This is a genomic window from Chryseobacterium kimseyorum (genome assembly GCF_025971945.1).
Classification (GTDB): Bacteria; Bacteroidota; Bacteroidia; order Flavobacteriales; family Weeksellaceae; genus Chryseobacterium; species Chryseobacterium kimseyorum.
The window spans coordinates 1-55,785 of record NZ_JAPDHW010000002.1 but is presented as its reverse complement, the minus strand read 5'-3'; the positions used below and the strand labels follow the sequence as shown (position 1 = coordinate 55,785).

The window sequence follows — 55,785 nt, the reverse complement described above, 5'->3', positions numbered from 1 at the left end:
TTAAATGATTTTCCAGTGATAAGTTTTCCGCAGATATTCTTGAAAACTCAGTTCTTAAATCATTGAGTAAGTCAGACTGGTTTAGAGAGATTTCTTTTTCTTTTAATGAATTTAAATTTAATTCATTGATTTTCAGATTTGCATTTTCAAGGTCTGAATTATTTTTAATAAACAAATGATTCAGTTCATCATAAGAATTTCTAGAAACCGTTGAAGATTTTAAGATAAAATATAAAATTACAGCGCCAAGAATTCCACCGGAAATAAATCCGATGATTAAGTAAGTCGTCTCCATTTTTCAAAATTACAAAAAGAAATGCGTGATTGGTGGATGGTCTGCCTTTGACATTTTCAGTTAATAAAAAGTCAGATAATAAGAATTTAAATATTTTAAAATCTGAGCCGTAGTATTTCTATTTGAAAAAGCGAAACATCCTTACGGACTTTGATTTTCTAAACTTCAGATAATGATTTCACATATTCGGAGAAGGTTTTCACACCCGTTTTTGTTTTAGTTAAAAATGAAAAAACCCCGCAATCTGCGAGGCTAATCAGTTTATTTTAATTTCTCAAAGCTGAAAGAAAATTTACAATTCATACCGAGGTATCCGAACATTCCCCATTTTGCATCATTGAAATAGGTCATATCCTGGATAGAGTATTGATTCTTCTCTGTCTGTATAACGATGCTGTCAGAGAGTTTAACTTTTTTAAATGGAAGACTCATGACAAGCGCATCAGTGGATTTATTTACTACAAGGGCAGAATCAACAGTTTTTGAATCGCGAATTACAAAAAGTTTTACACGATCAATATTTTTGGTAGCGATGCTGTCTGATATTTCGAAGACCTGATCTTCGTTTATGTATTGAGTATTGGCGCATTCGATATCATCGGATGCGTTTCTCTGTCTGCTTGTAGAAACCTGGTAATATATAATTCCAAAAAAAGTAAGTATCAGCAAAATCAACACTCCTAAAATAATCAGACAGCCTTTCAGATATTTATTCATCAGCACAATTTATTTTAAGGGTTTTCTTTTGCGATTTCATTATGATGCTTGAGATACATTGGCAACGCAGCAGATCCGTACCATGGAAAAATTTCGTAACTGAAAACTCCTGCTGCCACTGCAGGATCTGTTTTTACCCAAGACTCGGCTTCTTCTTTAGATTTTGTATTAAAAATAAACATTCCACGGTAGTCACGTTGGTTTTTTCCTGAGAACGGTCCGGCAACAACTATTTTTCCTTCTGTAGAAAGCTTGCCGATATTATTCATATGGCCTTTCATCAGGTCGGCCATCTTTGTTTTGTCAACAGTTTTCACAGATCCGGTGGTTAACATGACGATCATATAAGGTTTCATACCGAATTGATCAGCGCCGAGAGAGTCGGCTAACTTCTGGTTGAATCCGGAAACCTGTTCTTTTTCGTTTGCGTTAGTTCCACGTTTTCCTGGTTTGCCCGGTTTTCCGTCTTCACCTTTTGTGTAAATAAAACATGAGCTCAGACTCATTGTCATTCCAAAAAGCAGTAGTAAATTTTTCATCATTATGTGTTTTGAGTTAATCTTTAATTCTTAAAAACTCTTTAGCGAGTTCGATCATTTTCGGATCTCCGGTATATTTTCCGTGCTCATCTGAAAGTTTTACTGTAGGAATCCATTCTTTGTTTAAAGCCTGTACACCGATTAATTTCATAACGATATTCATTGGTTTTAAACCGACATCATTGGTAAGATTGGTTCCTATCCCAAAAGAAACTCCAATTTTTCCTTCGCAGTAATTGGTGATTTCTTCTACTTTTTCAAGATTTAAATTATCAGAAAAAATGATGTATTTGAATAATGGATTGATTCCGTTGCTTTGATAGTGTGCGATTGTTTTATCAGCAAATTCGAACGGATCTCCGCTGTCATGACGGACTCCGTCAAAAAGTTTAGCAAATTTCTTATCAAACTGCTGAAAGAAAACATCAGTAGTGTAAGTATCTGAAAGTGCAACTCCGAGGTCACCGCGGTAGACATCAACCCAGTGCTCAAGTGCTAATTCGTTAGCCATTTTAAAACCAAATTCTGCTCCATGAAACATAAACCATTCATGAGCATGTGTTCCGATTGGTTTTACATTGTATTTCATGGCAAAATGTACATTTGAACTTCCGATGAAAGTTGAATCTTTTTTCTGGTTTAAAGCTTCCATTACTAAGTTCTGAACTTTATAAGAATGTCTTCTTCTGGTTCCGAATTCTGCGAAATTAACCCCCAGTTCATTCAATGATTCTGCCTTTTCCAGAGTTTTGTTCATAACGACCTCATTAGAATCTCTTTCCATGTGATTCATTTCGTAATGAAGTTCACTGATTAAAGCCAGTAGGGGAACTTCCCAAAGAATTGTTCTGTACCAAAGTCCTTCTACGGTAACCGAAAGGTCATTTCCAGTCTGAATGATTTTCACTTCTGATGGGTCGTAATGATAACCTTCTAAAAAATCAAGATAAGGTAAATTTAAATATGGACATGTTCGTGCTAAGAATTTTTTCTCTTCTTTGGTAAGTTTCAGTTCTGCCATTTTGTTGACAATAGATTTCAGGGCAACATCAAAGCCCTCCGGGAAGTGATGTTTTCCTCTATTGATAAATTCATATTTTACAATCTGACTTGGGAAAAGTTTGACCACCGCATTCTGCATGGTAATCTTGTAAAAATCGTTGTCGAGTATGGAGTTGAGTCGTATTTCGGACATATTTTAATTTTAAATAAATGTAATAAAATAAATAAAAAAATCGCCACTTTGAATGGCGATTTTTATCATCAGTGAATGATTTTATTTTTTATTTTCCTAAATAAGAATTGTACATCCACACTTCTTTTTCCTGTTCTGTAATGTAGTCGCTCATTTGTGAGTTGGTGCCTTCGTCACCGGCTGCATCGGTAATTTCTAAAAGTTCTCTCTGAAGATCGATTACAACCTTAAATGAATTGAGAATAATTTCAACACTTTTATTTCCATCGCTTACTTCTTTGCTTTCTTGAATGGTAGAAACCTGAAGGTAATCTGAGTAGTTGTGTGCCGGAGTAGCTCCTAAAGTTAGAATTCGTTCTGCAATCTCGTCAATTTTCAAAACTAAGCTGTTGTATAATTCTTCAAATTTTGGGTGAAGGGTGAAAAACTGTTCCCCTTTGATATTCCAGTGTGACCCTCTTGTATTCTGATAAAAAACCGAGTAATTGGCCAGAAGTATATTGAGTTTTTCTGAGATGTTCTGACAGTCGGTTTCCTGTAAGCCGATGATATTGGCGTTTTTCATAATGTTTAATTTTTAATATGTGTAGCAGGCAGGAAAAAGTGTGCCGAAATTATCATATGATGATTGATGATACTTATCTTTGGAATTTTTAAAATATATTGAAATTTCAATTTATTGGTTACTAAATATTTTCGTTATGAAGAAGTACAAGATAGCAGCAATGATAATTGTTTTGATTTATTTTTTTCAGACTTTTTTTACTTCTTTGGGAGGTATTGGTGCAGACAGTTTATCGTACTTCGGAATTGCGGCAGACCTACCCAAGCCAGAGACAAATCTTTTCCCGATGGGTTATCCTATACTAGTAAGGTTGGTTTATAATGTTCTTCACGATTATTTCTGGGCTTCAAAGATTTTGAATTTATTATTTACCGTAATCATTCTCTTATTTTCTTATTATAAAAAGTTTTACTTCAGAGAAACTGTACTGCTTTTTATGGGGAAAACATTTTTCACGGTCTTTATCGGGGCAGCGTCAGAGACATTGTTTCTCTTTCTTATGTATTTTCTTTTCTTTTTCTTCCATCAGTTGCTATCGAAGAAGGATAATCTGTATTCGTATGCAGTTGCGATTTCACTTTGTCTGATTGGTTTTTTTATCACCAGATATTCGGGGATTTATATCTATGTTTCCGTCGCAGTGTTTTGCGGAGTGATGTTCTTTAAAATACGTGATAAGATTTATTTTAAACCACTTATTCTTATGTTGTTTCTTTCGGGAATAGGTATTGGAAGTTATCTACTTTTTAATGTCATGCATTTCGGAGATTATACCGGTGAACACATGAGAGGAAAGCCTTCATCAAAGGATGTGGTCTATATTGTAAGAGATGTCTTTGGGGTGATGAATTCGATTGATCCTTATATTGGTATAAAGCCTGCTTCCAACAGTTTGGCAAGTCTGTTATTCCAGTTCTTGGTATTCGTAATTGATGTTTTTATATTTTTCTTCTTTCTGAAATACTTTAAAAAAGCAAAAGAGTCTTCTCTCTATTATTTTCATATTCTGTTGTGGGTGATGGCTGGGGTCAGCGGTATTTCTGTTTTGGTTTCAGGGTGGTTTCAGCAGATTGAAGAGATGGGCGTGAGATTAATGGCTGCATCAAATTTTTGTCTGTTCTTTTCCTTCCTTATTTTATATTTCCAAAACCAGTTATCCGATAAATGGATTTGGAGGGTGAGCTGTTTCTTTTTAGTTTTTCTTACCTGTTACAGTTTAAAAGATCCCGGAAATTATTTGGAGAATAAAAAGCAAATTGAACCTCAGATGGCGAAGTTTAAGAATAAAAAATATCTTTATAATGATGAGAAAAATAAGATAACGGTAACTACTTATTATTTTCCGGTCATTGATAAAAAGTTTGATTATAAACATACAAACAGCCAGAAAGGAAGTTTGAAGGAAGGTATTGCAGGAACTGTAAATCCTAAAATAAAATGGTTGATGAACGATACGGTTCGTGATAAAACAAAGGTTTTGTACACATCGCAATTAAGATTTAAATAAATAAAAACTTTTTTAAAAGGAAGATAATTTCACATAACTACTTGTAGATTAAAAAATTATTACTATTTTTGCACCCTAAAATAAAAAGCAATTAAATGCCTACTATTCAACAATTAGTAAGAAAAGGAAGAGTCGCACTCACCAAGAAGAGTAAATCGGCTGCCCTTGATTCTTGTCCACAAAGACGAGGTGTATGTACGAGAGTATATACTACCACTCCTAAGAAACCTAACTCTGCACTTAGAAAAGTTGCAAGGGTAAGACTTTCAAACGGTAAAGAAGTCAACGCCTACATCCCGGGCGAAGGACATAATCTTCAAGAGCACTCGATAGTATTGGTACGCGGCGGAAGGGTGAAAGACCTACCGGGAGTACGTTATCATATCGTAAGAGGAGCATTAGACACTGCAGGTGTTAGCGGAAGAACTCAGAGAAGATCTAAGTATGGAGCTAAGAGACCAAAACCAGGTCAGGCAGCAGCTGCGCCAGCTAAAGGAAAGAAAAAATAATCATTAAATAAGGTACAGAAACAATGAGAAAGACAAAAGCGAAAAAAAGACCGTTGTTACCAGATCCGAAATTTAATGATCAATTGGTAACTAGATTTGTAAACAATTTGATGCTAGACGGTAAGAAGTCTATCGCATTCAAAATATTCTATGATGCTTTAGACATCGTAGAAACTAAAAAAGGAGAAACTGAAAAGACTGCCCTTGAAATCTGGAAAGATGCATTAACTAACGTTATGCCTCACGTAGAAGTACGTTCTAGAAGAGTAGGTGGAGCTAACTTCCAGATTCCTATGCCGATCAGAGCTGACAGAAAAATTTCTATGGCAATGAAATGGTTAATCCTTTACTCTAAAAAGAGAAACGATAAGTCAATGGCTTTGAAATTGGCTAACGAAGTGGTAGCTGCTTCAAGAGAAGAAGGTGCTGCTTACAAGAAAAAATCTGATACTCACAAAATGGCGGAAGCTAACAAAGCTTTCTCACACTTTAAATTCTAATTAGAAATGAGTAGAGATCTTAAATTTACAAGAAATATTGGTATTGCTGCCCACATTGATGCGGGAAAAACTACCACTACAGAAAGAATTTTATTCTATACAGGTGTAAACCACAAAATTGGTGAGGTTCACGATGGTGCTTCTACAATGGACTGGATGGAGCAGGAAGCAGAAAGAGGTATTACAATTACTTCTGCTGCAACTACTTGTTCTTGGAACTTTCCAACAGACCAAGGTAAACCATTAGCTGATACAAAACCTTACCACTTCAACATCATCGATACACCGGGACACGTTGACTTCACAGTAGAAGTAAACAGATCTTTGAGAGTATTGGATGGATTGGTATTCTTATTCTCTGCAGTAGATGGAGTAGAGCCTCAGTCTGAAACAAACTGGAGACTTGCTGACAACTATAAAGTTGCGAGAATGGGATTCGTAAACAAAATGGACCGTCAAGGTGCTGACTTCCTTAACGTGGTAAACCAGGTTAAGACGATGTTAGGATCAAACGCAGTTCCAATCGTTTTACCAATCGGTGCTGAAGAAGATTTCAAAGGTGTAGTTGACTTAATTAAAAACAGAGCGATCATCTGGGATGAAGCTGGACAAGGTGCTACTTTCGAGGTAGTTCCAATTCCTGACGACATGAAAGATGAAGTTCTTGAATACAGAGAGAAATTAGTAGAAGCTGTTGCTGACTACGATGAGACTTTGATGGAGAAATTCTTCGAAGATCCAGATTCAATCTCTGAAGACGAAATCAACGAAGCGCTTAGAAAAGCTACTATCGATTTATCTATTATCCCAATGACTTGTGGTTCTTCATTTAAGAACAAAGGAGTACAGTTTATGTTGGATGCAGTATGTAAATACTTGCCTTCTCCATTGGATAAAGATGATATCAAAGGTACTGACCCAAGAACTGACGCTGAAATTTTCAGAAAACCAGACGTAAAAGAGCCTTTCTCGGCTTTAGCATTTAAGATTGCTACCGATCCTTTCGTAGGAAGATTGGCATTCTTCAGAGCATACTCTGGAAGACTAGATGCAGGTTCTTATATCTTGAACACTCGTTCAGGAGATAAAGAAAGAATCTCAAGAATCTATCAGATGCACGCTAACAAGCAAAATCCTGTAGAATATATTGAAGCAGGAGATATTGGTGCAGCGGTAGGTTTCAAATCTATCAAAACTGGTGATACAATGTGTGACGAGAAAAACCCAATCGTTCTAGAATCGATGGTTTTCCCTGATCCGGTAATTGGTATCGCTGTAGAACCTAAAACTAAAGCTGACCAGGATAAAATGGGTAATGCTTTAGCTAAATTGGCAGAAGAAGATCCTACGTTTACGGTAAGAACTGACGAAGCATCTGGACAAACGATTATCTCTGGTATGGGTGAGCTTCACTTAGATATCATTGTTGACCGTATGAGAAGAGAATTCAAAGTTGAAGTTAACCAAGGTCAGCCTCAGGTAGAGTACAAAGAAAATCTTACAAGAGTTGCTCCACACAGAGAAGTTTACAAAAAGCAATCTGGTGGTAAAGGTAAATTTGCTGATATCGTATTTGAACTAGGACCTGCAGACGAAGGTAAAGTTGGTTTAGAATTCATCAATGAGATCAAAGGTGGTAACGTTCCTAGAGAATTTGTTCCTGCAATTGAAAAAGGCTTTAAAGCTGCAATGAAGAACGGTCCTTTGGCTGGTTTCGAAGTTGAAGGTATTAAAGTTACTCTTAAAGACGGATCTTTCCACGCGGTGGATTCTGATGCACTTTCTTTTGAAATGGCAGCTAAATTAGGATTTAAAGAAGCGGGACGTGCTGCTAAGCCAGTAATTATGGAGCCTATTATGAAGTTGGAGGTTGTAACTCCGGAAGAATATATGGGTAACATCATTGGTGACCTTAACAAGAGAAGAGGTACTATCAGTGGACAAGAAGAAAAGAACGGTGCCGTTGTGATCAAAGGTTCAGTTCCACTTTCTGAAATGTTTGGTTATGTTACTACTCTAAGAACACTTTCATCAGGAAGAGCTACTTCTTCTATGGAATTAGAGAAGTACCAGGCTACTCCTCAAAACGTTGCTGAAGATATCATTGCTAAAGCAAAAGGTTAATTTTTTAAATCAAAGAAATGTCACAAAGAATCAGAATAAAACTAAAATCTTACGATTACAACTTGGTAGACAAGTCTGCTGAGAAAATCGTAAAAACGGTAAAGGCTACTGGTGCTGTTGTAAACGGACCTATTCCATTACCTACAAATAAGAGAATCTTCACTGTGTTGAGATCTCCGCACGTAAACAAGAAGGCTAGAGAGCAGTTCCAGTTATCAGCTCACAAGAGATTGATGGATATCTACTCTTCTTCTTCTAAAACTGTTGATGCTCTAATGAAATTAGAACTTCCTTCAGGAGTTGACGTTGAAATTAAAGTGTGATAAATTTGCTGATCGATGGAAGTCTGATGACCGAAGTTTTAAAGCAACACCTTAAATATGAATCCCTTTTCGAAAGAAGAGGGATTTTTTTTGTAAGGTTTTTTCAAAGTTAACCATAGTGTTCAGAAAGGTGCTGAAAATTTTTAATTTTGCTTAAAAGTTATGATCATGAAAGCAATATTAATATTTTTGATAACATTCAGTGTATCACTTACCGCTCAGACACACCGTTTTATTTACGAATATCAGTTTAAAATGGATTCCACATCCGCGGAATACAGAAAGGCAAACATGGTTTTGGATGTAAATACTGAAGATGTTAAATTTTACAATTATGATTTTGTCGTTACCGATTCTACGAATAAAACCAAAGGTCAAAACAGCATTATTTGGGATGATACTCCGGCCTTAATCAGAAAGAAAAATTCGAATATCAATTCAAATTATATCCATGTTCAGAATATGTTCATCGTAGATACAGAAGATCAAATAAACTGGAAATTATCTGATGAAACTAAAAATTTGGGTGGATACAAACTGCAGAAGGCTACTGCCAGATTTGGAGGAAGAAATTGGACGGCATGGTTTACAAAAGATATTGCGCTTAGCGAAGGTCCATATAAACTCAGGGGTCTGCCGGGAATGATTTTTGAAATTGGTGATGACAAAAACAATTTTAAATTTTCTCTAGTCAAAAGTTATAAACTATCTAAAACTTACGATACGTCAGCAATTATTGAAAACTTTGGAGGGCAGAAGCCGGTAAAAATTACGGAGGCAAAACTTAAAAAACTAATGCTTGATAATTATAATGATCCACTTCATGAATTTAAAGAACATTATAAAAACAACACTGATCCCGGAGCAAGATTTATGGTAATGGGAATTGAAGTTAAAAGTAGTGAACAGTTAAAAGAACTGTCAGACCTGATGCAAAAGAACATAAGGAAAAACAACAATCCTCTCGAATTTAGTAAAGCGATTCACTACCCCGGAAAATAAAGTAAAATATATTTTTTCACAAGCAAAGGATTTTTTATATTTAATTTTTGAAGATTATGAAAATAGTAATGCTTATTTTTTTGAGTTTTGGGAATCTTGTTTTATCACAGAACCATCGTTTTATTTATGAAGTGGAATCTAAAAAAGACTCTACAGAAAATACTGTAACCAAAGAATTTTATCATCTTGATATTTTTTCTGATGATATTAAATATTACGGAAGAGCTTATTATGAAGCAGATTCTCTTATTAAAAACAATATTGGTTTTTCCGCAAACAGCAGTCCGACACTTACAGATATCATCGTACGAAAGGCCGATAATGAGTATGATCAATATGAATGGCTACAGTATGATGTTCTGAAAACGTCTCAAAAAGTCAGTCAAAAGTGGATTTTGACTGATGAGAAAAAAACTTTTCAGGATCATCTGGTTCAGAAAGCAGAAACGAATTGGGGCGGTAGAAAATGGACGGCATGGTTCAGTCCGGAGATTCCTTTCCAGTATGGACCGTACAAATTTCATGGTCTGCCGGGATTGATAATGGAGATTTCAGATTCTCAGAATAATTATGTATTTAAGCTGGTCAAGTCAGGAAAGCTTAGCGAAACGCAAAAAAAAATATCCTTTGATCACATTTTTAAAATTGGTGTTCCTGTCAACCGTGAAAAATACATTAAAGCAAAGCTTACCTACTTTAATGATCCATTAAGTTTTGTTAAAAACGGTGATATTGAATTGATGGATGGTAACTGGGCACTTTTACAGGATGGAACAAAATTAACGAAAGATAATTTTCGTGAGGTAAGACAAAGGCAGCAAAAGAATATTAGAAAATATAATAATCCTCTGGAACTTGATAAAATTGTAAATTATCCTAAATAAAGATCTGAAGTACACCGTGAGACCTGCGGAGTTTTTGTTTATATTTAAACATAAAATTGAAGAACAATGTCAAACTCCGATAAAAGTATTTTTGAAAAATTTTCTCTTTGGGCAACAAAATTTACAGGCAGTTCTTATGCATTTCTCGGCGCTGTAGCTATTGTGGTAATATGGGCAGTTTCGGGACCGATTTTTAAGTATTCGGAAACGTGGCAACTCGTGATCAACACCGGAACAACCATCATTACTTTCCTGATGGTTTTTTTAATTCAGAAATCTCAGAACAAAGATTCTAAAGCTATTCAGATTAAATTAAATGAACTGATTGCGGCCAACGAAAAGGCCAGCAACCGAATGGTAGATATCGAAGATCTTACTGAAAAAGAATTAGGTCAAATTCACTGCTACTACGAAAAACTCGCAGATTTTGCGGAAGAAGATACCGATATCCATACTTCGCATTCCATTGATGCTGCCAAAAGAAATCAGGATAAAAAACATGAAACTTTTAAAAAGAAGCATGAAATCTGGCTGCAGGAGCAGAAACAAAAAAAGGAATCGATTTGATTCCTTTTTTATTTTTTATTTAAACTATCTCTTCATAAAGTAATCAAAATAACTGCAGCTTCCCATAAGAGTTCTTGCTGCTTCCGTATCTGAGTACTGAGATTTCAGCTGAGCAAAATAGGTTCTGTATTTTTGATTTTTAAGATCGCTCATCTGCTTTTGGCAAGCATCATTTTTCTCAGACCATTTCGGGTCAGCATAATCGATGTTTGCCTGATTTTTAGCTTCGTACTGATAATATTTTCCCTGCTCTGCACTTGCCATCTGGAACAGCAGTCTTGCTTTCTGTTCTTTGTTGGTTGACAGATTTAAAGCTTTTTTATAGTAATTTAAAGCTAAATCAAAGTTATCAGGTTCTATATAGGTAGTTGATGTGAAATTCTTGTAGTAATATTGGTAAGGTGTTTTCTTATCGGTGCTCCAAAAATCATATTTTCCGCCGTTGCTGTTATCGACATCCATAACAAACAGTTCTCTGTAGTATCCGAGTATTGAAGTATTGTACAGCATATTCCCGATGAGCTGATTGGCATGTGCTGAATTTTCATCTTTACCGTCTCCTAGCTTTTTAAGCTGAACCAAAGCGTCTGCCAGTTCAAGTTTATTCATTTTTGGTTTGATGAAAGGAAATGCAGTATAATCTTCTGCCTGCATACTTTCCGCATCAGCACTCTGGAAACTTTCCCAGATATTATGTCCAAAAACCAGATTCGGAATATTGCTGAAGCCATCATAGTTTTGTCCATCGTAAACCAGTTTTTCATAGTTTCCGGTTTCCGGATTATATCTTTCATAATTCTCCCGCGGAATTCCCGAGAATGATTGTGCTTTCTGATAATGTAATTTTGCCTTATCAAAATCAGCTAATCTCATGGCACGGTCGCCGTAAATCACATTAAAAAATGCGTCAATGTTTCCTACATTGTCCATGTTTTTTGCGATGATCTGCTGTTCAAATTGAGTCTTATTCGGTTTTCTGTAAAAATCTTCAACGCTTTTCACCAAAGTAGAATTGGGGTTGTACTGCAGGTCAGACAGTTTATTATTCATAAGGAAAGATTTGCCGTCTTCGCCCTGAAGAAAATAACGGTTCGCCAAAACATCTTTTAAAAACGAAGCGGTAGAAGGCGGTGCACCGTAGTTGTATCCGCCATCCTGAAGGGTGTCTTTTTCAACTTTCTTTTCAACAAAATAATCGACATAGACTTTCATTAAATGATCTTCGTATTCTGCATCAATCTTTGGGTGCGAAACGATATCATTCAGAACTTTCATCCGTTTGATTTCTTCAAGATATTCCGGGTTGCTGGTCTTAATCTCTTCCAAAATTTCTGTGCTCGCCTTGTAATCTTTCTTTAAAAATTTAAGATAGGCATCTGCAATCTGCCAATATTCATCATTAGCTTTTTCTTTTGTTTTGGAAGTGAATTTTTCCAGATCTTCAAGGAAATCGGTTTGCTTCTCATCGTAATAATAACTTTGATTTTTCGTGTAAACCGGAATTCTGTCCGGATTCTCCAGCAGCTCATCATCACTTTGACTATTTTTATTTCCGTCCTGATCTTTGTCTGACTTCGAACTGAAAAGATTCTTAAAAAATCTCACAATTTTCTGCCAGAAAGAAAGCTCTTTGGGTTTTGCTTCTTGTTCCGCAGTCTTATTATTTGTGTCGTTCTTATTTGTGGCAGATTTAGTCTGCGAGGTATTATCAGAATCTTGAGCATTATAATAGTAGGTCGGAAGATAACTTCTTTCCAGCTCATTGATGCTTCTTGCCGCCATAACTTTAAGAATCTCTGAGTTAGGATCAATGTCATACATCTTTTCCATCATCGGAATCGGGTTGGTGAAATCTTCGTAACCCAATAGAAAATAGGCCATATTTTTCTCCTCATTAGTTCCGGCTCTTTTCAGAATATTATTAAAAGATGCCGTATCAGAAAGTTTCATCGAAATAAATGCAGATTCTTTTCGGCTTTTGCTGTTTTTGAAAACCTGAAAGAAATTCCAGTTCGCCTCGCTTCCCATTTGCAATCCGCGCTGTGCGCCTGCCAATTGATCTAATGCCATATAATAGGCAGCACCTTTTAACGAAATGGGCTGAACGTAAGATTTAAAAGCCTGCAATGCCACATCAAAATTTCTGGTATAATGATTAAATCTTACGAGCTGATATCCGTATCGCTGTTTGATCTCCGGATTTTTGGCTGCGTTGTATAATGATGTTAATGCCGACACTGTTTTAGAGTAATCTAACTGAGTCGCGTTTTTATCACTTTCATTTTCTCTGTAGTAGAAAGAATCCGGCGTTTCTACATAATTGATTTTCATATAAGGCTCGAGATATTTAGCCTCAATAAGATAGTCTATTCCTTCTCTGTATTTTTGATATGATCCTGAACCCAGTTTTTTAAGTAAAGAATTGTTGGTGCTTCCTTTTTTCAAATCGTTCAGATCATTCATAGAAAGTTTATTCACCAAAAAATCTGTCTCAGAATAAGTAATTTGATTATTAAAGAATTTTCTCCATGCCTCAATATTCTCATTCGGAATTTGAGAAGTTTTAAAGTCGGTGTAAAACCGTGACGAATAGTTGTGAAGAAAGGGAAGGTAAGCTTTGTCTTTAATGATGCTTTGGGTAAACAGATTAAAGTAGTCATAATCCGGATCTGCCCAGGCGCACGCTTCAAATTTGGTATAGAAAAGCGATACGACCGCCAGTGATAGAATGTACTTTTTCATATTTATTTTGGTGTTTGTTTTTTACTTCCCGCTAATGATACAGATCAGCGCTGATTTTTTTATGAACTGAAAATTTTACTGCTGAAGATCTGTGAAATCCGTGGTAGAAAATTTTCTTTGACTTAATGGCAGAATAATTTTCCCGCTTTCAATATCATTCATCCAGCTATCAAAAGTTTCTGCCTTCTACAAATTTACTATCTAATTGGTAATATATAATGTTGTAGCTGCTTAATTTTTTATCTAAAAACCGGGTGACTTCATTGAGTTGATCATCAGAAATCTCTTCTGCTTTTATTTTGAATCCTCTGCTCATAAAGCTCCCAAAATAGAAGCCGTTTTTCAGAATTTCAATTTCACTGTCTGATATTTTTTTAAAATTTGGATTTTCCAGATCTTTTTTAGACAAAGCATTAATGAGTTTATGTTTTCCCAAGTGATTGGTAACAATTCCCCAAGAATAAATAGGTAAGGCAACTTCTATATTTTTTAGAGGATAGTCTTCAAGTTTCGATAAATAGCTTTTCAGAATATTAATATCTAAAATTGAATTTTGATCTGAATTTTCCAGCGGTGAAGAAGTAGAGTAGCACATGAGATAGGTTTTTTCCACAGGTGGAATTCCCATCAGGTTTTTATCTTTCACCTGATGAAGTCGGAGTGTACAGGTAATTTCTTTTCCGGAGATTTTTTTTAGTTCATTTAAAAATTTAAAATAATCATCTTTTGTTCCGGCAGTCCAGTCGCAGTCAATCTGGATTTCGGTACTTGGAGCGAGATCATAATCTTTAACTTTTTTCTGAATTAAATCATTAATGCTTTTTGCCAGAAACTGTATTTCGTCAGTTTTAATATGATAAAAAGTTCGGTTGGTGATAAAAACAGTTGGGATGATTTCTTTTTCGGTGCTGAAACTTTGATCTTTGGTAATGACCGCTATAGGTTCAAATTTCCCATTTACTTTATCAACATCAAAAAATCGGGTGCATAAAAAATGAGTGGTAGATTCTGCGAGTGCTTTTTTTTCTGTTTTATCTAAAGCGAGATTTGTTTTCCAGTAATAGTAAGTATAGGGATGGCTTTGTCTTTCACTGCATGAAGTAAACAAAATGATCGCAAGAAGGAGCTGAATGATTCTCATTATTTGTAAAGAATACTTTCGCAGTTACAGTTTAGCTCTGCCATTTCCGAAACCGGACAGCAGTCATCAGATCTCTTGATACTTCCGTTTTCGTCGGTGAGATAGATTTTTTCTTTGTCAAATTTTACATAAAATGTTTCGTTGTATGTCTTGAAATGAACTTTCATCACTTTAGGATTATATTTTCCTGCATTGATCTCTTCTCTGATTTCTTTACGGTCTGCCTGATTGATTTGTAAAAAACCAAAATGTACGTTTCCGTTTTTCTTTACATCCAGATAATAAGCCGGTGTTCCTGATCCGCTTGCGCCGTGTTCGATGTTAAAATCTCTTTTCCCGGTAAACGGTGCTTGCTGTGCAAAAGAAATTATTCCGAAGAGGAACATCAATGTGCTGAAAATATTTTTCATATTACTTTTTTCTCAAAATTAAAGAATTAATCAAAAGAATTTCGTTTCAAAATTCATGCAAATCTCTAAATCATTAAAAATCAAAATATTTTGCAATATATATTTGTCAAATTAAATTTTATTCATACATTTGCACACTCATTTTAGGGGAGGAATATGCCCAATTCAAACTTGGTAATTATTTGAGAACTCGAAAAATGAACGTGAATCCAAGGAAATTTTATAACATATTATATAAATAATGTCAGGTATTATTGGAAAAAAAATCGGGATGACTTCTCTGTTTGACGAAAACGGCAAAAATATGCCGTGTACCGTTATTCAGGCTGGTCCTTGCTCGGTTTTACAGGTCAGAACCATTGAAAAGGACGGATACAAATCTGTTCAGTTAGGTTTCGATGACAAGAGTGAAAAGAACGTTGGTAAAGCGTTAGCTGGCCATTTTAAAAAGGCTGGTTCTGCTCCAAAAGCTAAGTTGGTAGAATTCTACAGAGAATTCGTTGATACTGTAAGCGTAGGAGATGAAGTAAAAGTAGACTTATTCGCTGAAGGTGAATTTGTAGACGTAACAGGAACTTCAAAAGGTAAAGGTTTCCAAGGTGTTGTTAAAAGACACGGTTTTGGAGGTGTAATGCAAGCTACTCACGGTCAGCACAACAGATTAAGAGCTCCAGGTTCAATCGGTGCGGGATCAGATCCTTCTAGAGTATTCAAGGGGATGAGAATGGCAGGTAGAATGGGAGGTAAGCAGGTAACTGTACAAAACCTTCAAGTATTAAAAGTGGATCAAGAACAAAATCTTTTAGTAGTAAAAGGTGCTGTTCCGGGAGCTAAAAATTCTTATGTAATTATCAGAAAATGGAACTAGTAGTATTAAATACATCAGGAAAAGAAACCGGAAAAAAAGTAACTCTAGACGAAACAGTATTCGGAATTGAGCCAAATAAGCACGCGGTTTACTTAGAAGTAAAACAATATCTTGCTGCACAGCGTCAAGGTACTCATAAATCAAAAGAAAGAAGCGAAATTACTGCTTCTACTAAGAAACTTAAGAAGCAAAAAGGATCTGGTTCTGCTAGATACGGTGATATTAAATCTCCTACTTTCAGAGGTGGAGGTAGAGTATTCGGTCCTAAGCCAAGAGACTACAGATTCAAATTGAACAAAGCTCTTAAGAGATTAGCTAAAAAATCTGTTCTTTCTCAGAAAATGAGAGACAACAGCATCAGAATTGTTGAAGGATTGAGCATTGCTGCTCCTAAAACTAAAGATTTCATCACTATCTTGAATGCATTGGCATTGAACGATACTAAATCTTTATTCATTCTTCCTGATACAAACAAGAATGTGTATTTATCTTCAAGAAACTTACCTAAGACTAAGGTTATGAAATTCAACGAAATTTCTTCTTATGACTTAATCAATGCGGGTGAGATCGTTTTCTTAGAAGGTGCAGTTGAAAAATTCCAGGAAAATTTAAAGAAATAAATCATGTCACTTATTATTAAACCAGTTATTTCAGAAAAAGCAAACTATCTTACAGATTTAAGAGGTGCTTATTCTTTCTTAGTACAACCTAAGGCGAATAAAATCCAGATTAAAAATGCAATTGAGCAAGCTTATGGTGTAAAAGTAGCAGACGTTAGAACCATGATTTATGCTCCTAAAGTTTCTTCGAAATACACTAAAAAAGGTCTTCAAGTAGGGAAGACAAACAAATTGAAAAAGGCGGTTATCACTCTTGCTGAAGGAGAAGTAATCGACATTTTTGCTGTAAATTAATTATTAATTATAAATAATAGTAATGTCTGTTAGAAAATTAAAACCTATCACCCCAGGACAGAGATTCAGAATTGTAAACAATTTTGAGGAAATTACTACCAACAAACCAGAGAAATCTCTAACAGTTGGTATTAGTAAGTCAGGTGGACGTAACCAAACTGGTAAAATGACCATGCGTTACACCGGAGGTGGACACAAAAAGAAATACAGAATTATCGACTTCAAAAGAAACAAGCATGATGTTGAAGCAACGGTAAAAACTGTAGAGTACGATCCAAACAGAACTGCTTTCATCGCTTTGGTGGAGTATGCAGACGGAGAGAAGAGATATATCATCGCTCCAAACGGGATCAAAGTTGACCAAAAAATCATTTCTGGTGAAAGCGTAGAGCCTAATGTAGGTAACGCAATGAAACTGAAAAACATTCCTTTGGGAACTGTGATTTCTTGTATCGAAATGAAGCCAGGTCAAGGTGCAATCTTAGCAAGAAGTGCTGGTTCATCAGCTCAATTGACTTCAAGAGACGGAAAATATGCAATCATCAAATTGCCTTCAGGAGAATCTAGAATGATCCTTACTGAGTGTTATGCAATGATTGGCTCTGTTTCTAACTCTGATCATCAGTTAACTGTATCAGGTAAGGCTGGTAGAAGCAGATGGTTGGGTAGAAGACCAAGAACAAGACCAGTAGTAATGAACCCTGTAGATCACCCAATGGGAGGTGGTGAAGGTCGTTCTTCTGGAGGTCACCCAAGATCTAGAAACGGTATGCCTGCTAAAGGTTACAAAACCAGAAAGAAAAACAAAGCGTCTAACCGTCATATCATATCTAAACGTAAATAATTATGGCAAGATCACTTAAAAAAGGACCATTCATTCATCATACTTTAGATAAGAAGGTTCAGACAAACATAGAGTCTGGTAAGAAGACAGTTATCAAAACTTGGTCTAGAGCATCAATGATCTCTCCGGACTTCGTAGGACAAACTATTGCAGTACACAACGGGAAATCTTTTATCCCTGTATATGTTACAGAAAACATGGTTGGTCACAAGCTAGGCGAATTTTCTCCAACAAGATCTTTCAGAGGTCATGGTGGTAATAAAAATAAAGGAAGTAGATAATCATGGGATCAAGAAAAAGAGAAAGTGCATTAGCACGTAAATTAACAAATCAAGATGTAGTAAAAGCATTACACAATGATTGCCCGACATCTCCTAGAAAGATGAGATTAGTTGCTGATATCATCAGAGGGGTAGAAGTTGACAAAGCTTTAAGCATCCTAAAATATTCAAAAAAAGGTGCTTCTGAGAAATTAGAAAAAGTATTACTTTCTGCGATGGCCAACTGGCAAACAAAGAACGATGGTGCTGATATCGAAGAAGCTAACCTTATCGTTAAAGAAATTTTTGTAGACAGTGCAAGACAATTGAAGAGACTAAGACCAGCTCCACAAGGTAGAGGGTACAGAATCAGAAAGAGATCAAACCACATTACACTAATCTTAGGTACAAAAGAAAATTAATTCAAGGTATGGGACAGAAGACAAATCCAATTGGTAACAGACTAGGTATCATCAGAGGATGGGATTCTAACTGGTTTGGTGGTAAAGATTATGGAGACAGAATCGCTGAAGACTACAAAATCAGAAGATACCTTGAAGCAAGATTATCTAAAGGTGGAATTTCAAAAATTTATATTGAAAGAACACTTAAATTAGTAACAGTAACAATCACTACTGCTAGACCGGGATTAATCATCGGTAAAGGAGGTCAGGAAGTTGACAAGTTGAAAGAAGAATTGAAGAAACTTACAAAAAAGGATATTCAAATCAATATTTTCGAAATCAAAAGACCTGAGCTTGATGCAGTATTAGTTGCAGACAGCATTGCTAAACAAATCGAAAACAGAATCTCTTACAGAAGAGCTGTGAAGATGGCAATCGCTTCTACAATGAGAATGGGTGCTGAAGGAATCAAAGTTCAAATCTCTGGTAGATTGAATGGTGCTGAAATGGCACGTTCTGAAAACTTCAAAGACGGAAGAATTCCATTGTCAACTTTCAGAGCAGATATCGATTATCACATCGGTGAAGCATTAACTCAATACGGTAAGTTAGGAGTAAAAGTGTGGATCATGAAAGGAGAAGTTTACGGAAGAAGAGATCTTTCTCCATTAGTAGGACAGCAGAAGAAAGGTGGTCCTTCAAATGGCGGAAACAGAGGAGGTGGAGACAGAGATAACAGAAGACCTTCTAGAGATAAAAAAAATAATTAATAAAATTTTAGAGGATAGTTTTTAAATGACCGTTACTTTTTTAAAATCTAAATTCTAAAATCTAAAATTTAAGAAATTATGTTACAACCAAAAAGAACCAAATTCCGTAGAGTTCATAAGATGAAAATGAAGGGGATTGCTCAAAGAGGTAATCAACTTGCTTATGGAACTTTCGGAATCAAAGCTACAGAAGGTGCTTGGATCACTGCAAGACAAATCGAAGCTGCTCGTATCGCTGCGACAAGATATATGAAAAGAGAAGGTCAACTATGGATCAAAATATTTCCAGATAAGCCGATTACTAAGAAACCAGCCGAAGTAAGGATGGGTAAAGGTAAAGGTGCTGTAGAATATTGGGTAGCTGTAGTAAAACCAGGTAAAATTATGTTCGAAATCGGAGGAGTATCTTACGAGATCGCTAAGGAAGCTTTAAGACTTGCTGCACAGAAATTACCGGTAGTTACCAAATTTGTAGTTGCTAACGATTTTGTTAAACCTCTTTAATCTCTGAAACAATGAAACAAGCTGAAATTAAAAATCTAAGCGCTGAAGATATTCAAGCAAAATTGGCTGAAGCTAAAGCTCAATTCTCAAAAATGAAATTGGCTCACAAAATCAGTCCACTTGAAAATCCAATCCAAATCAGAGATTTGAGAAAGACAATCGCAAGACTAAACACTGAGTTAACTAACAAACAATAATCCTTTTTACAATGGATAGAAATTTAAGAAAAGAAAGAATCGGAGTGGTTTCCAGCAATAAAATGGAAAAAACTATTGTTGTTAGTGAAACTACAAGAGTAAAGCACCCGATGTACGGTAAATTCGTTTTGAAAACGAAAAAATATACTGCACACGACGAGAACAACGAATGCACAGAAGGAGATACTGTATTAATTACAGAAACAAGACCTTTGAGCAAGAGCAAGAGATGGAGATTAGTAAGAATCATTGAAAAAGCTAAGTAATGTTACAAACAGAATCAAGATTAAAAGTTGCTGATAACACAGGTGCTAAAGAAGTACTAGTGATCAGAGTTCTGGGAGGTACCAGAAGAAGATATGCTTCAGTTGGTGATAAAATCGTAGTTACTATTAAAGATTCTACACCATCAGGAAACGCTAAGAAAGGTCAAGTATCAAAGGCGGTAGTAGTAAGAACTAAAAAAGCTGTTAGAAGAAAAGATGGATCTTACATCAAATTCGAAGACAATGCTTGTGTTTTACTAAACGCTGGAGGAGAAATGAGAGGAACACGTGTTTTCGGACCTGTTGCTCGTGAGTTGAGAGACAAAGAATATATGAAAATCATTTCATTAGCTCCTGAAGTACTTTAATATTTAAAATTTTAAAAAAAATGTCAAAGTTAAAAATAAAAAGAGGAGATAACGTAATCATTACCACTGGTAAAAAAGATATCAAAGGTAAAACTGGTGAAGTTATTGAAGTGATCAAAAAAGAAGGAAAAGACCCTAGAGTAATCGTTGCAGGACTTAACATCGTTAAAAAACACGTTAAGCCTTCAGCTTCAAATCCTCAAGGAGGAATTACAGAAAAGGAAGCTTCTATACATATCTCAAACATAGCTTTAGTTGGTAAAGACGGAAAAGCTATCAAAGTTGGTTACAAAATCGACGGAGATAAGAAAGTAAGAATCGACAAAAAAACGGGTGAAACTTTATAATTTTAAATAACACATGGAATATATCGCAAGACCCAAAAAAGCATATCAAGAAACAATTGTTCCAGCAATGATGGAAGAATTCGGATATAAATCAGTGATGCAGGTACCAAGACTTGAGAAAATTATTTTATCTCAAGGTTTAGGAGACGCTACTGCTGATAAAAAAATCATCGATTATGCTGTTGAAGAACTTACAAATATTACCGGGCAAAAAGCTGTAGGTACTATTTCAAAAAAGGATGAAGCTGCTTTTAAATTAAGAAAAGGTATGCCGGTAGGAGCTAAGGTTACTCTTAGAGCTACTAAAATGTACGAATTCTTAGACAGATTAACTTCTTCTGCTTTACCACGTATTAGAGATTTTTCTGGTATCAAAGCTGACGGTTTCGATGGTAGAGGTAACTATAACTTAGGTATTACTGAGCAAATTATCTTCCCTGAGATCGTAATCGACAAAGTAAAGAAAATCCAAGGGATGGACATTACTTTCGTTACAACTGCGAAAACAGACAAAGAAGCTAAAGCATTATTAACTCACTTCGGTTTACCGTTCAAAAAGAACTAAGATGGCTAAAGAATCAATGAAAGCGCGTGAGCGCAAAAGAGAAGCTACTGTAGCTAAATACGCTGAGAAAAGAAAAGCTCTTAAAGAAGCTGGTGATTACGAAGGACTTCAAAAATTACCTAAAAATGCTTCTCCTGTAAGATTACACAACAGATGTAAATTGACAGGAAGACCAAGAGGTTACATGAGAACCTTTGGTATTTCTAGAGTAACTTTCAGAGAAATGGCCAACAACGGTCTTATCCCAGGCGTTAAAAAAGCTAGTTGGTAAGCAATAAAATTTTTACAGCTGACTTCTATATTTTTATAAGTCAGCTGTATTTTAATAAATAGAGTACAAAATTAGGACGGCGTAGAGGAAAAGAAAAAAATAAATAGTATTAATTTTTTTTGTACTTTTGCACCCGCTCAGGAAAATTATTATTTCTCTGAGTGACTAATCTTCGTTTTGGCTATGTTTATTAGAATAAAATGAAATTAAAAAAATAAAAGTGACCATTAAGTTGTTGAGATACTGAAGGTAAAGAGATCAGGCAAAGAAATATTCGGAGCCATAAGTCTTTAATCTTCAAGTCTTTTCAATACTGATTGTCATTAACCAATAATTTAAAACAAAGAAATGGTAACAGATCCAATTTCAGATTTCCTAACAAGAGTAAGGAACGCACAAAGCGCAGGCCACAAGGTGGTGGAAATTCCTGCATCGAAAATCAAAAAGGAGCTTACGAAAATCTTATTTGATCAAGGGTATATCTTAAACTACAAGTTTGAAGATAGCGCTGTTCAAGGGACGATCAAAATCGCTCTTAAGTATGACAAGCAAACTAACAAGCCTGCAATCAAATCTATCCAGAGAGCTTCAAGACCAGGTCTAAGACAGTACAAAGGTTCTGCGGAACTTCCAAGAGTATTGAACGGTTTGGGTGTAGCTATTATCTCAACTTCAAGAGGAGTAATGACAGATAAGAAAGCTAGAGAAGAAAAAGTAGGCGGTGAAGTAATCTGCTATGTTTATTAATTTTTAATCAAAGGAAAATGTCAAGAATTGGTAAAGCAATTATAACAATTCCAGCTGGAGTTACTGTCTCTGAAAAAGAAGGCGTTGTAACTGTAAAAGGTCCTAAAGGAGAACTTACTCAGGAGCTTACAGACGGAATTACTTTAGAACAAGAAGATGGAGTGCTTACATTCAGCAGACCATCTGAGTCTAAACAACACAGAGCGCTACACGGTTTGTACCGAGCGTTGATCAACAACATGATTATTGGAACCGCTGAAGGTTTCACTAAGAAGTTGGAATTAGTGGGAGTAGGATACAGAGCTTCTCACTCAGGTCAAAAACTTGAGTTAGCTTTAGGTTTCTCTCACGGTATCGTATTAGAACTTCCAAAAGAAGTTATCATTGATACATTGACTGAAAAAGGTAAAAACCCAATTATTACTTTAACGTCTCATGACAAGCAACTTCTAGGAATGGTTTCTGCAAAGATCCGTTCATTCAGAAAGCCGGAGCCATACAAAGGAAAAGGTGTAAGATTCGTAGGAGAAAATGTTAGACGTAAAGCTGGTAAATCTGCTTAATAAATTTTAAGAAAATGGCACTAAGTAAATTAGAAAAAAGAATAAGAATCAAAAGAAGAGTAAGAGGGAAAATCTCTGGATCTTCTGAATTGCCAAGATTATCTGTATACAAGAGTAATAAGGAAATTTACGCTCAGTTAATAGACGATAAAGATGGTAAAACTTTAGCTTCAGCTTCTTCGAGAGAAAAAGGTGTAGACGCTAAAGGTACTAAAAGTGAAATTTCTGCTGCTGTAGGTAAAGCTATCGCTGCCAAAGCTATTGCTGCTGGAATTGAAGCTATTGTATTTGATAGAAACGGTTTCGTATATCACGGTAGAGTTAAGGCTCTAGCTGATGGTGCGAGAGAAGGAGGACTTAAATTCTAATCATTAAATTTCGGAAAATATGTTAGGACTAGATAATATAGAAAGAGTAAAACCGGGAGGATTAGAATTAAAAGATCGTCTCGTATCCGTAAATAGGGTAACAAAAGTAACTAAAGGGGGTAGAGCTTTCGGATTTTCTGCAATTGTTGTTGTAGGAGACGAAGCTGGAACTATCGGTTTTGGTTTAGGAAAATCTAAGGAAGTTGCTTCTGCTATTGCTAAAGCAGTAGAAGATGCTAAGAAAAACTTAGTAAAAGTTCCTGTAATGAACCATACAATTCCTCACCAAAGTTCTGCCAGATATGGTGGTGCTGATATCTTCTTGAGACCAGCTTCTCACGGTACAGGTCTTATTGCCGGTGGTGCGGTAAGAGCGGTATTGGAGTCTGCAGGTATTCACGATATCCTTTCAAAATCTAAAGGATCTTCTAACCCTCACAATGTAGTAAAGGCTACTTTCAAAGCATTGTTAGATATCAGAAGACCAGAAGAAGTTGCAAGAATGAGAGGAGTTTCTCTAAGTAAAGTGTTTAACGGTTAATAAATATACAATGGCAACAATTAAAGTAAAACAAGTAAGAAGCGCTATTGGTAGAACAAAAACCCAAAAGAGAACGCTTGAAGCATTAGGATTTAAGAAACTTCACCAAGTTATAGAGCACGAAGCTACTCCTTCAATTTTAGGAATGATAGCTGCAGTTAGTCACTTACTTGAAGTTCAAAAATAATTTTTAAAATAATTTTAAAATGAATTTAAACAACATAAGACCTGCAGCAGGTTCTACTTTTAGTTCAAAGAGAATTGGTAGAGGACAAGGTAGTGGAAAAGGCGGTACAGCTGGGAAAGGTCACAATGGTCAGCAAGCTAGAGCTGGTTATTCTCAAAAAATCGGTTTCGAAGGAGGTCAAATGCCTTTGCAGAGAAGATTACCTAAATTCGGTTTCAAAAACGTAAACAGAAAAGAATACAGAGGTATTAACCTGGACGATATTCAAAACTTAATTGATACTAAATCTATAACAGGAGATATTACTAAAGAAGTTTTAGTTGAAAACGGTTTAGCTACTAAAAATGAAATAGTGAAAATTATGGGTAGAGGTGAGTTGAAATCTGCGGTTTCAATTTCTGCAGACAAATTCACTAAATCTGCTGAAGAATTGATTTCTAAAGCAGGTGGAAAAGCAATTACCTTATAATATTACTAATGAAAGAATTTATACAAACCCTTAAGAATATTTGGAGCCTTAAAGAACTGAGAGACAAAATTCTCTTTACTTTGGGTATTATCCTTGTGTATAGATTCGCATCTTTTATCTCTTTACCTGCGATTAATCTTGCAGAAGTAGGAGATCTCTTAGAGCATTATAAAAATCAAGGCGGTAACAAGCAAGGAGCAGGTCTCCTTGGCTTGCTTTCGTCGTTTACGGGTGGGGCTTTCAGTCACGCTTCTGTAATGGCGTTAGGTATCATGCCTTATATTTCTGCTTCTATTATTGTTCAGTTGATGGGGATGGCAATTCCTTATCTTCAGAAACTTCAAAAAGACGGGGAGTCTGGTAGAAACACATTGAATCAAATTACTAGATGGTTAACGATTGGGGTTTGTCTTGTACAGGCACCTTCTTATTTAACGTCTATTACTCAGTTGTTCTTACCATATGCTCAGTTCCAGTCTGCATATTTTGTAGATCCAAACTCTATTATGTTCTGGTTGCCAAGTATTGTAATCTTGGTTGCAGGTTCTGTATTTGCGATGTGGTTGGGTGAGAAAATTACCGACAAAGGTATTGGAAATGGTATTTCTATCCTTATTATGGTAGGTATCTTATCTAGATTACCAGAAGCATTTGTACAGGAAATTGCAGTTCAGAATGGTAAAGGAGGTTTAGGGTCAATCATGATTTTGATTGAAGTAATATTCTGGATGTTGGTTGTTCTTTTAGCAGTGGTCCTATCTGTTGCGGTGAGAAAAATCCCTATTCAGTATGTAAGCAGAGCTCAGGCAAGAGGAGGTGTTAATAAAAATCTTATGCAGGGAGCAAGACAGTGGATTCCTTTGAAAGTGAATGCAGCTGGGGTTATGCCAATCATTTTTGCTCAGGCATTAATGTTTGTACCTGGTTTGCTGACAAAATTCGATGAGTCTAATACTTTTCTTGCAGGCTTCAAAAATGTTTTTAGCTGGCAGTACAATGTATTGTTCGCACTATTAATTATTATCTTTTCATTTTTCTATACCGCAATTACAATTCCGGTGAACCAAATGGCTGATGATTTAAAGAGAAACGGAGGTTTGGTACCGAAGGTAAGACCTGGTAAAGAGACAGCTGATTATTTAGATGACATTTTATCAAAAATTACCTTGCCGGGTGCAATATTTTTATCTATCTTTGCAGTCCTTCCAGCAATAGTGCATGGAAGTCTTGTTCAGACAGATGCGTTCGCCTTATTTTTTGGGGGAACTTCGTTGCTAATTATGGTTGGGGTAGTATTGGATACTGTTCAACAGATTAACACTTATCTGCTGAATCATCATTATGATGGCTTAATGCAGTCTAAACTATCAAGATCGACTGGATATTAATTTATGGCAAAACAGAAACATATTGAACAGGATGGCGTTATTACGGAAGCACTTTCGAACGCCCAGTTCCGTGTAGAACTAGAAAATGGGCATATGCTTATCGCTCATATTTCTGGTAAAATGAGAATGCATTATATTAAACTTTTACCTGGTGATAAGGTAAAACTTGAAATGTCTCCTTACGATTTATCAAAAGGGAGAATTACATTTAGATATTAAACAAAATGCCAAATGGAATCGTTTGATCTCCATTTGGCTATTGTTAAAAGATAAATACTCAATATTGAAGTCAGTGAGATGACAGTATGGGTATAGAAAAATAATTATATTTCAAATGAAATCGGAAGAGATCATTTGTCCTTTTTAAAAGATTATATATATCAAATGAAAGTTAGAGCATCAATTAAAAAAAGAAGTGCTGATTGCAAAATCGTTCGCAGAAAAGGCGTTCTATTTGTGATCAACAAGAAGAACCCAAAATTTAAACAAAGACAAGGCTAAATTATGGCGAGAATTTCAGGTATTGATTTACCAAAAAACAAAAGAGGTGTTATCGGTTTAACTTACATCTATGGGGTAGGAAGAAGTACTTCTTCTGAAATCCTTAAAGCTGCCGGTATCAGCGAAGACAAGAAAGTCAACGAATGGAATGACGATGAATTGGCTGCAATCAGAAATTACATCACTGAAAACATTAAAGTAGAAGGTGAGCTTAGATCTGAAGTGCAATTGAACATTAAGCGATTAATGGACATAGGATGCCAACGAGGAATACGTCACAGACTAGGACTACCTTTAAGAGGCCAGAGAACGAAAAACAACTCGAGAACCCGTAAAGGAAAGAGAAAAACAGTTGCTAACAAGAAAAAAGCAAGTAAATAATCGTTAGGAATTATGGCAAAACAAAGTAAAGTAGTTAAAAAAAGAAAAGTAAAAGTTGAAGCTATTGGTGAAGCGCATATTCAAGCTTCTTTCAATAACATCATCATTTCTTTAACAAATAAAAGCGGAGAAGTTATCTCTTGGGCATCTGCCGGTAAAATGGGGTTCAGAGGTTCTAAAAAGAACACTCCTTTTGCTGCTCAAATGGCAGCGGAAAATTGCTCTAACGTAGCTCACGAAGCTGGTTTAAGAAGAGTAAAGGTGTATGTGAAAGGTCCAGGTGCAGGTAGAGAATCTGCTATCAGAACTATTCACAATTCAGGTATCGAGGTGAGCGAAATTATTGACGTTACTCCTATGCCACACAATGGATGTAGACCACCAAAAAGAAGAAGAGTTTAATTTTTAGAATTTACCCATTATGGCAAGATATATTGGACCAAAAACAAAGATTGCTAGAAAGTTTGGTGCTGCAATCTACGGAGATGATAAGAACTTCGAGAAAAGAAAAAACCAACCGCCAGGACAACATGGTGTTAACAAAAGAAGAGGAGCAAAGAAATCTGAATACGCTGTCCAGTTAATGGAAAAGCAAAAAGCTAAATATACTTACGGTATTTTAGAAAGACAGTTTGCTAACTTATTCGAAAAAGCACACAGAAGTAAAGGTGTAACAGGTGAAGTTTTATTACAGCTTTGCGAATCAAGATTGGATAACGTTGTATACAGATTAGGTTTTGCTAAAACCAGAGCTGGTGCAAGACAGTTGACTTCTCACAGACACATCACAGTGAATGGTGAGATCCTTAACATTCCTTCTTATTTGGTAAAAGCTGGTGATGTAATCGCTGTAAGAGAAAAATCTAAGTCTCTAGAAGTGGTTGCAGATGCTTTAGCTTCTAAAGCAAACTATGAGTGGTTACAATTCAACGACGAGAAAAAGCAAGGGACTTTCATCTCTGCTCCTGAGAGAATCCAAATCCCGGAAGACATCAAGGAACAGCTTATCGTCGAACTTTACTCTAAATAATTTTTTAATCAAATTTTTGCTCAACCCAATAATATGGCAATTTTACAATTCATAAAACCCGATAAAGTAATTCTACTTAACTCTGATGAATTTAAAGGTCAATTCGAATTCAGACCTTTAGAACCAGGTTTCGGGCTTACAATCGGTAATGCTTTGAGAAGAGTGTTGCTTTCTTCTCTGGAAGGATACGCTATTTCATCTATCAAAATAGAAGGTGTAGAGCACGAATTTTCAACGATTCCAGGAGTAATTGAAGACGTTACCGAAATTATTCTTAACCTTAAGCAGGTAAGATTAAAAGCTACGGCAGAAAACCAGACGAATGAGCAGGTTGTTGCTAAAGTTTCCGGTCAAACTGTAATTACTGCTGGGGATTTAGGTAAATCAATCAACGGTTTTGAGATTCTTAATCCAGAGTTGTTGATCTGTAACTTAAACTCAGATGTAACTTTCGAAATCACGTTTAATGTAGAAAAGGGAAGAGGGTATGTACCTTCTGACCAGAATAAGTCAAACAATGCTCCTGTAGGAACTATTGCTATCGACTCTATTTTTACGCCGATCAAAAAAGTGCAATACAGCATTGAAAATTATCGTGTAGAGCAAAAAACAGACTACGAAAAATTAGTATTAGATATTGAAACTGACGGTTCTATAAGCCCTCAGAATGCTTTAACTGAAGCTTCTAAGATATTGATTTATCACTTCATGTTGTTCTCTGATGAGAGAATCACTCTAGAAACTGAAGCTGTAAAGGCATCTATCCAATACGATGAAGAAACTCTTCACACAAGACAACTTCTTAAGTCTAAATTAGCAGATATGGATCTTTCTGTAAGAGCCCTAAACTGTCTGAAAGCGGCTGAAGTTGAAACATTGGGAGAACTGGTTTCTTACAGTAAGTCTGATTTGATGAAATTCAGAAATTTTGGTAAAAAATCTTTGACAGAACTAGAAGAATTAGTGCATTCAAAAGGTCTTAACTTCGGTTTCGACGTTGCAAAATATAAATTAGACGCTGATAATTAAATAATAATGAGACACGGTAAAAAATTCAATCACTTAGGAAGAACAGCTTCTCACAGAAGCGCGTTACTTTCTAATATGGCTTGTTCTCTGATTGAGCATAAAAGAATCAACACTACTGTAGCTAAAGCTAAAGCTTTAAGAGTATACGTTGAGCCTCTATTAACAAAAGCAAAAGAAGATACTACACACAACAGAAGAATTGTTTTTTCATATCTTCAAAGTAAAGAAGCGGTTACTGAATTGTTCAGAACTGTAGCTCCGAAAATCGCTGAAAGAAACGGTGGTTATACGAGAATCATCAAGACTGGTTTCAGACCTGGTGATGCTGCAGATACTGCTTTGATCGAGTTAGTTGATTTCAATGAGCTTTATAATCCTAATGCTGAGGAGAAAAAGACGACAAGAAGAAGTAGAAGATCTACTTCTACTGCAAAAGTAGCTGTAGAAGCAACTCCAGCAGTAGAAGAAAAAGTTGAAGAGCCTAAGGCTGAATCAACTGATTCTACTGAAGAAAAAGCTGGTGAATAATATTCATTCAGAGATATAAGAAAAACCGCTCAGATTTCTGAGCGGTTTTTTTGTGTTCTATATTTTGGTTTTTACCAATTCTATAACGTTTTCACCCTGATGAAGAATCAGGCTGTCTCCTTTTACTCTCGCCTTCATCTCTTCTTTTTCGTAAGTAGTTTCAGTTCCGGTAGACTGTACTTTATCCAGAATGAATGTTTTCTTGTTGCTGGTGATCGAAACATTTTTTTCCTCAGGTCCGTACTTAAATACAACTTTCACCAATGCTCCATCGGTAGCTTTGTACACATAATCTGTTTTGATCGATTTCTTTCCATTCACGTCAGTATCATACCCGATGTTGGAGTCTACCTGCCCGTTGTCTGCAAGAATGGTTTCTGTAGAATCAGATTTTACAATTCCTTTGTTTCCGCTCTCACTTTTTTTACAGCTCGTCAGGGACAGAGCTACAAAAGAAGCAGCGATAAGAATGCCTTTTTTCATTATAATTATTTATGAAATTATTAATTTAAAATTAATTTTCTATATATAGAATTTTCATTAAATTTAATAAAAACAAAACGATAACCAAAAACTCATTTTTTTAATTACACAAAAGTGTAATTGTTTCCGCTTTGTTTTCTGTTGAAATTTGTCTAAACGAAATCAATAAACATGAGCATTTCCATAGCCATAGTAGAAGACGAAAAAAACTACAACAACGCGTTGAAGAAGGTGATCGATTACCAGACTGACATGAAGGTAATCGCACAGTTCTTCGACGGAAACACGGCTCTCAAAAATTTATCTGATCTTTCTCCGGATGTTGTCATGATGGATATCCAACTCCAGGATATGCTGGGAATTGATATTATAGGAAAACTGAGAAACCAGCTTCCTGCCACGCAATTTATTATGTGTACAAGTTTTGAGAATGACGAAATGATCTTTGATTCATTAAAGGCAGGTGCTACAGGATATCTCATCAAGGGTGAAAGTATGGATAAGATACTGTCATCGATACGTGATCTTTATAATGGTGGTGCCCCAATGAGTTTTTCGATTGCAAGAAGAGTTTTAAATCATTTTGAAAGAAAAATGATTGAAGTAAAAGAGTATCAAGAACTCACGAAACGCGAAACTGAAATTGTAGAACTTTTGTCACAGGGACTTTTATACAAGGAAATAGCAGATAAAATATTTATCAGCATTGATACTGTGAAAAAACACGTAGGAAATATTTACCGAAAGCTTCAGGTGAATAATAAAGTTGAAGCAATTAATAAATTTAACCATTTTAAAAACTAACAATTATGAGAATTTTAAAATTTATTTTCGCGGCAGTTATAAGCGTTTTTGTAACGAGCTGTCAAAAGAAAAAAAGTGAGATGAATGAAAACAACAGGGAGACCGAAGATTCTCTGCAGGTATATAACAATATTTCGGATACGTTACAGCCAATTGTTTTTAGTACAGAAATTCCTGCTCATATTGAAAAGCAATATGCAGGAAAGATAAATTCACTCCTCTCAAAACATCCCAATCTCGTGGAAAAATTCAGTGTAGATGGCAAAAGTTTTATAGATCTCGTCGAAAAGTATACATTCTACTCTTATGTCAAGTTTTATTTTATTCAAGATTCGAAAGATTCTAAAATGAACTTAGGGGTTACATTTTCAAAAAATAATGATTATAAAGATATCAGTTCTGATGAAAAATATATCCTTGAGAATAATAAGTTCACGAATGAACCTGATTTACAGTCAAAAATTGCAATCTACAAGTCTTCTTTAGCAACGCAAGCCACATTCAATGGTAAACCAGCTACTGAATGTGTTATTTACAGATATGGTGATGTTGCCGAGTATATTAATAAAAGAAAAAAATATGGAAAAGGTATTGCAAAAATAGATTTCTCATCGGTTTACTTTTTTAAAGTGAAAGATTTAGATGGCAGCGATTATAATGTGGACAGTAAAAACTATGATCGTATATCTTTTGCAGTTCACGCTGTTTACAATGACGGATCGGTTGATTTAGGTTATGATGCTGGTGATCTTAAGCCATAGAAATGTGGGTCGGTATTGTATATAAGGTACTGTTGTTTTTTCCACTGGTAAAAGCAGGAGTTTTGGGATGGAAATACAAATATTCAGCTCAGAACTATCTTTTTTTCTATTTTCTAATTACTGCTACGAACGAATGGGTTTCTTTTGTCAGAGATTGGTACAATCCTGATGTGAAAGTAGGTCTTCAGTACAATCTTTACTTTATATTTTGTATCATCTTCTTTTCTATATATTTGAAGGAGCATTTTTTAGGGTGGATTGGAAAAATTTCTCTCATTCTCACATTTCTATCGCTGTCTTATATCTTATTTTTCACCACCTTTCACGGACAGGAATTCGATAAAAAAATAGGAATTATAATCATTATATTTTATATTCTCAATTCGCTATTATGGTTTTATCAGAAAATTGCTTTTTTCGATGAATACAAAATTACCGACGACCCGGCGTTTTGGATTTTTACAGCTTTATTAATGTGGAGCTGCTTTTTTCTTTTCAGAGTAACTCCGATGTTTTATTTTGCAAAAGAAGATAACGAGTTTCTGCAGTTCCTTCGGGTAGGACAGAATGTAATCAATGTAGTGATGTATCTGCTCTTTTACATTGCTCTACTGAAATTTGAAAATAAGCTAAAACATACCACATATGCAGGATGATATTAAATTAGCGTACATGATTGCCATCTCAATTATGATGTCATTTGTTGCATTTATTATAGTAATTGTTTTGATGTACAATAGAAGGCAACTACTTTATCTCAAAGAAAAACAGCTTAAAGAATCTGAATACCAAAACCAGCTCCTCCAAAAAGAGCTCGAAAAGCAAAAATCTATAGAAATCGAGCGTGAAAGAATTTCTCATGATATGCATGATGATCTCGGAGCCAGAATTTCCGCACTCAAACTTCAAGCAGAATTTCTAAAACAAAAAGCAGAAGATGAAGATTTAATAAATGATATTAATGATCTTCTGAAAACGTCCGAAGAAATGAATATTTCTATGCGGGAAATGCTTTGGAGCTTAAATTCTGGAAATGATACTGTTGGAAGTTTTATTGAATATGCTAAAATCTATGCAGAAGGTTTTTTGAAAAAAACTCCCATTGTATTATCTTTTGATAGAGATCAAATTGTTTCGGATGCACCTATCTCAACAGAATTAAGACGTAGTATGTTTCTCTGTATCAAGGAAGCTTTAAACAATGCGTACAAATATAGTGGTGCAGATCAACTAAAGCTTTCGTTTATTCAGGAAAATAAATATTTAATCATGAATATATCAGATAATGGCAGAGGATTTAAAATAGAAACTGCATCAGGAAATGGTCTCAGGAATATGGAAAGAAGAATGAAAGAATCCTGCGGAACATTTGAAATTTCATCCACAGAAAAAGGAACTTCTATTCTTTTCAAGATTAGCTTATAATCTCTTTTGAAAAATATTAGAAGCAGTATCATTTTTATGATATTGCTTTTTTGTTGTAAGAATCACCCGTTTGTGTAATTGTTTGAAGTTGTTATTAGTCGGAAATTTGAAGTATAAACTTTAAAACTAATAATCATGAAAACAAAAAAAGAATTTCAAGCAAGAATAAATGCCAAAGCTTTGCTAAACGAGAAATTGAGTATCAAAACTTCAAAAAGTAGCGGAATGGATCTTGAGTACAAAGGTGATGAAGGAAATGATGAACAGATTTTTCTTGGAGCCACCTTGACGGGAAATGTCATTAAGGGTAAAATTTATGCTAATGCAAATAAAATCAGCTATACACTCAAGGCTACACCGACAAATATTGGGATTAGTGGAGATATAAAAGGGAAAATGGTATTAATAAACTGTTCTTGTAAAGGTGATCCGAGTACACCATGTATCTTAACAGTTATAATTCAGGATAGAGTATATCATGCTTCATCTCAAACAGACTCTGATGGGATTATAGATTTCGTTGCAATCATTCACTTTATTTAAACTAGTCATGAAAACATTTTATTTAATTCTGATGCTTAGCTTATTAAGATTATCAGGACAGGAAAAAGTAAATACTGATATTTTGAAAACTCCTGCATCGCCGGCTTCTAATTTATTAGATATTGCAACAACAGATATAAGTAAACCTACTGATGTTTCAGATTTAATGATAGGACTTAGAAACTTTCCTATAAATTTCATTAATAATGGCGGATATTCTATAGAAATTGCACCTTACTGGATTTTTCCCAGTACGGAAAAAGATAAAACCATAAACGAAATGTTGACCAATAAACATTCTGTACCTCAGACATTTGTGATTTCATTTGCAGCAAGAAATACGGACGATTCAAATTCTTCAAGTTTACCAGGCAACTCTATTTATACAGCATTAGGACTTAAATTTTCATTACTTCGAGGAAAAGCGGATGTTAAAACCCAAAATGACTTTGAAGATATTCAAATAATATTATCTGAACGTAGCTCTCATTTTAATGCAAATTTTCTACCTTTTCTTAATGAAGATGCAGAATACAAAAAATTGCAGATTTTAAGAAAAGACGCAGAGAACGGAACTCCTGCTGAGCAAAAAATAGCGCAACAAAATGTAGATGCAAGATTAGTTTTTCTGAAAAATGAATTTTACAAAAAAGATAAATATTTAATTGAAAATACCGAAAAGCTCAACAAAATTACTTTTAAAATAAATCGCATCGGTTTTCTTTGGGATTTCGCCGGAGGAACAAGCCTCCAATTCAAAGAAAAAAGATTCAACAATTCCAGAATTTACAATGCTGGTTTATGGACAGTTTTTGGCTATGCATTTGAAAAATCAGGAACACCACTATTACTTGTCCGATATATGTATAATCCAAAAAGCGATTGGATGATTACTGAAGATTTCAAACCAGATGGAAACTTTTCAACATTCGATGCAGGTGTAAAATATGAATACTCTCCAAAAGATTCTAAGTTTACGGGTAGTTTTGAAGGATTGTACCGGAGTTTTATTTCAGGTTCAAATTTAAAACCTACATGGAAGTGTGTTCTTAATTTAGATTATGCCATATTTCCAAATCAGCATCTTACCCTTTCATTAGGAAAAGATTTTGATAACAACATGATTAAGAACGGTAATGTTATTGCTGGACTTTCTTTCCTGAGTGGTATCGGAACAAAAAGAAAAATTCAATAAAATAAGTTTCTTATATTATAGTGCTGAGATTAACTAATTAGAATAATTCTCCAAAACTTTTTAAGATTTGGAGAATTTTCTAATTTTTGAAAAGAATTAGTCAAGCCTTAAATATTAACTAAAATTTAACTCAAAAAACAGCAATTGCTCTACTTCGGATAACGAAAAAACTTATTTTTTAATTAAATTTGTCTAAACTATAAATAAACAAAAAATGAGTTACATTTCTTACATAGAAGCGAGACAGATTTTGGATTCTAGAGGGAATCCTACAGTGGAAGTTGATGTATTTACAGAAAGTGGCGCGATGGGTCGTGCTGCAGTACCTTCTGGAGCATCTACCGGAGAACATGAAGCAGTGGAATTGCGTGATGGCGGTTCTGAATGGATGGGGAAAGGTGTTACTAAAGCTGTAGAAAATGTAAGAGAAGTGATTGCTCCTGAGCTGGTAGGTCTTCCTGTTTATGATCAGAATCTTTTAGATCAGATCATGATCGACTTAGACGGTACGAAAAACAAAGGGAATATCGGTGCTAATGCTATTTTAGGTGTTTCTTTAGCTGCTGCAAAAGCTGCTGCTGCTGAACTAAAAATGCCGTTATACAAATATATCGGTGGTGTTAATGCAAATACACTTCCTGTTCCAATGATGAACGTAATCAATGGTGGATCTCACTCTGATGCGCCGATTGCTTTCCAGGAATTTATGGTAATGCCGGTTAAAGCAGATTCATTCTCTCACGCATTGAGAAAAGGAACTGAGATTTTCCATAATCTTAAGGCTATTCTTCATTCAAGAGGTTTGTCTACTGCAGTAGGTGACGAAGGTGGTTTTGCTCCAACTTTCAAAGGTACAGAAGATGCTTTGGATACTTTGCTACAGGCAATAGAAAAAGCAGGTTACAAGCCTGGTGATGATGTGATGATTGCGTTAGACTGTGCAGCTTCAGAATTTTATAAAGACGGAGTTTACGATTACAGAAAATTCCAGACTCCGGACGCGGCTCAGTTCTCAAGCAGCGAGCAGGTTTCTTATTTAGCTGAACTGGCAAACAAATATCCAATTATCTCTATTGAAGACGGTATGCAGGAAAATGACTGGGAAGGTTGGAAAATGTTAACCGATAAAATAGGTGACAGAGTACAGCTTGTTGGTGATGATTTATTCGTAACCAATGTCGAGAGATTAAAAAGAGGTGTAGATGAAGGAATTGCCAATTCAATTTTGGTAAAAGTAAACCAAATCGGATCACTTTCTGAAACAATGGCTGCTGTACAGATGGCTCAGCACAACAAGTTTACATCAGTAATGTCTCACAGATCTGGTGAAACTGAAGATTCAACGATTGCTGATTTAGCAGTAGCAATGAATTGCGGACAGATCAAAACAGGTTCTGCTTCCAGATCAGACAGAATGGCGAAGTACAATCAGTTGTTAAGAATCGAAGAAGCTTTGGGTGATACAGCTTATTTCCCTGGATTAGACGCATTTAAAATTAACAGATAATAAATCTCAAAAAAAACAGCATACTATTTTTTGGTTGCTGTTTTTTTATGTATTTTTAAGAAATTTAAATAAAATATTATAATAATGTCAGACAACAAAGTTATATTGAATTACGATGGTAATTCGTATGAATATCCTATCGTAGATAGTACAATCGGAGACAGAGGAATAGATATTTCAAAATTAAGAGACCAAACCGGTCTTATTACCTTAGATTTAGGATACAAAAACACAGGTGCAACTTTAAGCGAAATCACATATCTTGATGGTGACCAGGGAGAATTATTCTACAGAGGTTATCCTATCGAGCAAATCGCTGAAAAATCAAACTTTACTGAAGTAATGTACCTTTTGTTACACGGTGAATTGCCTACAAAAGAACAATTTGAAACCTTCAACGGTAATATCAAAAAATATAACTTCGTAGCAGAGGAGATGAAAAAAATCATCGATGCTTTCCCTCGTTCTGCTCACCCAATGGGAGTGTTATCTTCTCTTACTTCTGCATTAACTGCCTTCAACCCTAAAGCGGTTAACGTACAGTCTAAAGAAGAGATGGATCTTGCTGCAGAATTATTGATTGCTAAATTTGCTCACCTTGCTGCTTGGACGTACAGAAAAACTTTAGGTTTACCATTAAACCACGGAGATAACAGTCTTAACTATGTAGAAAACTTCTACAAAATGGCGTTCAGATTACCAAACGAAGAGTTTGAAATCAACCCTGTAGTTACTGCTGCTTTAGATAAATTATTAATCCTTCATGCTGACCACGAGCAAAACTGTTCTACATCTACTGTAAGAATGGTAGGTTCTGCTCACACAGGTCTTTTTGCTTCAGTTTCTGCCGGTATTTCTGCACTTTGGGGACCACTTCACGGTGGTGCAAATCAGGCAGTTATCGAAATGCTTGAATTGATTGAAAAAGATGGTGGTGACGTTAACAAATGGGTGGCAAAAGCGAAAGATAAAAACGACAGCTTCCGTTTGATGGGCTTCGGACACAGAGTTTACAAAAACTTCGATCCAAGAGCAAAAATCATCAAAAAAGCTGCTGACGACCTGTTAAGCGCTTTAGGAATTGAAGATAAGGCACTTGATATTGCAATGCAGTTAGAAAAAGTAGCTCTTGAAGACGAATACTTTATCGAAAGAAAATTATATCCAAACGTAGATTTCTATTCTGGAATCATCTACAGAGCGTTAGGAATTCCTACAGAAATGTTTACCGTAATGTTCGCATTGGGAAGACTTCCTGGATGGATTGCTCAATGGAAAGAAATGAGATTAAAAGGAGACCCGATCGGAAGACCAAGACAGGTTTACCAAGGAGCTCAGAAAAGAGATTACATCGATATTACAAACAGATAATATTGTTTTCTCATATAAAAAATCAGAATCCCGAAGCTTTTGCTTTGGGATTTTTGTTTTAGACAAATGATGTTACTGTAATAGATTTTGATTTGTCGCATCGGAGATCAATAGGAATTATTTTCTAAGAGATATTTATCGATGAGAATCTCTCTAAGAGCGTAATCTTTGTAATTAGTTCTCCCGAGATTGAGCTCCGTAGGAGCGGGATGTCTATAACATAAAGGAAGGTTTTTACAGATGATCACAAAAGAAAAAGACTTCCATTTTCAGATTAATATTTAAAAATGTTAGCTTGATATGATCTTTTGGTTATTCAAAAAATGCTGATTTCCAAAAATTTTTGACCCGGAACAATTTAAAATAAGCCGAAATAACAAACCGAATTTTCGGCTTAAAGATAATATCATTTGATTTCAATTTCGATCCCTTATTTATATCTGAAAAATTGAAATTCTACAGATAGAATTTGGATATTCTACAACATTTTATACCTATTTTTTTGTAGGATATTTTATCAATTTTATTCAATATTAAATTTTTGACTTCACAGCCGTTTCATTATATTTGTCGCTCATGCTATGTACAGAATGCTTTGTTTAGAGGCAATACATCAGAAGAATTTTTATGAAACTAAATATTAAAAACGAAACCGGGAGACTTAAATCTGTGGTTTTGGGACAGCCCAATTCGATGGGTCCGGATCCTACTTTAGAAGAAAGTTATGATGCAAAATCATACCATTCCATTCAACACAATATCTATCCGAAAGAAAAAGATATCATTGACGAAATGGAAGCTTTCGAAAAAGTTCTGAAAAAATATGATGTAGAAGTTCTTCGTCCGAGCATTATCAAAGATTACAATCAGGTTTTCGCAAGAGATGTTTCTTTCGTGATCGAAGATAAAATGATTATCTCAAATGTTATCGCAGATCGTGCCGACGAACAGGATGCTTACCGTTCGATTTTTGAAAAAGTAAAATGGAGAGATATTATCAATCTTCCAGACACTGCGCACATCGAAGGTGGAGATGTCATCGTTTGGAATGACTTTATTTTCATTGGAACCTGCTTTTCCCAAGATTACAGAAATTATAAGACTGCCCGTACTAACGAGTATGCCATAGAAATTCTAAAAGAATATTTTCCAAAGAAGAGAATTCTTGATTTTGAACTGAAGAAAAACGACAGAGAACCTTATCAGGGAATTCTGCATTTAGACTGCACGTTCAATCCCATTGGGACAGATAAATGTATCATCTATAAAAATGGTTTTGTTGACGAAAGTGATTATCAATTAATCATTGATATTTTTGGTGAAGAAAACTGTTTCCACGTTACGGATGAAGAAATGTTTGAAATGTGTCCTAATATTTTCTCAATCTCTCCTGAAGTTGTTGTTTCAGATAAAGCATTTACTAGATTGAATGGCCACTTAAGAAATGAATGGGGAATGACAGTTGAAGAAATTCCGTACAGGGAGATTTCAAAAATGGGAGGATTGTTGAGATGTTCTACAATGCCTTTGGTTAGAGAATAGATTTTGATTCAATAATTTTAAATTTTTGAATCTTTTAATTTTAAATGAGAACAAAATGCAGACAACAGATACAGTATTAATGATAGAGCCAATTGCATTCGGTTACAATGCAGAAACGGCAGAGAACAACTATTTTCAGGTAGAGCAGAAAGGTGCAGACATTCAGTCAAAAGCTTTGGCAGAATTCAAAATTTTTGTTGAAAAACTAAAGAGTAAAGGTATTAATGTTATTACTATTAAAGATACTATCGATCCACACACTCCAGATTCTATTTTTCCAAACAACTGGGTGAGTTTCCATAATGACGGAAATGTGGTTTTATATCCGATGTTTGCGTCCAATAGGAGAGTGGAGCGCAGAGAAGATATTATTGAAAGTATTAAAAATCATGGTTTTGAAGTGGCTGAGATTGATGACTGGTCGTTACCGGAAATTCAGGGTCACTTTTTAGAAGGAACCGGAAGTATGATTTTCGATCATGATAACAAAATCGCTTATGGATCAGTTTCTTTGCGGTTAGATGAAAATTTGTTCAGAGAATTCTGTACGAAATATGATTTCACTCCGATAGTTTTCCATTCTTTTCAGACGGTAGGAGAAGAAAGACTTCCTATTTATCATACCAATGTAATGATGTGCGTTGCAGATCAGTTTGTGGTAATTTGTCTAGACTGTATCGATAACGAATTGGAAAGAGGAAAAGTTAGAGAAACGATTAAAAATTCAGGAAAAGAAATCATCGAAATATCAGAAGAGCAGATGCAGCAGTTTGCCGGAAATATGCTTCAGGTTCAGAATAAAGAAGGTGAAAAGTTCTTGGTGATGAGTCAGACCGCTTATCAGTCATTAAACGCTGAACAAATTTCAAATATTGAAAAGTACTGTGAAATTATCTATTCAGATTTAAATACTATTGAAGTAAACGGTGGGGGTAGTGCAAGATGTATGCTTGCCGAAGTTTTCCTGCCTAAAAAATAAACGGTTTTGATTTTATTAACTATAGCTTCTGACTTTTTTAAGTCAGAATTTTTTTTTTCAATGACATAATGGTTTCTAGAATTTAATAAATGGCACCCGCTGCGCAAAGTCTCCCGACTTTGAGCAAATTAGTATCAAAACCATGAATCAGTTTTTATAATTTAGCAAAAAACTTATCTTTAATAAAAACACATTATGAAGGAAGGTTACGTTATAAGAGATCAGGAAAAGATTCACTTTATCACCTGTACGGTTGTTGATTGGATAGATGTATTTTCCAGAAAAAACTACAGAGATATTGTTATTGACTGTTTTAAATACTGCATTCAGAATAAAGGAATGCTGATTTATGGATACGTAATTATGAGCAATCATATTCACTTAATCATACAGTCAAAAGATGGTAAACTCTCAGACCTGATAAGAGATTTTAAAAAATTTACATCTAAAAACATTGTTTCAGCAATTCAAAACAACCCGGAAAGCCGGCGCGAGTGGATGTTGGAAAGATTTGCCAAAGCAACTGAAACACATTCCAGAAATAAGAATTTTCAGTTTTGGCAATATGGCAATCACGCCGAAGAAATTTACACTTTACATTTTCTTTGGGATAAATTGAACTACATTCATCTAAATCCTATACGGGCAGGATTGGTAGAAAAAGCTCAGGATTATATTTATTCATCAGCAAGCAATTATGTAAATGGCAAAGGATTATTTGAAATTGAATTGGCTGACAATCCTGTAGTAGATGTTACCAAAAAAAGTGAGTTTTGGAAGTATAATAATTATGATCAAGATTGAGAATTTTTACGCAAAGTCAGGAGACTTTGCGTAGCGGTAAAGTGAATTTTGGAAATATAATAATTATGATCAAGGGTTGAGAATTTTTACGCAAAGTCGGGAGACTTTGCGTAGCGGTGAAATTAAACTTAACCCAAAAAATAAGATTACTGATATAAGCGAAAAGATAATCGAAGCTGAAATAGCTAACCCTGAAATTTTTAAAAAATTTTTAGAAAAATATTCAGTTCTAAAACTTTATCAAATGAATGAAAACGGTATAATCATTTCGGTAAGAAAATAAGAATCTTCGCTGCGCAAAGTCTCCCGACTTTGAGGAACTCAGAATCAAAATCACCGCTGCCACCGACTTTGAGCCGTTTATATCAAAATAATAAACGTAATCACACAAATCTTTCTTTCACTACCATTAATTTCTCAAAATGAGACCCACCCAAAAAACTTTAATTAAATTTGTCTTCAAGAAATTATTACGATGCAAAAACACATTTTTTTACTCGCCATTTTATTAGGGTTTTCGATAAGTGCCCAGCAAAAAACTTACTGTAACCCAATCAACATCGATTACGGCTACACGCCTTTTGAAGTTTTTTCAAAGCATGGGAAACACCGGGCAACAGCCGATCCAGTGATCGTTAATTTTCAGAAAAAACTGTTTCTTTTTTCCACCAATCAGGAAGGCTACTGGCACAGCGACAATATGCTCGACTGGAAATTCGTGAAAAGAAAATTCCTCAGAGACAACAAATACACTCACGATCTGAACGCTCCCGCAGTCTGGGCAATGAAAGATACTTTATACGTCTACGGTTCCACATGGGAATCTGATTTCCCGATTTGGAAATCTACCAATCCTACAGTAGACGACTGGAAAATTGCCGTTGATACTTTGAAAGTTGGAGCGTGGGATCCTGCATTTCATTATGACGAAGATAAAAACAAACTCTATCTCTACTGGGGCTCAAGCAACGAATGGCCGCTTTTGGGAACGGAAGTGAAAGTTAAAAACTTACAGTCAGAAGGTTTCGTAAAACCCATTTTAAGACTGAAACCGGAAGATCACGGCTGGGAAAGATTCGGAGAATACAATGACAATGTTTTCCTGCAGCCTTTTGTGGAAGGAGCGTGGGTGACGAAGTACAAGGATAAATATTATATGCAGTACGGCGCGCCGGCAACGGAATTCAGCGGTTATTCAGACGGTGTTTATGTTTCGAAAAATCCTTTGGAAGGATATGAATATCAACAGCACAATCCGTTCTCTTATAAACCTGGTGGTTTTGCAAGAGGCGCGGGACACGGAGCGACATTTGAAGATAATTTTAAAAACTGGTGGCACGTTTCGACGATTTTTATTTCAACGAAAAATAATTTTGAAAGACGTCTGGGAATCTGGCCTGCAGGTTTTGATAAGGATGATGTGATGTACACAAATACCGCTTACGGTGATTATCCAACCTTACTTCCTCAGTTTGCTCAGGGAAAAGATTTCTCAAAAGGATTGTTCACGAATTGGATGTTGCTGAATTACAATAAACCTGTTCAGGTTTCTTCAACTTTAGGTGGTTATCATTCCAATTACGCTGTGGATGAAGATATTAAAACATATTGGAGTGCTAAAACCGGAAATTCGGGAGAATGGTTTCAGACTGATTTGGGTGAAGTTTCTACAATCAATGCAATTCAGGTCAACTATGCCGATCAGGATGTTGAGTTTATGGGAAAAACGGAAGGCAAAATGCATCAGTATAAAATCTACGGATCCAATGACGGAAAGAAGTGGAATGTTATTGTGGATAAAAGCAAAAACACCAAAGACGTTCCTCACGATTATATTGAACTGGAAAAACCTGCGTCAGCAAGATATTTAAAAATGGAAAATCTGAAAATGCCGACAGGGAAATTCGCTTTGAGCGGTTTCAGAGTATTCGGAAAAGGGGCAGGAACAAAACCTGCGAAAGTTCAGAATTTTGTTCCACTGAGAGCTGATGCAAAAAAATATGGTGAAAGAAGAAGCATCTGGATGAAGTGGCAGCAGAATTCAGAAGCTGACGGTTATGTTATTTACTGGGGGAAATCTCCGGATAAATTATATGGAAGCATTATGGTTTACGGAAAAAATGAATATTTCTTTACCGGCGCCGACAGAGTTGATTCTTATTATTTCCAAATCGAAGCGTTCAATGCGAATGGTATCTCTGAGAGAACGGAAGTGGTGAAGTCGGAATAATTTATTTTTAAACTGTCAAAAGCAAAAAAAATGATAAACGCTTTGAAATTTTTCAAGGCGTTTTTTTATTTAATGTGATTCAGGAATTTTTCGATTTTATTAATGATAAAAGGTGAATTCTTCTCATTCATCCAATCGAGATGTCCACCGGGAAACTGGAAAGATTGATGATAAATACCATTTTTATTCAACGCTGAATCTAAAATTCCCTTTTGCGACAAAGGAACGACCTGATCATTATTTCCATAGAAAGAAATAGTGGGTGGAGAATTTTCATTGATCCAATAAACAGGATTTGGAATATCTCTGTTAGTAAGATCCGTCGGGGGAGGCATTTTCATGTCAATCATATGTTTTTCAACAAAAGCATAATCAGCATAACTGGCGAAATCTTTGTGCAGTAAATCTGCGGGTCCCACAATATTAACGACAGCTTTAATTTTGTTATGATGTTTCAAATCAAAAAAAGAATTATAGCCATACAGCATGGAAAGGTGTGCACCGGCGCTGTTTCCGAGTAAAATAAATTTTGTTTTAGGACCAAATCTTTTAACCAAAACTCCCAGAGCCTCATCAATATCATCAGTTTGATTGGGAAGAACAAATGAGTTGGCATCTGCCAGACGGTAATTTATATTCGCAAAGGCATAATCTGGCATTTTCAGCATGAGTGATAACGTGAAAAAAGTGAGGTTAGATTTGTCGCCCGATTTCCAGCCACCGCCGTGAATTATGACAAAAATCCCTCTGATGGAATCTTTATTTTTTGGAATATATAAATCTAATTTTTGTTGAGAATCATTTCCATAAGCAACGTTCGTCTCTTTGTCAAACGAATTGTCTTTTCCCAGGTTGATTGTTTTTTCCTGACAGGCAAAGACAACTAAAATCAGTAAAAGAATTCCAATCAATTTATTCATACTCCTAAAGATAGAAAAACCCATCGGTTTCCCGACAGGTTTCTCGTACAAAATAATATATGAAGAATGATTGTTTTTATCTCGTTCTGTTTTTAATCGCATCAGAAGCGCCCTCGATGTCTCTCACTTTTTTCACTTTCTGATTTCCAAAGTTGTAAGTGATGCTGAAAGTTCCGCCTCTTCTGAACTGGTCATTTCTTACGTAGTTGTAATTTCCGTTCGCCTGGTAATCTTCAATTTCTACAATGTTGGTTCGTAAAACATCATTTAAATTTAAGGCAAAAGTCCAGTCATTCCAGTTTTTCTTAATGCTTAGATCAAGGCTCATCAGGTTTTTCAACATTCCCAGCTCGATCTGCTGTTTGTCAACAAAGAAATAATTCACGCCTAAAAACCATGTCTTCTTTTTGTCCAGACGGATGGTATTGTTGGTCTGGATGAGAATACTTGTCGATTTAATATTATTTCTGTAGACAATTTGATTTCCATCTTTGTCAAGGAAAATATCTCCATTGGTAGGATCTACTGCCAAAGCTCCGTCGTTGATATTGTGCTGCAGACCGATATTAAAGTTCATGGTCAGATATTGTTTGAAAAACGTTTTTTGAATTCCGACCATTGCAGACATTTCCTGCTTATCTCCGAAATTGGTTCTTATATAACGGAGTACATTCTGTTCGCTAATGGTACCATCCATAGATTTTGCATATCCCTGCAACGGCACTTGCGTAATCTGATCTTTAAAATAAGAATGGTTTAAAATCAAAAAGTAAGAGTTTTTGTACATATAAGTCAATTCCTGATTATACGTAGACGATGCTTTTACGAAAGGGTTGTTTTGCGTGTAGTTATTCTCAGTAAGAATATTTCGTACAGGGTTGAGCTCCCAGAAGCTCGGTCTTCTCATTCTGCTCGAAAATGCATAAGAAATATTGTTTTTGTCGTTGATCGCGTAGTTAAAGCTTAAATACGGAAGAAGATTATTGTAATTTCTCTTTATATTTTTGTACTCCTCAGCAGCATTGTCTGATGTACCTAAGCTGTTTGTGATTTCATATCGGGTACCAATCTTTCCTGAGAATTTATCAGAGAATTTCTTTTCCAAAGTCAGGTAGGCGCCGTAGATATTTTCGTCGTAGATAAAATGGTTAGGTGCGAACTGCGGAGCTTGACCATCCATATATGTGTCATTTTTTGTATCGTTGTCCGTTTTGGTTTTATTAAAGTTACCACCTACCGCTACAGTGAAATCATTTTTGAACTTCTGAGTATAGTCTACAGTTCCAGAAAAATTATTGATAATCTGAGGAAGATTCTGATAAATTATCTGGGTTGGATTTGCTCCTGTGTCATTACCAAAAGAATCGGCCAAAAATGTTCTGTTGTCTGTGAACTGAAATCTTCTGTAATTAAGATATGCCGCATTTACATTCAGTTTACTTCCCAGAGAGTCAGTTTTCAATTCATAATTTAGGTTAACCGAATTATTGTAAGAACGTGCATTTTCATTGTTTCGTGAATTGGTATAGTTGGTGTTAAAAGTCTGTTCTTCCTCATCATAGACACGGATGGTATTGAATAAATTAACCGTAGAGTTATAACTTTTATTGGCATTGCTATTCCATGACAGTGCTAAGTTGCTTTGGTCATTCAGTTGATAATCAAAATTAAGATAGCCCCCGATGTATTGATTTGGGTCGTCGATATTACCGGTAGATTCGTTAGATGATAAATTGTTTCCGTTTCTCAGAATATAATGCTGGCCCTGAATATTATCACCACCGTATAGATTGGCACTGATTCCTACTTTATCTTTTCTGTAGTTGGCAGAGAAACTTGCAGAGCTTCCATTATATTTGTTTTGAGAATTCGACATTCTCATATTTCCATTCAGTCCGTCGCTCATTTTTTTCTTCAGAATAATATTGATGATTCCGTCTGAAGATTCCACCTGAAATTCACTTCCCGGAACCGTAATGACTTCAATTTTCTGAATGTTTTCGGCAGGAGTGTTTTTTAAGAACTGAGTTACTGTCTCAGCATCCATGTTGGTCTTTCTTCCGTTGATGTAGATCAGTGCATTATTTTTCCCGACAATTTTTAAAGTTTTATCGTCAGTTGTAGAAAGCAGAGGAGTCTGTCTCAACAAATCGAAAGTTGTATTTCCTTTTGTAACAGGAGAAGCGGCAACGTCGTATACGAAACGGTCAGATTGTTTTTTGAAAACCTGTTTCGTTAAAACAACTTCTTCAATCTTTTTTGTTTTTAAAGTGTCTGATTTTTTTTCCTGAGCAAATGTCAATCCGGTGAAAAATATAGTGGCGATGAGTAGTGGCGTTTTCATGAGTTTGTTTTTTATTTAGTTTAGAAGCTTGTATCTGTTATTATTTTACATTGCAAAGATATATAATTAATTTAGTATTATGCAATACAAAGTAGTAGAAAAGTTTTTATATAAAATGTAAATCATTGATTTTGAGCTGCTAAAATTTATTACTGAATTTTTACTTCGTTGGGTTTCTATAATATTAGACAACCCGATGGCTCTTTTTGTTACATTAAAAAATAAAATATTTAAATTCACTTTTTTTTGATTAATTTAGAGTTCACAAAAAAACTTAATTATCTATGACAAAAATTTACTCATTAATCCTGATTTTAATGATCCTCGTATCATGTAAAACCGATTCTTTTATCGATCTCGAAAATCAGCAGCAAGGAAATCAACAGACCAATTTCAACTTTGGAAATTCGGCGCAGAGAAATTTTCACGGCTTAGTTCTGTCAACAGACGGAAATCCGGTGTCGGGAGCAACGGTTACCATTGGTTCGTCAACAGTACAGACTAATTTTAAAGGTATTTTTGTAATTAAAAATGCTGATGTGAAAGACAATTTCGCTTACGTTAAAGTAACAAAATCAGGTTTTGTAAACGGTTCACGTACAATGGTTCCCACTAGCGGAACTAACAGGATCAACATCATGATGATTCCTGCAACCAACACCGCAACGATTTCCGCAGGAGCCACAGCTACAGTAGCCTTACCTAACGGAACAAAAGTAAAATTCGACGGAAGCTTTAAAGATTCCAACGGAAACGCGTACAGCGGAAATGTAAATGTCGCCATGTTTCACCTGAAATCTTCAGATCAGTATCTCAATGAACTGATGCCGGGTTCTTTTTTGGCTAACAGCACTGACGGTGGCGCAAGAGTAATGGAAACTTTCGGAATGCTACATGTTCAGTTAACAGGAGCTTCCGGACAGAATCTTCAGATCGCGAATGGTCATACCGCTGAAATGACGGTGGCGATTGACGCTGCTCAAACGGCAACCGCTCCTGCTACCATACCTTTGTGGTCGTTCAACGAATTTACAGGAATTTGGCAGGAAGAGGGTTCAGCAACAAAAGTTGGAAATACTTATGTAGGAAATGTAACTCATTTTTCTTGGTGGAATTGCGATCTGCAGTCACCGCAGGCAATTTTAAAAGTAAACGTTAAGAATGCTGCAGGAATACCGATGGTTAATACGGTTGTTGCATTAAGAAGATCTGGACAAACTTATGACACATCAGGTATTACAGATAATTCCGGTGCTGTTTCGGGATATATTCCGGCCAATGAAACTCTTCTTCTTAAAGTATATGATGTTTGCAACACAGTAATTTATACCGCTAATGTAGCACCCGTAGCAGCGGGAACAACATTTGTTCTGCCAGATATTACCGTAACATCAACCGGAAATCAATATACAGTTCAGGGAAATCTGAAAACGTGTGCCAATACTGACGTTACGGATGGTTATGCACTTTTAAGAATGGCATCGAGTTCCAATTTTTTCCAGTACATGACGGTTCCTGTCACGGGTACAGGTAACTTTTCTTTTACTACACATACTTGTGCACCGAATCCACAGTTTATCTTAGAAGGATATGATTATGCAAATTTGCAGACAACCGGAGAAATTTCTTTTACCGCTAATACACCAGTGATGAATTTTAATAATTTGGTAGCGTGTAATTCGATCAGTGAATTTGTGAGTTACAAAGTTGATAACCAAAATGTAAAATATGTATTAGGCAGCGCTATCGTCGCTGAATGGTACGGCCTTACATCAACATCACCCAATATGCCGGCAAAACAATTGAGAATTCATCACATGTTACCGTATGGAAATACATTTGCAATGACTCTTAATAATATGCTTGGAGTACCGGGAAGTTTTAATACAGAGTATTCTTTTTATTTTTCAGGAGAAAATTTCACGTCCTCCAATGGAAATGTGGTTGTTCAGATCACTAATTTCGGAGCTGTAGGATCTTATATTGACTTTACAGTGAACGGAACCTATACAGACCTGGTTGGAGCAAATCATACTTTTACAGCTACTGGGCATGTGAAAAGAGATCTATAATTTGCAATGTCACTAAAAACAAAAAAAGGACTTGAAAAAGTCCTTTTTTGTTTTTATTCTCTGTCAAAACGAGCCAGTTTCTTATCAATCCAAATCGTAGCAAAAGGAAAAAAAGCAGCAATCAATGCAAAGACTGTATCTTCATCGTCCCAATTGTAGATTTTTCTTATCGAAGGCAAAAACAGAAGGTAAAGTGTAAAAAACAATCCATGAATACTTCCGATTGTACTGATGTAAACAATTGGTAAAACTCCTTCAGGATCAATGCGAATCCAGGTCATTGCTGTGAAGAGAAAAAACCAAGAGACAGCTTCTGCCATACAGATTTGCTTAAACCACTTGATAAGTTTTTCCTGAGGATATTTTGAGAATAGATTTTCGAGAAAATTCATTTATAATATATTTTAAAGGATCTTTTAAATCCTTCGTTAATTGAATGTTGATTTTGAAATATGAAGTTACCTGAATTTATAAAGTCAGTAATTTGTTTTTCAAATTGAGGAATAAATTTCTCATTTTCTTTATCTGTAAAATGGTGACTGAATTTTTCAATGACTAAATTCAGTTTGTCTTGTTCAAAATCGACGGTCACTGTAGCCTCCGTAAATGATTGACCGGATTGCTTTTTCTCTTTATAGTCTTTAGGATATTTAAACTTTTTAAAGAAAAGGTTGTTAAGTAAAGAGTCAGCGACTGTCTTTTCTCCTTCGTGTAGCCACTCTGTATGATCATTATACTCAAAAATAATTATTGGGTTTTTTTGAATTCGCTCAAAAATGGCTTGTTTCAAAATTTTATCAATTGCCGCTTTTCCAAATTTTTCCTCAGTCAATTTTGTCGAATAGATATAATAACATTCTCCCGTTGAATAAGTCCCAAAACAGTTGCCTGACCAAGTGCCACCATAATAGATATTTTGTTTTTGTAATAGTTTCCCTAATTCTTGAGTCGCGGGAAAGTCAGAACCGCCGGGACCTGGTGTAGAAATATATAATTTGTTTGTAATTTTAAAATCATTAACGGCTCTTATAGAATCTCGCGTGCAGCTTTCTGCACTTACTTTCATGATATTTGCTCGTAGTTGTTTATAATCAATTTCTCTTTGATTTTTTATCGAGTCTTCCACTGAAATTATCTGTGCAGAAACAACTGTCTGAACAAAAAAGGCGAGTAAAAACAAGAATGATTTCATAACATACTACTTATAAAAACTACTCCCATCCAAATACTCAAAAACTTCCGGAGGAAGCATGGGTCTTACATTCTTCCCTTCTTTGATCATATTTCTGATTTCGGTAGCTGAAAGTTCAATTACGGGTGCTTCAATCATCGAAATGTTTTCGTGCTGAAGATATTCAGAATCTTTTTTTTCACCTTCAAAAACTCTCGGGTAAACTATGATGTGATGATTTTTTATTAAAACATCAGAATTTTTCCATTTATGAAGTCCGCTGAGGTTGTCTTCACCCATAATTAAACTGAAAGAATAATCAGGATGCTTTTCTTTAAGATAGGTTAAGGTATCAATCGTATAACTGGGTGTCGGTAAAGAAAATTCAACATTGGAGGCGCGCATTTGAGGATAGTTTTTTACCGCAAGCTGCACCATATCCAAACGGTTGTGATCTTTCAGAAGCGATTTTTTTTCTTTAAAAGGATTCTGCGGACTCACGACAAACCACAATTCATCCATATCAGAATTCTCAAGAATATAATTGGCCAAAATCAAATGACCAATATGAATAGGATTAAAAGATCCGAAAAATAAACCGATTTTTCTCATATCAAAAAGTCAATTGTCAATTTTGCTTTGCAAGTCAATTTGCTACACTTGTTAATTTTAAAGTATTTATTTGAAAAGTGATTTTGGAAATTCACCATTCACTTCTCAAGAAAATTCACTTATTCACTATCTATAAATTTCACATCTCTGATATTCAGATAATGTGTCACATTACCTTTCCAATGGTTTTCTTCCAGAGTAAATGCGATATCGAAAGATTTGTTTCTAAAGTCATCAGCGAACTGACCGAGCTTAAAGCCGACACATTCAATATTTCTTCCGGTAGATTCCTGTTTAATGTAAAATTTAAGATGATTGTTGTCTTTACCCATCGTTTTCAGATAGCCTGCAATCTTCTGATTTCTCAGTACCAGATTCGGTTTCATATTATGAGGGCCAAAGGGAGCCAGTTTTCTGTGGAAATTGATAAAATCTCTGTTGATCTCATCTATTTCTATATCGGCATCAACAGTTATAGATGGCTCTTTCTGATGGTCTTTAATTTTTTCGGCAACGGTTTTTTCAAATTTAATTTTGAAATCTTCAAACTTGTCTTTTTCCATAGAAAGTCCTGCCGCAGCGTGATGGCCACCAAATTTCAGAAAATATTCCGAGCAGAGATCGAGTGCTTCATGCACATCAAAATCAGAAACAGATCTTGCAGAGGCTACCATTTCACCATTGTTTCCATCTGTGAAAACCAAGGTTGGTTTGTAGTAAGTTTCAATTAATCTGGAGGCTACAATTCCAATTACCCCTTTATTCCATTCCGGATGATAGACAATGGTTGCATACTTTGTCTCCTGATGAGATTCTATAACCTGATTGAGCGCAGAAAGGGTAGAGTTCATATCGAGCTCACGTCTCTCGTCATTCAGATTCATAATGTCGCCTACAATCTGCTGAGCGTGTTTCAGGTTGTCTGAAACCATAAGTTCCACAGCTGCTTTACCATGAGAAATTCTTCCGGCAGCATTGATTTTAGGAGCAATTTCGAAAACAATATTTGATATTTCAAAATGTGAAAGTTTGTCTTCCGGAATCAAAAGTCTTAAACCCAGATTGCGTGTTTTTCTGAGCACTTTCAACCCCATCTTTGCTAAAACCCTGTTTTCACCGGTCATTGATACGATGTCAGCTGCAATTGAAATGGCCAGAAGATCGGTCAGTTCAAACAATTCGGTTTCGGGAATTTTGTAAATGGTATTTAAACCCTGACAGAGTTTAAAACCAACTCCGCAGCCTGAAAGTTCTTTAAAAGGATATCGGCAGTCGCTCCGTTTAGGATCTAAAACGGCTACAGCATCCGGAATTTCGTCTCCGGGTAAATGGTGATCGCAGATGATGAAATCAATACCTTTTTCCTTTGCATAGTTAATCATATCGATCGACTTAATTCCGCAGTCTAATGCAATGACAAGGGAAAACCCATTTTCTTTGGCAAAGTCGATACCTTCAGTTGAAATACCATACCCTTCAGAATTTCTGTCGGGAATATAAAATTCTAAATATTTTTTCTGAACAATTTTTCTTAAATATAAGTAGGTCAGCGCAACGGCTGTAGTTCCGTCGACATCGTAGTCGCCATAAACCATTATTTTTTCACCGTTTTCAATAGCCGTTGCAATGCGCTCTACCGCTTTCTGCATATCTGCCATTAAAAAAGGATTGTGAATATCTGCTAAGTTGGGCTTGAAAAATTCCCTCGCTTTCTGATAATTGTCAATTCCTCGCAGAACCAACAGTTTGGATTCAAAAGTTCCAAAACCAAGCGACGAACTCAATCCATCAACAGTTTCTTCATCAGGTTCGGTTTTATAAATCCATTTTTGACTCATTTCACAAAAATAAGTAAAATTTATTTTAAAAACGATCAGATTATAATCTTCATAATTACTTTGTAAGTCTTTATTACTTGTTTTATTTACAGTGTTTTAAGGGTTTTTAAGGGTTTTGTTTAATAAATATTTATTTTTTTTCAATAATGCGAAATCCAAACGAAAACTATTGTCGTAGATATCATTAAACATACTAAACCTTTTTAAAAATAATATTATGAAAAAACCAATTAATGTTTCTAACCAGGGAGCCACCCTGGATACCAGCAGACGAAACTTTTTAAAATTAAGCGGCATTGGTATTGCCGTTGCCGGACTTACTCTTGTAGGTTGTGACGATGACGACTTTGAATATAATGATAATAAGATATTTGATTTAGGAGTGGGTGACGTAGGTGTTCTAAACTACGCTTATGCTCTTGAGCAGCTTGAAGCTGATTTTTATACCAAGGTAGTTAACAATTTCTATGCAGGAATCTCAAGTGTTGAGAAAGAAGTTCTTACAGACTTATATCATCACGAGGTTATCCACAGAGATTTCTTTAAAGCAGCAATTACTGGTGCGACAAATAATGTTTTACCGACATTGGAGTTTCAGTATCCTAACGTGAATTTTAATGACAGAAGTTCTGTATTGGCTACTGCAAAAGCTTTGGAAGATACAGGTGTTGCAGCATATAATGGTGCAGGTAGATATATTACCAACCCTACCTATCTTGTGTTGGCAGGTAAGATTGTTTCTGTGGAGGCAAGACATGCATCAGCAATCAGAGATTTGATTAACCCACTAACTGCAGCTTTCTCCGGAGATGATGTAGTAGACCCGGTAACTGGTCTTGATGTAGCAAAAGAACCGAAAGATGTTGTAATGGCAGCCGGAGGATTTATTAAAACTCCTTTTACTTGGAAAGAAAGAGGAATCAACTAACATTAATCATTTCAAAAATCTATTATTATGAACATTTTAAAATTATTAGATAAATTGTCTGACGATTCTTTTTTCACAAAACAAACGTCTAGATTAGATACTCTTTCAAATATTACATCATTTGGTAAAAAAGCGGCAGTAGCTGCAATACCATTGGGATTAGGAAGCTTTATGGCAACTTCTGCCAAAGCAGAAACAAAAACAGAGCCTACATTGGCAATGAAAAGTGCATTAACAGATGCTCTTCAATTAGCTTTAACTTTAGAATATTTAGAAGACGAATATTACAGAATCGGGCTACAGACCGCTGGATTGATTCCTACAGGAGACAGAACTGTTTTTATGCAGATTTCAAAACATGAAGCTGCTCACGTCGCTTTCCTGAAAACAGCATTAACTTCTTTAGGAACTACTCCAAATGCAAAACCAACGTTCGACTTTACAGCGAATGGTTCTTTTACTCCATTTACCAATTATCAGCAGTTTCTTACATTAGCACAGGCATTTGAAGATACTGGAGTAAGAGCTTACAAAGGGCAGGCTGGAAACGTAATGTCAAACAAAGATGTTCTTCAGGCAGCTTTGCAGATACACTCAGTAGAGGCAAGACATGCATCAATGGTACGTAGAATGCGTGCTAACAAAGGATGGATCGAGTTAGGAAGTGGCGGAAGTGGAAGTGGTGGTATGCCTACAGCAACTAACCCCGTTTATGCTGGTGAGCAGGAAACAGTACAGGCTGGATTTAATACGGCAACTGCCTTTGGCCCGGAAGCAGGTTCAGCAGCGTACGATGAAATACTTACAGGAGATCAAGCTCAAATAATTGCAGGTCTTTTTATTGATTAATTAAGAACACATATATATATTAGTTAGGTAAATCCTTTTTCGGTAATTCTCCGAAAAAGGATTTTTTTTTCGTGAAAAATTATTATCTTGGTTGCACTAAACTATTTATATGAAAAAAATTATTATCGGCGCATTTTTATTAGGCGCAATGCATGGTGTTCATGCACAGAAAATCAATTTGGGAAAAGCGACGGACATTGTTTCCAAAGGAGCGAAAGCTTTAACTTTTACCAATGAAGATGCAGTAAAACTTTCAAAAGAGTCCGTTGATTACATGGATAAAAATAATGCGATTGCAGGACCAAAAGATCCATATACCATCAGGTTAAATAAACTTTTTGCGAAACATAAATCGCAGGACGGATTAAGTCTCAACTACAAAGTTTACAAAGTAAAAGATATTAATGCTTTCGCCTGTGCTGACGGTAGTGTTCGTGTATTTTCTTCTTTAATGGATATAATGACAGATGACGAACTTCTTGCAGTTATCGGTCACGAAATCGGTCACGTTAAAAATCAGGATACCAAAGATGCAATCAAATCAGCATATTTAAAAGCTGCCGCTTTAGACGCTGCGTCTTCTGCTTCCTCTACAGTCGCTACATTAAATGACAGTCAGGTAGGTAAAATGGCTAATGCATTCATGGATGCATCTCACAGCAAAAAGCAGGAATCGCAGGCCGATACTTATTCTTATGATTTTATGAAAGCTAATAATTATAATGTGGTAGGAGCTTACACGGCATTCAAAAAATTAGCGCTTTTATCTGAAGGTGGAACTGCGCAATCAGGATTTCAAAAAATGTTTAATTCGCATCCTGACAGCAACAAGAGAGCTGAAGCAATTAAAAAAAGAGCCGAGAAAGACGGATTATGGAAAGACCCAGGAACAGTTTCTTTGCCGACTGCGAAATTGACGAAGTAAATTTATACTATAATATATATAAAGAGTCCAGTTTACATCGGACTCTTTTCATTTACAGTATCTGGAAATTATAACGCTTTAAAAAATCTGTCCACTTTCAACAAGCGATTTTCTCTAACACTTGCTTATTTATAATTCGCTCTATTTGTTCTCGCTTTCTTAGGAAATCTCGCTTGTAGTTTATTTTGAGCTTACCGAAAACCTGTATCTCTTAATATTTATTTAAGTATTAAAAAAGGTTCGCGATTATATAGCTCCGTAGTAGCGGGATGTTTGTAGCGTAATCATTCTGTATATAAAGAGAGCTCCGTAGAAGCAGCATGTTTGCTGCGTAGTAATTCTTTATATAAAAAAGCTCCATAGGAGCGCCATGTTTGTAGCATCAGATTTCCGAGAAAAGTTAGAGCTCCGTAGTAGCGGGATGTGTGTAGCTTCAGAGGTGGAGCTCCGTAGGAGCGGCATGTCTGTAGCATCATCATTATGGATATAAGAAAGAGCTCCGTAAGACCGTCACAAAGAGCAGAGCAAATTACAAAACACATCTTCAACACATCAAAAGCATTATCTGCACACGCGCTAACTCCCACTCTCCAACCTGAACTAATCATCACGTCACCAGGCTTTACTCAAACACCTCCATCCCCCACGTTTCACTCTCAAACTCTCACACCGTCCAATATACCCATCATCCATCATCACCTATCATTGATCATTCATCCATCAACTAACGTCTCACATCCCCAAAATTTTTCTCTCACGCTTTCAGTTAATTACCAACAAATATGAATTTAAAGTAAACATTATGTTAAATATATTTGGAAGTAGAGGGGTAAACATACTACTTTTGCCCCACTGAAAAACGAGAGTGAGTCGGTAGCGCAGAAGAGCCTTTAGATAGGCAGGAACAAAAACTCTGAATAGAAATTAACTTTAAAAATTCCAATAAATTTTAATCAAATAAAATTTGTGGGAATAAAAAAAGTTTTTATCTTTGCAGTCCCGATACGGGGAGCGCAGGAGTGGATGAATTGAGTGTTGAAAAAGGAGATTAGGGTTACTTAAAAAACTTTAAAATTTCTTCAAAAAACATTTGGTCAATTAGAAATAAAGTTTTACTTTTGCACACGCAAATACGGCAAAGCCCAACGACAG

The 55,785-nt window shown here is 35.6% G+C and carries 67 protein-coding genes (1 of these 67 only partly in view); 52 read left to right on the top strand and 15 right to left on the bottom strand.

Translation table 11 applies throughout. From position 1 onward, the window contains the following. The 5 genes from OMO38_RS02870 to OMO38_RS02850 all read right to left on the bottom strand — a co-directional run. A protein-coding gene (locus OMO38_RS02870; RefSeq protein WP_264748721.1) for a DNA recombination protein RmuC crosses the window boundary here: on the bottom strand, window positions 1-295 show its beginning. The gene continues 1,190 nt to the left of window position 1, outside the view; 295 of the gene's 1,485 nt are visible here — the first part of the coding sequence; the start codon lies at window positions 293-295; its stop codon lies off the left edge, out of view. 261 nt (window positions 296-556) lie between these two features. Continuing rightward, window positions 557-1,012, bottom strand: coding sequence for a hypothetical protein (locus tag OMO38_RS02865; RefSeq protein ID WP_264748720.1), 456 nt, complete (start codon window positions 1,010-1,012; stop codon window positions 557-559). Between the two features lie 14 nt (window positions 1,013-1,026). Continuing rightward, window positions 1,027-1,551 carry a YciI family protein gene (locus tag OMO38_RS02860; RefSeq protein WP_264748719.1) on the bottom strand — a complete coding sequence of 175 codons (525 nt, stop codon included), beginning with the start codon at window positions 1,549-1,551 and terminating at the stop codon, window positions 1,027-1,029. Window positions 1,552-1,567: 16 nt separating this feature from the next. Further along, a complete protein-coding gene (pncB, locus tag OMO38_RS02855; RefSeq protein WP_264748718.1) occupies window positions 1,568-2,746 on the bottom strand; it encodes a nicotinate phosphoribosyltransferase in 1,179 nt (392 codons plus the stop codon). A gap of 88 nt (window positions 2,747-2,834) precedes the next feature. Next, window positions 2,835-3,311 (bottom strand): Dps family protein, encoded by a 477-nt coding sequence (locus OMO38_RS02850; protein WP_264748717.1) that lies wholly within the window; start codon window positions 3,309-3,311, stop codon window positions 2,835-2,837. A gap of 136 nt (window positions 3,312-3,447) precedes the next feature. Here OMO38_RS02850 and OMO38_RS02845 point away from each other — a divergent pair, with 136 nt between their 5' ends. The 8 genes from OMO38_RS02845 (at window position 3,448) to OMO38_RS02810 (ending at window position 10,727) form a co-directional block, all read left to right on the top strand. Beyond that, window positions 3,448-4,818, top strand: coding sequence for a hypothetical protein (locus OMO38_RS02845; protein ID WP_264748716.1), 1,371 nt, complete (start codon window positions 3,448-3,450; stop codon window positions 4,816-4,818). 95 nt (window positions 4,819-4,913) lie between these two features. Continuing rightward, complete coding sequence (gene rpsL / locus OMO38_RS02840) at window positions 4,914-5,327, top strand: 30S ribosomal protein S12 (RefSeq protein ID WP_027383325.1); 414 nt, start codon at window positions 4,914-4,916, stop codon at window positions 5,325-5,327. 23 nt (window positions 5,328-5,350) lie between these two features. After that, complete coding sequence (rpsG, locus tag OMO38_RS02835; protein WP_034962875.1) at window positions 5,351-5,827, top strand: 30S ribosomal protein S7; 477 nt, start codon at window positions 5,351-5,353, stop codon at window positions 5,825-5,827. A 6-nt stretch (window positions 5,828-5,833) separates the two neighbouring features. Further along, window positions 5,834-7,951, top strand: coding sequence for an elongation factor G (gene fusA / locus OMO38_RS02830; protein ID WP_264748715.1), 2,118 nt, complete (start codon window positions 5,834-5,836; stop codon window positions 7,949-7,951). A gap of 17 nt (window positions 7,952-7,968) precedes the next feature. Next, entirely contained in the window at window positions 7,969-8,274 is a 306-nt protein-coding gene (gene rpsJ / locus OMO38_RS02825; RefSeq protein WP_002661363.1) for a 30S ribosomal protein S10, read from the top strand. Between the two features lie 168 nt (window positions 8,275-8,442). Further along, on the top strand, window positions 8,443-9,276 hold the full coding sequence (locus tag OMO38_RS02820; protein ID WP_264748714.1) for a GLPGLI family protein: 834 nt from the start codon (window positions 8,443-8,445) through the stop codon (window positions 9,274-9,276). Window positions 9,277-9,332: 56 nt separating this feature from the next. Then, window positions 9,333-10,160 (top strand): GLPGLI family protein, encoded by an 828-nt coding sequence (locus OMO38_RS02815; RefSeq protein WP_264748713.1) that lies wholly within the window; start codon window positions 9,333-9,335, stop codon window positions 10,158-10,160. A gap of 66 nt (window positions 10,161-10,226) precedes the next feature. Further along, a complete protein-coding gene (locus OMO38_RS02810; RefSeq protein WP_264748712.1) occupies window positions 10,227-10,727 on the top strand; it encodes a low affinity iron permease family protein in 501 nt (166 codons plus the stop codon). A gap of 24 nt (window positions 10,728-10,751) precedes the next feature. On the opposite strand, the gene OMO38_RS02805 is transcribed toward OMO38_RS02810, so the two are convergent. The 3 genes from OMO38_RS02805 to OMO38_RS02795 form a co-directional block, all read right to left on the bottom strand. After that, window positions 10,752-13,469 (bottom strand): hypothetical protein, encoded by a 2,718-nt coding sequence (locus tag OMO38_RS02805; protein ID WP_264748711.1) that lies wholly within the window; start codon window positions 13,467-13,469, stop codon window positions 10,752-10,754. A 169-nt stretch (window positions 13,470-13,638) separates the two neighbouring features. Further along, window positions 13,639-14,610: a hypothetical protein gene (locus OMO38_RS02800; RefSeq protein WP_264748710.1), complete on the bottom strand. Its 972-nt coding sequence runs from the start codon at window positions 14,608-14,610 to the stop codon at window positions 13,639-13,641. Beyond that, window positions 14,610-15,020 (bottom strand): hypothetical protein, encoded by a 411-nt coding sequence (locus OMO38_RS02795; protein ID WP_264748709.1) that lies wholly within the window; start codon window positions 15,018-15,020, stop codon window positions 14,610-14,612. The genes OMO38_RS02800 and OMO38_RS02795 overlap by 1 nt, the downstream gene beginning before the upstream one ends. A gap of 241 nt (window positions 15,021-15,261) precedes the next feature. On the opposite strand from OMO38_RS02795, the gene rplC reads away from it, so the two are divergent. The 28 genes from rplC to rplQ all read left to right on the top strand — a co-directional run bounded on the left by rplC (window position 15,262) and on the right by rplQ (window position 29,330). Continuing rightward, entirely contained in the window at window positions 15,262-15,888 is a 627-nt protein-coding gene (gene rplC, locus OMO38_RS02790; RefSeq protein ID WP_056075952.1) for a 50S ribosomal protein L3, read from the top strand. Continuing rightward, window positions 15,879-16,508 (top strand): 50S ribosomal protein L4, encoded by a 630-nt coding sequence (gene rplD, locus OMO38_RS02785; protein ID WP_263003353.1) that lies wholly within the window; start codon window positions 15,879-15,881, stop codon window positions 16,506-16,508. The genes rplC and rplD overlap by 10 nt, the downstream gene beginning before the upstream one ends. 3 nt (window positions 16,509-16,511) lie before the next feature. Then, window positions 16,512-16,802, top strand: coding sequence for a 50S ribosomal protein L23 (rplW, locus tag OMO38_RS02780; RefSeq protein WP_047442263.1), 291 nt, complete (start codon window positions 16,512-16,514; stop codon window positions 16,800-16,802). 22 nt (window positions 16,803-16,824) lie between these two features. Continuing rightward, on the top strand, window positions 16,825-17,646 hold the full coding sequence (rplB, locus tag OMO38_RS02775) for a 50S ribosomal protein L2 (protein WP_050378484.1): 822 nt from the start codon (window positions 16,825-16,827) through the stop codon (window positions 17,644-17,646). Between the two features lie 2 nt (window positions 17,647-17,648). Continuing rightward, window positions 17,649-17,927: a 30S ribosomal protein S19 gene (gene rpsS / locus OMO38_RS02770; protein WP_034702850.1), complete on the top strand. Its 279-nt coding sequence runs from the start codon at window positions 17,649-17,651 to the stop codon at window positions 17,925-17,927. 2 nt (window positions 17,928-17,929) lie between these two features. After that, on the top strand, window positions 17,930-18,328 hold the full coding sequence (gene rplV / locus OMO38_RS02765; RefSeq protein WP_047442260.1) for a 50S ribosomal protein L22: 399 nt from the start codon (window positions 17,930-17,932) through the stop codon (window positions 18,326-18,328). Window positions 18,329-18,336: 8 nt separating this feature from the next. Beyond that, entirely contained in the window at window positions 18,337-19,080 is a 744-nt protein-coding gene (rpsC, locus tag OMO38_RS02760; protein WP_264748708.1) for a 30S ribosomal protein S3, read from the top strand. A 78-nt stretch (window positions 19,081-19,158) separates the two neighbouring features. Continuing rightward, window positions 19,159-19,584, top strand: a complete 426-nt coding sequence (gene rplP / locus OMO38_RS02755; protein WP_263003354.1) for a 50S ribosomal protein L16 — start codon at window positions 19,159-19,161, stop codon at window positions 19,582-19,584. 11 nt (window positions 19,585-19,595) lie between these two features. Then, on the top strand, window positions 19,596-19,781 hold the full coding sequence (gene rpmC / locus OMO38_RS02750) for a 50S ribosomal protein L29 (RefSeq protein ID WP_047442257.1): 186 nt from the start codon (window positions 19,596-19,598) through the stop codon (window positions 19,779-19,781). 11 nt (window positions 19,782-19,792) lie between these two features. Then, a complete protein-coding gene (gene rpsQ, locus OMO38_RS02745) occupies window positions 19,793-20,047 on the top strand; it encodes a 30S ribosomal protein S17 (RefSeq protein WP_027383312.1) in 255 nt (84 codons plus the stop codon). After that, the gene (gene rplN / locus OMO38_RS02740) at window positions 20,047-20,415 is read left to right on the top strand and encodes a 50S ribosomal protein L14 (protein ID WP_034684837.1); all 369 of its coding nucleotides are present in this window, start codon (window positions 20,047-20,049) and stop codon (window positions 20,413-20,415) included. Before rpsQ ends, rplN begins: the two co-directional genes overlap by 1 nt. 20 nt (window positions 20,416-20,435) lie before the next feature. Next, window positions 20,436-20,762, top strand: coding sequence for a 50S ribosomal protein L24 (rplX, locus tag OMO38_RS02735; RefSeq protein ID WP_047442256.1), 327 nt, complete (start codon window positions 20,436-20,438; stop codon window positions 20,760-20,762). A 13-nt stretch (window positions 20,763-20,775) separates the two neighbouring features. Then, entirely contained in the window at window positions 20,776-21,327 is a 552-nt protein-coding gene (gene rplE, locus OMO38_RS02730; protein ID WP_263003355.1) for a 50S ribosomal protein L5, read from the top strand. A gap of 1 nt (window position 21,328) precedes the next feature. Then, entirely contained in the window at window positions 21,329-21,598 is a 270-nt protein-coding gene (gene rpsN, locus OMO38_RS02725) for a 30S ribosomal protein S14 (RefSeq protein WP_047442254.1), read from the top strand. Between the two features lie 348 nt (window positions 21,599-21,946). Further along, on the top strand, window positions 21,947-22,345 hold the full coding sequence (gene rpsH / locus OMO38_RS02720) for a 30S ribosomal protein S8 (protein WP_050378492.1): 399 nt from the start codon (window positions 21,947-21,949) through the stop codon (window positions 22,343-22,345). A gap of 17 nt (window positions 22,346-22,362) precedes the next feature. Continuing rightward, window positions 22,363-22,908, top strand: a complete 546-nt coding sequence (gene rplF / locus OMO38_RS02715; RefSeq protein WP_264748707.1) for a 50S ribosomal protein L6 — start codon at window positions 22,363-22,365, stop codon at window positions 22,906-22,908. A 14-nt stretch (window positions 22,909-22,922) separates the two neighbouring features. Then, window positions 22,923-23,276 carry a 50S ribosomal protein L18 gene (gene rplR, locus OMO38_RS02710; RefSeq protein ID WP_047442251.1) on the top strand — a complete coding sequence of 118 codons (354 nt, stop codon included), beginning with the start codon at window positions 22,923-22,925 and terminating at the stop codon, window positions 23,274-23,276. A 19-nt stretch (window positions 23,277-23,295) separates the two neighbouring features. Then, a complete protein-coding gene (gene rpsE, locus OMO38_RS02705) occupies window positions 23,296-23,817 on the top strand; it encodes a 30S ribosomal protein S5 (RefSeq protein WP_229983462.1) in 522 nt (173 codons plus the stop codon). A gap of 10 nt (window positions 23,818-23,827) precedes the next feature. Then, on the top strand, window positions 23,828-24,004 hold the full coding sequence (gene rpmD / locus OMO38_RS02700; protein ID WP_047442249.1) for a 50S ribosomal protein L30: 177 nt from the start codon (window positions 23,828-23,830) through the stop codon (window positions 24,002-24,004). 19 nt (window positions 24,005-24,023) lie between these two features. Beyond that, on the top strand, window positions 24,024-24,473 hold the full coding sequence (rplO, locus tag OMO38_RS02695; protein ID WP_264748706.1) for a 50S ribosomal protein L15: 450 nt from the start codon (window positions 24,024-24,026) through the stop codon (window positions 24,471-24,473). 8 nt (window positions 24,474-24,481) lie between these two features. Further along, window positions 24,482-25,861 carry a preprotein translocase subunit SecY gene (secY, locus tag OMO38_RS02690; protein ID WP_047442247.1) on the top strand — a complete coding sequence of 460 codons (1,380 nt, stop codon included), beginning with the start codon at window positions 24,482-24,484 and terminating at the stop codon, window positions 25,859-25,861. 3 nt (window positions 25,862-25,864) lie between these two features. Further along, window positions 25,865-26,080 (top strand): translation initiation factor IF-1, encoded by a 216-nt coding sequence (gene infA, locus OMO38_RS02685; protein WP_027387199.1) that lies wholly within the window; start codon window positions 25,865-25,867, stop codon window positions 26,078-26,080. Window positions 26,081-26,245: 165 nt separating this feature from the next. Beyond that, entirely contained in the window at window positions 26,246-26,362 is a 117-nt protein-coding gene (rpmJ, locus tag OMO38_RS02680; protein WP_007839480.1) for a 50S ribosomal protein L36, read from the top strand. Window positions 26,363-26,365: 3 nt separating this feature from the next. Beyond that, entirely contained in the window at window positions 26,366-26,743 is a 378-nt protein-coding gene (rpsM, locus tag OMO38_RS02675; protein WP_047442246.1) for a 30S ribosomal protein S13, read from the top strand. Window positions 26,744-26,755: 12 nt separating this feature from the next. Beyond that, entirely contained in the window at window positions 26,756-27,145 is a 390-nt protein-coding gene (gene rpsK, locus OMO38_RS02670; RefSeq protein ID WP_034702879.1) for a 30S ribosomal protein S11, read from the top strand. 19 nt (window positions 27,146-27,164) lie between these two features. After that, a complete protein-coding gene (rpsD, locus tag OMO38_RS02665; protein ID WP_264748705.1) occupies window positions 27,165-27,773 on the top strand; it encodes a 30S ribosomal protein S4 in 609 nt (202 codons plus the stop codon). 33 nt (window positions 27,774-27,806) lie between these two features. Continuing rightward, window positions 27,807-28,802 (top strand): DNA-directed RNA polymerase subunit alpha, encoded by a 996-nt coding sequence (locus OMO38_RS02660; RefSeq protein ID WP_263003359.1) that lies wholly within the window; start codon window positions 27,807-27,809, stop codon window positions 28,800-28,802. Window positions 28,803-28,808: 6 nt separating this feature from the next. Next, on the top strand, window positions 28,809-29,330 hold the full coding sequence (gene rplQ / locus OMO38_RS02655) for a 50S ribosomal protein L17 (protein WP_047442243.1): 522 nt from the start codon (window positions 28,809-28,811) through the stop codon (window positions 29,328-29,330). Between the two features lie 57 nt (window positions 29,331-29,387). Here rplQ and OMO38_RS02650 read toward each other — a convergent pair whose 3' ends face one another. Continuing rightward, window positions 29,388-29,813, bottom strand: coding sequence for a hypothetical protein (locus OMO38_RS02650; RefSeq protein ID WP_264748704.1), 426 nt, complete (start codon window positions 29,811-29,813; stop codon window positions 29,388-29,390). A 171-nt stretch (window positions 29,814-29,984) separates the two neighbouring features. On the opposite strand from OMO38_RS02650, the gene OMO38_RS02645 reads away from it, so the two are divergent. The 12 genes from OMO38_RS02645 (at window position 29,985) to OMO38_RS02590 (ending at window position 42,974) form a co-directional block, all read left to right on the top strand. Further along, entirely contained in the window at window positions 29,985-30,617 is a 633-nt protein-coding gene (locus OMO38_RS02645; RefSeq protein ID WP_264748703.1) for a response regulator transcription factor, read from the top strand. 5 nt (window positions 30,618-30,622) lie between these two features. Further along, on the top strand, window positions 30,623-31,378 hold the full coding sequence (locus OMO38_RS02640; protein ID WP_264748702.1) for a hypothetical protein: 756 nt from the start codon (window positions 30,623-30,625) through the stop codon (window positions 31,376-31,378). A gap of 2 nt (window positions 31,379-31,380) precedes the next feature. Next, complete coding sequence (locus tag OMO38_RS02635; protein ID WP_264748701.1) at window positions 31,381-32,034, top strand: hypothetical protein; 654 nt, start codon at window positions 31,381-31,383, stop codon at window positions 32,032-32,034. Next, window positions 32,024-32,803: a sensor histidine kinase gene (locus OMO38_RS02630; protein ID WP_264748700.1), complete on the top strand. Its 780-nt coding sequence runs from the start codon at window positions 32,024-32,026 to the stop codon at window positions 32,801-32,803. The genes OMO38_RS02635 and OMO38_RS02630 overlap by 11 nt, the downstream gene beginning before the upstream one ends. 135 nt (window positions 32,804-32,938) lie before the next feature. Next, complete coding sequence (locus OMO38_RS02625) at window positions 32,939-33,346, top strand: hypothetical protein (protein ID WP_264748699.1); 408 nt, start codon at window positions 32,939-32,941, stop codon at window positions 33,344-33,346. 7 nt (window positions 33,347-33,353) lie between these two features. Continuing rightward, entirely contained in the window at window positions 33,354-34,541 is a 1,188-nt protein-coding gene (locus tag OMO38_RS02620; RefSeq protein WP_264748698.1) for a hypothetical protein, read from the top strand. Window positions 34,542-34,755: 214 nt separating this feature from the next. Beyond that, window positions 34,756-36,048 carry a phosphopyruvate hydratase gene (gene eno / locus OMO38_RS02615; RefSeq protein ID WP_264748697.1) on the top strand — a complete coding sequence of 431 codons (1,293 nt, stop codon included), beginning with the start codon at window positions 34,756-34,758 and terminating at the stop codon, window positions 36,046-36,048. Window positions 36,049-36,132: 84 nt separating this feature from the next. Beyond that, entirely contained in the window at window positions 36,133-37,419 is a 1,287-nt protein-coding gene (locus tag OMO38_RS02610) for a citrate synthase (RefSeq protein WP_047442236.1), read from the top strand. 627 nt (window positions 37,420-38,046) lie between these two features. Continuing rightward, window positions 38,047-38,961 carry a dimethylarginine dimethylaminohydrolase family protein gene (locus tag OMO38_RS02605; protein WP_264748696.1) on the top strand — a complete coding sequence of 305 codons (915 nt, stop codon included), beginning with the start codon at window positions 38,047-38,049 and terminating at the stop codon, window positions 38,959-38,961. Window positions 38,962-39,016: 55 nt separating this feature from the next. Then, window positions 39,017-39,940, top strand: a complete 924-nt coding sequence (gene ctlX / locus OMO38_RS02600; RefSeq protein WP_264748695.1) for a citrulline utilization hydrolase CtlX — start codon at window positions 39,017-39,019, stop codon at window positions 39,938-39,940. Between the two features lie 195 nt (window positions 39,941-40,135). Further along, the gene (locus OMO38_RS02595) at window positions 40,136-40,744 is read left to right on the top strand and encodes an REP-associated tyrosine transposase (protein WP_264748694.1); all 609 of its coding nucleotides are present in this window, start codon (window positions 40,136-40,138) and stop codon (window positions 40,742-40,744) included. Window positions 40,745-41,219: 475 nt separating this feature from the next. Continuing rightward, window positions 41,220-42,974: a discoidin domain-containing protein gene (locus OMO38_RS02590; protein WP_264748693.1), complete on the top strand. Its 1,755-nt coding sequence runs from the start codon at window positions 41,220-41,222 to the stop codon at window positions 42,972-42,974. A 65-nt stretch (window positions 42,975-43,039) separates the two neighbouring features. Here OMO38_RS02590 and OMO38_RS02585 read toward each other — a convergent pair whose 3' ends face one another. After that, window positions 43,040-43,996, bottom strand: a complete 957-nt coding sequence (locus OMO38_RS02585; RefSeq protein ID WP_264748692.1) for an alpha/beta hydrolase — start codon at window positions 43,994-43,996, stop codon at window positions 43,040-43,042. Further along, window positions 43,971-46,238, bottom strand: a complete 2,268-nt coding sequence (locus OMO38_RS02580; protein WP_264748691.1) for an outer membrane beta-barrel family protein — start codon at window positions 46,236-46,238, stop codon at window positions 43,971-43,973. Before OMO38_RS02580 ends, OMO38_RS02585 begins: the two co-directional genes overlap by 26 nt. 284 nt (window positions 46,239-46,522) lie before the next feature. Between OMO38_RS02580 and OMO38_RS02575 the strand changes: the two genes are divergently transcribed. After that, window positions 46,523-48,310, top strand: coding sequence for a carboxypeptidase-like regulatory domain-containing protein (locus tag OMO38_RS02575; protein WP_264748690.1), 1,788 nt, complete (start codon window positions 46,523-46,525; stop codon window positions 48,308-48,310). A 53-nt stretch (window positions 48,311-48,363) separates the two neighbouring features. Here the strand turns inward: OMO38_RS02575 and OMO38_RS02570 are convergent, their stop codons facing one another. From OMO38_RS02570 to recJ, 4 genes are all read right to left on the bottom strand, one after another. Next, window positions 48,364-48,702 carry a DUF3817 domain-containing protein gene (locus tag OMO38_RS02570; protein WP_264748689.1) on the bottom strand — a complete coding sequence of 113 codons (339 nt, stop codon included), beginning with the start codon at window positions 48,700-48,702 and terminating at the stop codon, window positions 48,364-48,366. Beyond that, a complete protein-coding gene (locus tag OMO38_RS02565) occupies window positions 48,699-49,502 on the bottom strand; it encodes a hypothetical protein (protein ID WP_264748688.1) in 804 nt (267 codons plus the stop codon). The genes OMO38_RS02570 and OMO38_RS02565 overlap by 4 nt, the downstream gene beginning before the upstream one ends. Window positions 49,503-49,508: 6 nt before the next feature. Beyond that, on the bottom strand, window positions 49,509-50,093 hold the full coding sequence (gene nadD, locus OMO38_RS02560; protein ID WP_264748687.1) for a nicotinate (nicotinamide) nucleotide adenylyltransferase: 585 nt from the start codon (window positions 50,091-50,093) through the stop codon (window positions 49,509-49,511). A gap of 119 nt (window positions 50,094-50,212) precedes the next feature. After that, window positions 50,213-51,931: a single-stranded-DNA-specific exonuclease RecJ gene (gene recJ / locus OMO38_RS02555; protein ID WP_264748686.1), complete on the bottom strand. Its 1,719-nt coding sequence runs from the start codon at window positions 51,929-51,931 to the stop codon at window positions 50,213-50,215. Between the two features lie 217 nt (window positions 51,932-52,148). On the opposite strand from recJ, the gene OMO38_RS02550 reads away from it, so the two are divergent. From OMO38_RS02550 to OMO38_RS02540, 3 genes are all read left to right on the top strand, one after another. Next, window positions 52,149-52,859, top strand: a complete 711-nt coding sequence (locus tag OMO38_RS02550) for a ferritin-like domain-containing protein (protein WP_264748685.1) — start codon at window positions 52,149-52,151, stop codon at window positions 52,857-52,859. A 27-nt stretch (window positions 52,860-52,886) separates the two neighbouring features. Beyond that, window positions 52,887-53,708: a ferritin-like domain-containing protein gene (locus OMO38_RS02545; RefSeq protein ID WP_264748684.1), complete on the top strand. Its 822-nt coding sequence runs from the start codon at window positions 52,887-52,889 to the stop codon at window positions 53,706-53,708. Between the two features lie 109 nt (window positions 53,709-53,817). Continuing rightward, window positions 53,818-54,633: a M48 family metalloprotease gene (locus OMO38_RS02540; protein WP_264748683.1), complete on the top strand. Its 816-nt coding sequence runs from the start codon at window positions 53,818-53,820 to the stop codon at window positions 54,631-54,633. Window positions 54,634-55,785 lie beyond the last annotated feature (1,152 nt).

Bases quoted from the DNA above. Each gene is read 5' to 3' on its own strand.
- OMO38_RS02865 (WP_264748720.1), bottom strand. From the start codon at position 1,012: ATGAATAAATATCTGAAAGGCTGTCTGATTATTTTAGGAGTGTTGATT.
- OMO38_RS02860 (WP_264748719.1), bottom strand. From the start codon at position 1,551: ATGAAAAATTTACTACTGCTTTTTGGAATGACAATGAGTCTGAGCTCA.
- pncB (WP_264748718.1), bottom strand. From the start codon at position 2,746: ATGTCCGAAATACGACTCAACTCCATACTCGACAACGATTTTTACAAG.
- OMO38_RS02850 (WP_264748717.1), bottom strand. From the start codon at position 3,311: ATGAAAAACGCCAATATCATCGGCTTACAGGAAACCGACTGTCAGAAC.
- OMO38_RS02845 (WP_264748716.1), top strand. From the start codon at position 3,448: ATGAAGAAGTACAAGATAGCAGCAATGATAATTGTTTTGATTTATTTT.
- rpsL (WP_027383325.1), top strand. From the start codon at position 4,914: ATGCCTACTATTCAACAATTAGTAAGAAAAGGAAGAGTCGCACTCACC.
- rpsG (WP_034962875.1), top strand. From the start codon at position 5,351: ATGAGAAAGACAAAAGCGAAAAAAAGACCGTTGTTACCAGATCCGAAA.
- fusA (WP_264748715.1), top strand. From the start codon at position 5,834: ATGAGTAGAGATCTTAAATTTACAAGAAATATTGGTATTGCTGCCCAC.
- rpsJ (WP_002661363.1), top strand. From the start codon at position 7,969: ATGTCACAAAGAATCAGAATAAAACTAAAATCTTACGATTACAACTTG.
- OMO38_RS02820 (WP_264748714.1), top strand. From the start codon at position 8,443: ATGAAAGCAATATTAATATTTTTGATAACATTCAGTGTATCACTTACC.
- OMO38_RS02815 (WP_264748713.1), top strand. From the start codon at position 9,333: ATGAAAATAGTAATGCTTATTTTTTTGAGTTTTGGGAATCTTGTTTTA.
- OMO38_RS02810 (WP_264748712.1), top strand. From the start codon at position 10,227: ATGTCAAACTCCGATAAAAGTATTTTTGAAAAATTTTCTCTTTGGGCA.
- OMO38_RS02805 (WP_264748711.1), bottom strand. From the start codon at position 13,469: ATGAAAAAGTACATTCTATCACTGGCGGTCGTATCGCTTTTCTATACC.
- OMO38_RS02800 (WP_264748710.1), bottom strand. From the start codon at position 14,610: ATGAGAATCATTCAGCTCCTTCTTGCGATCATTTTGTTTACTTCATGC.
- OMO38_RS02795 (WP_264748709.1), bottom strand. From the start codon at position 15,020: ATGAAAAATATTTTCAGCACATTGATGTTCCTCTTCGGAATAATTTCT.
- rplC (WP_056075952.1), top strand. From the start codon at position 15,262: ATGTCAGGTATTATTGGAAAAAAAATCGGGATGACTTCTCTGTTTGAC.
- rplD (WP_263003353.1), top strand. From the start codon at position 15,879: ATGGAACTAGTAGTATTAAATACATCAGGAAAAGAAACCGGAAAAAAA.
- rplW (WP_047442263.1), top strand. From the start codon at position 16,512: ATGTCACTTATTATTAAACCAGTTATTTCAGAAAAAGCAAACTATCTT.
- rplB (WP_050378484.1), top strand. From the start codon at position 16,825: ATGTCTGTTAGAAAATTAAAACCTATCACCCCAGGACAGAGATTCAGA.
- rpsS (WP_034702850.1), top strand. From the start codon at position 17,649: ATGGCAAGATCACTTAAAAAAGGACCATTCATTCATCATACTTTAGAT.
- rplV (WP_047442260.1), top strand. From the start codon at position 17,930: ATGGGATCAAGAAAAAGAGAAAGTGCATTAGCACGTAAATTAACAAAT.
- rpsC (WP_264748708.1), top strand. From the start codon at position 18,337: ATGGGACAGAAGACAAATCCAATTGGTAACAGACTAGGTATCATCAGA.
- rplP (WP_263003354.1), top strand. From the start codon at position 19,159: ATGTTACAACCAAAAAGAACCAAATTCCGTAGAGTTCATAAGATGAAA.
- rpmC (WP_047442257.1), top strand. From the start codon at position 19,596: ATGAAACAAGCTGAAATTAAAAATCTAAGCGCTGAAGATATTCAAGCA.
- rpsQ (WP_027383312.1), top strand. From the start codon at position 19,793: ATGGATAGAAATTTAAGAAAAGAAAGAATCGGAGTGGTTTCCAGCAAT.
- rplN (WP_034684837.1), top strand. From the start codon at position 20,047: ATGTTACAAACAGAATCAAGATTAAAAGTTGCTGATAACACAGGTGCT.
- rplX (WP_047442256.1), top strand. From the start codon at position 20,436: ATGTCAAAGTTAAAAATAAAAAGAGGAGATAACGTAATCATTACCACT.
- rplE (WP_263003355.1), top strand. From the start codon at position 20,776: ATGGAATATATCGCAAGACCCAAAAAAGCATATCAAGAAACAATTGTT.
- rpsN (WP_047442254.1), top strand. From the start codon at position 21,329: ATGGCTAAAGAATCAATGAAAGCGCGTGAGCGCAAAAGAGAAGCTACT.
- rpsH (WP_050378492.1), top strand. From the start codon at position 21,947: ATGGTAACAGATCCAATTTCAGATTTCCTAACAAGAGTAAGGAACGCA.
- rplF (WP_264748707.1), top strand. From the start codon at position 22,363: ATGTCAAGAATTGGTAAAGCAATTATAACAATTCCAGCTGGAGTTACT.
- rplR (WP_047442251.1), top strand. From the start codon at position 22,923: ATGGCACTAAGTAAATTAGAAAAAAGAATAAGAATCAAAAGAAGAGTA.
- rpsE (WP_229983462.1), top strand. From the start codon at position 23,296: ATGTTAGGACTAGATAATATAGAAAGAGTAAAACCGGGAGGATTAGAA.
- rpmD (WP_047442249.1), top strand. From the start codon at position 23,828: ATGGCAACAATTAAAGTAAAACAAGTAAGAAGCGCTATTGGTAGAACA.
- rplO (WP_264748706.1), top strand. From the start codon at position 24,024: ATGAATTTAAACAACATAAGACCTGCAGCAGGTTCTACTTTTAGTTCA.
- secY (WP_047442247.1), top strand. From the start codon at position 24,482: ATGAAAGAATTTATACAAACCCTTAAGAATATTTGGAGCCTTAAAGAA.
- infA (WP_027387199.1), top strand. From the start codon at position 25,865: ATGGCAAAACAGAAACATATTGAACAGGATGGCGTTATTACGGAAGCA.
- rpmJ (WP_007839480.1), top strand. From the start codon at position 26,246: ATGAAAGTTAGAGCATCAATTAAAAAAAGAAGTGCTGATTGCAAAATC.
- rpsM (WP_047442246.1), top strand. From the start codon at position 26,366: ATGGCGAGAATTTCAGGTATTGATTTACCAAAAAACAAAAGAGGTGTT.
- rpsK (WP_034702879.1), top strand. From the start codon at position 26,756: ATGGCAAAACAAAGTAAAGTAGTTAAAAAAAGAAAAGTAAAAGTTGAA.
- rpsD (WP_264748705.1), top strand. From the start codon at position 27,165: ATGGCAAGATATATTGGACCAAAAACAAAGATTGCTAGAAAGTTTGGT.
- OMO38_RS02660 (WP_263003359.1), top strand. From the start codon at position 27,807: ATGGCAATTTTACAATTCATAAAACCCGATAAAGTAATTCTACTTAAC.
- rplQ (WP_047442243.1), top strand. From the start codon at position 28,809: ATGAGACACGGTAAAAAATTCAATCACTTAGGAAGAACAGCTTCTCAC.
- OMO38_RS02650 (WP_264748704.1), bottom strand. From the start codon at position 29,813: ATGAAAAAAGGCATTCTTATCGCTGCTTCTTTTGTAGCTCTGTCCCTG.
- OMO38_RS02645 (WP_264748703.1), top strand. From the start codon at position 29,985: ATGAGCATTTCCATAGCCATAGTAGAAGACGAAAAAAACTACAACAAC.
- OMO38_RS02640 (WP_264748702.1), top strand. From the start codon at position 30,623: ATGAGAATTTTAAAATTTATTTTCGCGGCAGTTATAAGCGTTTTTGTA.
- OMO38_RS02635 (WP_264748701.1), top strand. From the start codon at position 31,381: ATGTGGGTCGGTATTGTATATAAGGTACTGTTGTTTTTTCCACTGGTA.
- OMO38_RS02630 (WP_264748700.1), top strand. From the start codon at position 32,024: ATGCAGGATGATATTAAATTAGCGTACATGATTGCCATCTCAATTATG.
- OMO38_RS02625 (WP_264748699.1), top strand. From the start codon at position 32,939: ATGAAAACAAAAAAAGAATTTCAAGCAAGAATAAATGCCAAAGCTTTG.
- OMO38_RS02620 (WP_264748698.1), top strand. From the start codon at position 33,354: ATGAAAACATTTTATTTAATTCTGATGCTTAGCTTATTAAGATTATCA.
- eno (WP_264748697.1), top strand. From the start codon at position 34,756: ATGAGTTACATTTCTTACATAGAAGCGAGACAGATTTTGGATTCTAGA.
- OMO38_RS02610 (WP_047442236.1), top strand. From the start codon at position 36,133: ATGTCAGACAACAAAGTTATATTGAATTACGATGGTAATTCGTATGAA.
- OMO38_RS02605 (WP_264748696.1), top strand. From the start codon at position 38,047: ATGAAACTAAATATTAAAAACGAAACCGGGAGACTTAAATCTGTGGTT.
- ctlX (WP_264748695.1), top strand. From the start codon at position 39,017: ATGCAGACAACAGATACAGTATTAATGATAGAGCCAATTGCATTCGGT.
- OMO38_RS02595 (WP_264748694.1), top strand. From the start codon at position 40,136: ATGAAGGAAGGTTACGTTATAAGAGATCAGGAAAAGATTCACTTTATC.
- OMO38_RS02590 (WP_264748693.1), top strand. From the start codon at position 41,220: ATGCAAAAACACATTTTTTTACTCGCCATTTTATTAGGGTTTTCGATA.
- OMO38_RS02585 (WP_264748692.1), bottom strand. From the start codon at position 43,996: ATGCGATTAAAAACAGAACGAGATAAAAACAATCATTCTTCATATATT.
- OMO38_RS02580 (WP_264748691.1), bottom strand. From the start codon at position 46,238: ATGAAAACGCCACTACTCATCGCCACTATATTTTTCACCGGATTGACA.
- OMO38_RS02575 (WP_264748690.1), top strand. From the start codon at position 46,523: ATGACAAAAATTTACTCATTAATCCTGATTTTAATGATCCTCGTATCA.
- OMO38_RS02570 (WP_264748689.1), bottom strand. From the start codon at position 48,702: ATGAATTTTCTCGAAAATCTATTCTCAAAATATCCTCAGGAAAAACTT.
- OMO38_RS02565 (WP_264748688.1), bottom strand. From the start codon at position 49,502: ATGAAATCATTCTTGTTTTTACTCGCCTTTTTTGTTCAGACAGTTGTT.
- nadD (WP_264748687.1), bottom strand. From the start codon at position 50,093: ATGAGAAAAATCGGTTTATTTTTCGGATCTTTTAATCCTATTCATATT.
- recJ (WP_264748686.1), bottom strand. From the start codon at position 51,931: ATGAGTCAAAAATGGATTTATAAAACCGAACCTGATGAAGAAACTGTT.
- OMO38_RS02550 (WP_264748685.1), top strand. From the start codon at position 52,149: ATGAAAAAACCAATTAATGTTTCTAACCAGGGAGCCACCCTGGATACC.
- OMO38_RS02545 (WP_264748684.1), top strand. From the start codon at position 52,887: ATGAACATTTTAAAATTATTAGATAAATTGTCTGACGATTCTTTTTTC.
- OMO38_RS02540 (WP_264748683.1), top strand. From the start codon at position 53,818: ATGAAAAAAATTATTATCGGCGCATTTTTATTAGGCGCAATGCATGGT.